Raw genomic sequence first — 57,671 nt, 5'->3', positions numbered from 1 at the left:
AAGGGCCGCGCCTCCGAAGCGAAATGCCAGCACCACTGAGACCGCACCACCCCGATTACCTCCGGAGTCGCCGAGGACCGCGGCGTTTACCGCGACCAGGACGCACTGCGAGGAAATACCGGCGACGAACCACACGGCCGCGACGACGGCGATGCTTCCCAACGTCCCTGCTGCGACGAGTAGGGCAGCGCCGGACACTGCACCGACGAGGACCGAACGGTGCGCACCGATCCGGTCGATGAGCATTCCCACACGGCGCGCCGTGAGGATCCCTGCCAACCCGAACATGGTGAGCAGCGCACCTCTACCCGCGGGGGAGAGGTCGAAGTCGTCTTCGACACGGAATGCCAGGAGAAAACCCAACCCGCCGAGTGCGCCGAAGCCGAGGAGCGCGACCACTCCGACCCGGAGCACACGTGGACGTAGAGCGTCGCGTAGTCGGGCCGGACCTTCCTCGGCTTCGTTCATTCGGTCGGGCAACCCGATCACTGCGAGAACGACGGCCACAGCGGCGAGTACGACGAACGACCATCTCCAGTTCACCTCGGCTGCGAGACCACCCACGAGCGGCGCTGTGGTCTGCCCGGCAGCCTGCATCGCGCCGAACAGGCCGAGCGCCCGACCGAGGGTCGCTCGTGGAGTGATCGCAGCGAGCGCCGCGAGTAGCAGGGGTGTCGTGAACGCGTTGGCTGCGCCCTGCAGCATGCGGGTGCCGATCAGCAGCGAGAATGTCGGCGCGAGTGCCGCAGCGACCGAGACCGCCGCGTACACCACGTAGGCAGTACGCACAGTCCGCAAGCGGCCCCAGCGTGCGCCGAGAGTTCCGGAGAACAACATGAACACGGCGAACACGCCCAGGTACGCGGTGACCGTCGTCGCTGCGACCCCGGCTGACACTCCGGTGTCTTCTCCGATCTCGGGCAGCATCGACACAACAACGCCACCGCCGAACGGACCGAGGAATCCGCCGGCGTACAGTGCCGCGCGCTGGAGCGATTCGCGGTATCCACTCACTGAGTGAACCCGCCGGGCCCCCTCCGTCGCAGATAGCGCTCGAACTCGGCGGCGAGCGCGTCGCCGTCGATCTTGGAGATCACATCGGAGATGTCGGTTTCGGCGTCGCCGCGTTCTTCGAGACCCCGGACGTAATCGGTGATGTCCTCGTCGTCCTCGGTCATCGAGGTGACGGCCTCTTCCCATTCCTCGGCGAGCGCGGGGAGTTCACCGAGCGGGACCTCGACATCGAGGACGTCTTCGAGGCGGCGCAGCAACGCGACCGTGGCCTTGGGGTTCGGTGGGTTCGACACATAGTGGGGGACGGCCGCCCAGAAGGACACCGCCGGGATTCCCGCGCGCACGCAGGCGTCCTGCAGAACCCCGTTGATGCCTGTCGGTCCTTCGTACCGTGATTTTTCGAGGTTGAACCGCTTGGCGGCCTCAGTACTGTACGCGGTACCGGTCACCGGTACCGGGCGGGTGTGTGGAGTGTCGGCCAACAGGGCGCCGAGCACCACGACGGTGTGGATCCTCAGGTCTTCGACCAGTTCGAGGATCGCGTCGCAGAAGCTCCGCCAGCGCATGTTGGGTTCGATCCCTCGGAGCAGCACGACGTCGCGGTCGCTGCCCGGTGGGGAACACGCGGACAGCCGGGTCGCAGGCCATTCGATCTGCCGGGTCACGCCATCGACAAGGCGGACCTGGGGACGGTTGACCTGGTAGTCGTAATACTCCTCGGAGTCCAGTTCGGCGAACGGTTCGGCGTCCCAGATCAGTTCGAGGTGCTCGACGGCTCCGGTAGCGGCGTCGCCGGCGTCGTTCCATCCTTCGAATGCGGCGACGAGCACCGGGTTGCGGAATTCGGGAACTGCCTGTTCCGGGGTCTCAGGGTACTCACGTGCACTCACCCATCCAGCCTACGGCGGGGTGCGGTTTGTGCGCCCACTACTCTGGTTGCCATGTCCACCCCACTGAACTCTGCCTTGTTCGATGCGCTGAAGCAGCGCGTTGTCATCGGAGACGGGGCGATGGGCACCATGTTGCAGGCTGCGGATCTGTCGCTCGACGACTTCCGTGGCCTGGAGGGGTGCAACGAGATCTTGAACGAGACTCGTCCCGATGTGATCAAAGGGATCCACCGGGCGTACTTCGAAGCCGGGGCCGACATCGTCTCGACCAATACCTTCGGCTGCAACCTGCCCAACCTCGCCGACTACGACATTTCCGATCGCATCCGTGACCTTTCCGAGCGCGGTACCCGGCTCGCGCGGGAGGTGGCGGACGAGATGGGTCCATCCGCCGACGGTGTACCTCGGATGGTGCTGGGTTCGATGGGGCCGGGAACCAAGTTGCCCACTCTCGGTCACGCGCCGTTCGACGTGCTGCGCGACGCCTACAGCGAAGCCGCGCTGGGAATGCTCGATGGCGGTGCCGACGCGATCCTCGTCGAGACCTGCCAGGATCTACTGCAGGCTAAGTCCGCGATCATCGGCAGTCGCCGCGCGATGGCGCAGGCCGGCCGACGGATCCCGATCATCGCTCACGTCACGGTCGAGACCACCGGCACGATGCTCCTCGGTTCGGAGATCGGAGCGGCGCTCACCGCGCTGGAACCTCTCGGCATCGACCTGATCGGGCTGAACTGTGCGACGGGCCCGGCGGAGATGAGCGAGCACTTGCGGTACCTGTCGCAGCATGCCCGCATCCCGGTGTCGGTGATGCCGAACGCCGGCCTGCCGGTGCTCGGCAAGAACGGCGCCGAGTACCCCTTGCAGCCGGACGAGCTCGCCGAGGCCCTGGCCGGGTTCGTCTCCGAGTTCGGGCTCGCACTCGTCGGTGGGTGCTGCGGCACGACACCTGAGCACATCCGTCAGGTCGCGGAGGCGGTGCGCGAGGCGCAGCGGGCGACGCGGAACCCGGAGCACGAGCCGGGGGTGTCGTCGCTGTATACGGCGGTGCCGTTCGAGCAGGACGCGTCGATCCTGATGATCGGTGAGCGCACCAACACGAATGGATCGAAGGCGTTCCGCGAGGCGATGCTCGCCGCGGACTGGGAGAAGTGCCTCGACATCGCGAAGGATCAGATTCGTGACGGCGCGCACATGCTCGACCTCAATGTGGACTATGTGGGTCGGGACGGTGCACTCGACATGGCAGAGCTCGCGTCGCGGTTCGCGACGTCGTCGACGCTGCCGATCATGATCGATTCCACCGAGCCGGAGGTGATCCGGGCGGGGCTCGAGCATCTCGGTGGCCGGTGCGCGGTGAACTCGGTGAACTACGAGGACGGTGACGGGCCGGGGTCGCGGTTCCAGCGGATCATGGCGCACGTCCTGGAGCACGGTGCGGCGGTGGTCGCGCTGACCATCGACGAGGACGGTCAGGCACGGACGGCCGAGCACAAGGTGCGTATTGCCGAGCGGCTGATCACGGATCTGACGGAGAACTGGGGTCTCGACCCCGACGACATCATCGTCGACGCGTTGACGTTCCCCATCTCGACGGGGCAGGAGGAAGTGCGGCGCGACGCGGTGGAAACGATCGAGGCGATCCGCGAGATCCACCGCCTGCATCCGCGGGTGCACTTCACTCTCGGCGTATCGAATGTGTCGTTCGGTCTGAACCCGGCGGCGCGGCAGGTTTTGAACTCGGTGTTCTTGAACGAGTGCACCGAGGCCGGACTCGACACGGCGATCGTGCATGCGTCGAAGATCCTGCCGATGGCGCGGATCCCCGACGAGCAGCGACAGGTCGCGCTGGATCTGGTGTACGACCGGCGCGGTGAAGGTTACGACCCGCTACAGAGACTGATGGAGCTGTTCGAGGGTGTGTCGGCGGCGTCGGCGCGGGAATCCCGCGCGCAGGAGCTCGCTGCGTTGCCGCTGTTCGAGCGTCTGGAGCGGCGGATCGTCGACGGTGAGCGCAACGGTCTCGAGGACGATCTCGACGACGCGATGAAGACGGTGCCGCCGCTGGCGATCATCAACGACACGTTGCTGTCGGGCATGAAGACGGTCGGTGAGCTGTTCGGGTCCGGGCAGATGCAGTTGCCGTTCGTGTTGCAGTCCGCCGAGGTGATGAAGGCGGCGGTGGCGCACCTCGAACCGCACATGGAGTCGACGGGCGACGACGGCAAGGGCCGGATCGTGCTGGCGACCGTCAAGGGCGATGTGCACGACATCGGTAAGAACCTCGTGGACATCATCCTGTCGAACAACGGGTACGAGGTGGTCAACCTCGGGATCAAGCAGCCGATTTCGACGATTCTGGATGCGGCGATCGACAAGCGTGCCGATGTGATCGGCATGTCGGGTCTGTTGGTGAAGTCGACCGTGGTGATGAAGGAGAACCTCGAGGAGCTCAACTCCCGGGGTGTCTCGGAGCAGTTCCCGGTGCTTCTCGGTGGTGCGGCCCTCACGCGGAGCTACGTCGAGAACGATCTCGCCGAGGTGTATGCGGGTGAGGTGTCATACGCGCGTGATGCGTTCGAGGGCCTGACGTTGATGGATCGTGTGATGGCGATCAAGCGCGGCGAGGGTCCGGATCCGAACAGTCCGGAGGCACTCGAAGCCGCGCGCAAGGCGGCCGAACGCAAGGAGCGGCACGAACGCAGCAAGCGCATCGCGGAGAAGCGGAAGGCCGCGGAGACTCCGGTGGAGATTCCGGCCCGCAGCGATGTGGTGGCGGATCTGCCGGTACCGACGCCCCCGTTCTGGGGGTCTCGAGTGGTCAAGGGTATCGCGTTGGCCGACTATGCGGCGCTGGTGGACGAGCGGGCCCTGTTTCTCGGGCAGTGGGGATTGCGGGGGCAGCGTGCCGGTGCCGGCCCCACCTACGAGGAGTTGGTCGAGTCGGAGGGACGGCCGCGGCTGCGGTACTGGTTGGATCGGCTGTCGACCGAGGGAATTCTGCAGCATTCTGCGGTGGTGTACGGGTATTTCCCGGCGGTGTCGGAGGGCGATGATGTGGTGATTCTGATGGAGCCGCATCCGGATGCTGCGGAGCGGTATCGGTTCACGTTCCCGCGTCAGCAGCGGTCGCGGTTCTTGTGCATCGCAGATTTCGTGCGGTCGCGTGAGGATGCGCTCGCGTCGGGTCAGGTCGATGTGTGGCCGTTCCAGTTGGTGACGATGGGTCAGCCGATCGCGGATTTCGCCAACGAGTTGTTCGCGTCGAACTCGTACCGAGATTATCTGGAGGTGCACGGTATCGGTGTGCAGTTGACCGAGGCTCTGGCCGAGTACTGGCATCGACGGATCCGGCAGGAGCTCGCGTTCTCCGGTGGCGGTACCGCTGCGGACGAGGATCCGGACGAGGTGGCCGAGTACTTCAAGCTCTCGTATCGGGGGGCGCGTTTCGCGTTCGGATACGGTGCGTGCCCGGAGCTCGAGGATCGGATCAAGCTCGTCGAGTTGCTGGAACCGGAGCGGATCGGGGTGGAGTTGTCGGAGGAGTTGCAGTTGCATCCTGAGCAGTCCACGGACGCGTTCGTGTTGCATCACCCGGAGGCCAAGTATTTCAACGTGTGAGAATGCCGATTGTAGTTTCGGCGCCGATGCCGCGCCGGAACTACAACCGACGGACTGACCACCGCGCGGTGGTACTGTCACGCCCATGAACTCCGGGACTCCCGCCTTGACGGAGATTCGGCTGACGTCGTTCAAGTCGTTCTCCGGCGAGGTTCTGAGGGTCTCACCTGTCACCGTGCTCACCGGTCGAAACAGTAACGGCAAGTCGAATGCGTTGGACGCGATCGGCGTCCTCGCCAGGATCGCAACCGGTGAGAATCTCTCTTCAGCGCTGGATTCCGCCAGTCGCCCCGATGGTGCGATCCGAGGTGGGTCCGTCGGTTGCGCCCCTCATGGGTCGGATCGTTTCAGCTTGGGATGCACTGTCCTCGTTGATCTCAATCGATATCGATGGGAAATCGAGATTGAGACCGGGGACCGGCTCCACGTGCGCAGCGAGCGATTGATCAGGCAGGCCAATCGTGAAGAGAGGACGCTGTATTACACAGACGACTCTGAAGGCCCCAGCATCGAAGCACGGGTGCACAACGGGAAACGCGGGATCGATCCGGCCAGTTCGTTCTGGCGTGACCGTGCCGTGCTGACTCAGGTCGGTACCGTGTTGAAGGAGAATCAAGCTCATCGATCGGTTCGGCGCGCAGTCGACGCGGTGCGTGCTGCACTCGCAGGCGTATACCATCTGGACCCGGTGCCATCACTGATGCGAGAGTTTGTGCCTCGCAAGGATATTCAATTGCGGCGACATGCCGATAATCTGTCAGCATCCTTGGTGGCGTTGCGGGAGCAGCAGCCCGATGACTACCAGCTCCTCGTCGCTCTCGCGAAGCAACTCGTAGACGATCGAGTGGTCGACATCGAATCGGTCACCAGCCAACTGGATGACGTGATGATCGCACTGTCGGAGCTGCAGGGGCCACTCGAAGCTCACACGATCGAGCGAACGCCCGCAAGAGAGATGAGCGACGGACTTCTTCGGGTACTTGCAGTGGGAACGGCGTTACTGTCGGATCGTGCAGGACTTGATATCGCTGGTGCGCCATCCCCGGACGAAGTCGCTGGTGCACCACTTCTCATCGTCGAGGAGATCGAGAACGGCCTTCATCCATCACAGGCCGGGCAGGTTCTCGAGCTGTTACGCACCGCTGGGGGAGAGCGTGGCAAACGGGTCATCGTCACGACTCACAGCCCGGCGCTACTTGATGCTGCCGAAGGCAAGCTGAACGACAGCATCATCGTTTGTTACCGCGACCGAGTCACAGGTACAAGCCGACTCGTTCCGCTTCCCGAGCTTGCTGGCTACGCTCGGGCCATGGCACACGGTTCCATCGGCGATAACATTTCGCGAGGAAGCTTGACCTCACCAGACGATTCCAGGCCGGACACGACCGAGTTCGACAAACTGTTCGGTGTCGTGTGATCCAAGCCGATCTTCGAGCCGTCTTCGTCGACACATCGATTCTCTGCAATTTCCTGCGAGTTCCCGGATTCGATCAAGACCGTGACGCTGTTCACAGCGAGTACCGAGAGTTCCTCGAGCACGACATCGACATGCTTCTACCGATAACTTCGGTCATCGAAACGGGAAATCATATAGCTCAGAGCAAAGGTGATCGCAGGGCTACTGCACAACGCTTCGTTGCGATGCTGGAAATGGTTGCTGCTGGAACAGCGCCGTGGACCCCTCGCGAAATCACATGGGACTCGAACATGATCGATGCGCTGGTTCAAGGTGTGGCCGACGACGGAATGTTGGCGCAGCTCACCCGCGGAGTCGGTGCGGGTGACGCCCTCATCCTCGCCGAACGTGTGGACTATTGCAGCAGACTGAAATGGCCTGTTTCCACCGTTGGAATCTGGACGCGCGACGCGGGGCTCTTCGCGAGTTCATGATCGATGCCCAACGCTGGCCTGGCGAAGCCTCGACTAGACTCCCGGATCGGCGCAGGTGAGTGGGCTTGCGTCAAAATTGCGTTGATCATGAAGAACCACGGAGTTGAGGACGTTGTCGGTAATCGGTTCGACTGGGCTCGGGGTAGTAAGACTGCAGGCAGTGCTGTGGGACATGGACGGCACGCTGCTCGAATCGGAGCAGCTGTGGGATGTCGGGATGCGCGAGCTGTCGCTGCATCTGGGTGGGCCCATGTCGGAGGAGACCCGGATCTCGACTATCGGGGGTCCGCTGGACCTGTCGGTGTGGCGAACGTTCGACGGCCTGGGGCTCGCCCCGACGCCGGATGAACAGACTGCCGCGGAGGACTGGCTCAATGCGTACATGTCGGGGTTGTTCGCGCAGGGGTTGCCGTGGCGTCCGGGTGCGCAGGAAGCGTTGAGCTCGGTTCGTGCCGTGGGTCTCGGTCAGGCCTTGGTGACCAACACCGGCCGGATGTTGTGCGATGTCGCGCTCGACACCCTCGGTCGCGACCAGTTCGATCACACGGTGTGCGGCGACGAGGTTCCCGCGGGCAAGCCGGATCCGGCACCGTATTTGAAGGCAGCGGAGCTGCTGGGGCTCGATCCGGTGCAGTGTCTCGCGGTCGAGGACTCGCCGACGGGTGCGGCGGCGGCGGATGCGGCGGGGTGCACGGTGCTGGTGGTGCCGTCGCTGACGACAGTGCCGGCGTCGCCGCGGCGGGTGTTCCGGTCGACGCTGGAAGGTCTGTCGGTGGCCGATCTGCACGCACTGCATGCATCCGGGCGGCAGTGATCGTGGCGGTCCCGAAAATCGTCCTGTTCTACAAGTTCACGGTGTTGCCGGATCCGGAGGCGATCCGGTTGTGGCAGCACACCCTGGCGGCGTCGAACGGGTTGACCGGTCGGATCCTGATCTCCGAGCACGGTATCAACGGCACTGTCGGCGGCGATATCGCGGCGGTGAAGAAGTATGTGCGCGGGCTGCGCAGCTATCCGGCGTTCCGTGATGTCGACGTCAAGTGGTCCGACGGACGGGGCGACGATTTCCCGCGGTTGTCGGTGAAGGTGCGGCCCGAGATCGTCACGTTCGGGGCGCCGGACGAGGTAAAGGTCGACGAGAACGGCGTGGTCGGCGGCGGGACACATCTGTCGCCGCACGCCGTACATGCATTGATGACCGAGCGGGACGATGTGGTGTTCTTCGACGGACGCAACAAACTCGAGGCGCAGATCGGGCGGTTCCGGGATGCGGTGGTCCCCGAGGTGGACACCACCCGTGAGTTCATCGCGGAACTGGACAGCGGCCGGTACGACCATCTCAAGTCGAAGCCGGTGGTCACGTACTGCACGGGCGGGGTGCGGTGCGAAGTGTTGTCGGTGTTGATGCGCAATCGTGGTTTCGAGCAGGTGTACCAGCTCGACGGTGGCATCGTCCGGTATGGCGAGACGTTCGGTGATGCCGGGTTGTGGGAGGGCTCGCTCTATGTGTTCGACGGTCGGATGAGCGTGGAATTCTCCGAGGATGCGGTCACGCTGGGGCGGTGCACGATGTGCGGAACGCCGACGTCCCGGTACCGCAACCATCCCGATGTCGACGGTCGGGAGCTGACGTTGGTGTGTGAAGGGTGTGTTCCGGAACCAGCCGTCCTGGGCACGACCGGAGCAGGGTCCTGACGTGGCCGCTGCGCCGTTGCCGGTGCGCGATGGGTTGGGTCCCGATCGGCTTCGCATGCCGGTCGACGGTGCCGCGCGCACGGTGCTCGGATTTCTGCGCGACGCGCATCCGGAGGAGGACTGGCACGTCCGGATCGCGGCGCGGGAACTCGTCGATGAGCACGGGCGGCAGGTGGACGAGCTGACTCGGTTCCGGCCGGGCCGGTTCGTGTATTTCTATCGGGAGCCGCCGCCGGAGACGCCGGTGCCGTTTCCGGTGGAGGTGCTGTATCGCGGTGACGGGTTGGTGGTGGTCGACAAGCCGCATTTCCTGTCGACTATCCCGCGGGGTGCGCATATCCGGGAGACGGTGACGGTGCGGTTGCGGCGGGATCTGGATCTGCCGGATCTGGTGCCGGTGCATCGGCTCGATCGGATGACCGCCGGGGTGTTGCTGTGCACGAGTGATCCGGTGTTGCGGCGTCCGTATCAGGCGTTGTTCGAGCAGCAGCGGGTGCGCAAGGTGTACGAGGCGATCGCGGGGTATCGGCCTGAATTGGAGTTTCCGCGTACGGTGCGGACGCGGATCGTGAAGCGGCACGGTGAGTTGACGGCGACGCAGATGCCGGGCGAGCCGAATTCGGAGACGCTGATCGAGTTGGTGGAGCATCGTGGTGGGCGGGCTCGGTACCGGTTGTTCCCGCTCACGGGTCGTACTCATCAATTGCGGTTGCATCTGATGTCGCTGGGTGTGCCGATCGAGGGGGACAACTTCTATCCGGTGTTCGTGCGCCGCGCGCAGGGGCAGTTCACCGATCCGTTGCAGTTGCTGGCCCGCACTCTGGAGTTCACGGACCCGGTGAGTGGAACGGTGCGGCGATTCGACAGTGCGCGGGAGTTGTCGTGGTGAGTTGAGCGGTGTCCTGATTGTGGGTGCGGGGGCGCAGCATGAAACAATCGGTGTCCGTGAAGACCTTCGATTCCCTGTTCGCCGAGCTGACCGAGCGTGCCGCGACCCGTCCTGAGCGTTCCGGCACCGTTGCTGCGTTGGATGCCGGTGTCCATGCGCAGGGCAAGAAGGTACTCGAGGAAGCCGGCGAGGTGTGGATCGCTGCCGAGTACCAGTCCGATGAGGAGCTCGCCGAGGAGATCTCTCAGCTGCTGTACTGGACGCAGGTGTTGATGGTGGGGCGTGGCCTGAAGCTCGAGGACGTCTACAAGCATCTGTGACGGCCGGTGACCGCCGCTTTCGCGGTGGGTGTGCCGTCCGTGCCTCGGGTGAGTCCTGATCGATCTTCTGTCCCTTCCCGTCCGAAAGGATTCCTTTCATGCTGCGTGTTGCAGTTCCCAACAAGGGTTCGTTGTCCGAGTCCGCCGCTGAGATTCTGCGGGAGGCCGGCTACCGATGGCGTTCGGATTCTCGGGATCTGACCGTGATCGACCCGGTCAACGAAGTCGAGTTCTTCTTCTTGCGTCCGAAGGACATCGCGATCTATGTCGGGTCGGGTGAGCTTGATCTGGGGATCACCGGCCGGGATCTGGCGTTGGATTCGGGTGCGCCTGTCGCCGAGCGGTTGTCGTTGGGTTTCGGGTCGTCTCGGTTCCGGTATGCGGGCCCGAAGGGTCGGGTGTGGGAGATCGAGGATCTGCGGGGTCTGCGAATCGCGACGTCGTACGCGAATCTGGTGCGGAAGGATCTGGCCGAGCGCGGTATCGACGCGACGGTGATTCGGCTCGACGGTGCGGTGGAGATCTCGATCCAGCTCGGTGTCGCGGATGCGATTGCCGATGTGGTGGGGTCGGGTCGCACGCTGCGGCAGCACGATCTGGTGGCGTTCGGGGAGTCTCTGTGCGATTCGGAGGGTGTGCTGATCGAGCGGGAGGGTGCGAACCGGACCGATCGGACTCGCAATCAGCTGATCGCCCGGCTCGAGGGGGTGGTGTTCGCGCAGCAGTACGTGATGATCGACTACGACTGCCCGAAGTCTCTGCTCGATGCGGCGGTGGAGGTGACTCCCGGTTTGGAGTCTCCGACGATCTCGCCGCTGGCGAATGACTATTCGGTGGCGGTGCGGGCGATGGTGCCGCGGAAGGACCACAATGCGGTGATGGATCAGCTTGCGGAGATCGGTGCCCGCGCGATCTTGGCGTCGGATATTCGGTCGTGCCGCGCGATGCGGGGTGTCACCGAGGAGTGAAGTGATGCTCCCGCTGCGGGGGCTAGGTGACAGGTGCGGTTCCGTGTCAGCGGGGCCGCACTTGCACGTTCTGGGTGATGCGTCCGAGTGGGCCGTGTTCGTCGTGGAGGACGCCGGTGGTCATGCCGATGCCGTCGGGGCCGACGGAGGTTTCGGCGGAGATGCCGGTCCAGTGGCTGTCGGGTTCGCGGAACAGGTGCACGGTCAGGTCGGTGTTGAGGAACAGCCAGTGTGTGGGGTCGAGTTTGGAGCCGATGCCGTTGGCGACGTCGGCGACGGTGAAGAGTCGTTCGAGGGGGGTGAGGGGCTCCCCTTCGACGAGGTCGACGCGGGCGTGGACCCATGCCGCGGACGGTCCCGGCACGCCGAGTGGGGTGACGATGTGCCAGTCGAGGGTGGCGATGTAGCCGTCGAGTCCGAACAGGGGCATGTCGGTGGGTGCTGCGGTGTGGTCGAGGGGGGCGAGTGCCGGTTCGGCGGTGCGGGCGACGTCGGGGAGGTCGTGGGTCTGGAGGCGCCATCCGGTGCCGCGGGCGACTGCGCGGGTGGTGCCGTCGGGGGCGGTGGCCCACAGTTCGGCGACGACGAGTTCGATTCGGCGGCCGGGCCGGTCGATGCGGGTGCGGACTTCGAGGTCGGTCAACGGTACGGGGCCGAGTAGGTCGATGCAGATGCGGGAGAGTCGCATGTCGGGGCGTGGGTGGTGTCGTTCGAGGGCGCGGACGAGCAACGCGGACGGGGGTGCACCGTGCTGCAGGTCGGGGCCCCAGGTGCTGACGGTGTGGGCGGTGGGCCGGAAGTATTCGATATGGGGGTCGGTCGGGGTGCCGTCGCGTGTGCTCTCGGGCGCGGGGATGGGCAGGAAGTAGGCGGTGTCGCTCACGCGGTCGGTCTCCGGGATCGTCTCGAGGGGTGGTGTCCGATGATGGCACGCGGGTGTGTGGCGGGTCTCGAGTGGTCACCTGGCAGGGTGGGGTGTGGCCTGGCACCGTGTCGGGTCTGGGCGTCACGGGCGTGGCGGTTGCGGGTGAGTGAAGGTGGCACGGCGATGGCAGTAGGCGGACTCGGGCGCAGCGGACCGTTCGAGGTGGGGGATCGGGTGCAGCTGACCGATGCCAAGGGCCGCAAGTACACGGTGGTGCTCGAGTCCGGTAAGGAGTTTCACACCCATCGCGGTGGGATCGTGCACGACGATCTGATCGGCACGGACGAGGGCACGGTGGTGACGTCGACGAACGGCACCCCGTATCTGGCGTTGCGTCCACTGCTGGTGGATTATGTGCTGTCGATGCCGCGCGGAGCGCAGGTGATCTATCCGAAGGATGCAGCGCAGATCGTGCACGAGGGGGACGTGTTCCCGGGGGCGCGGGTGCTCGAGGCGGGTGCCGGTTCGGGTGCGTTGACGTGTTCGTTGCTGCGGGCGGTGGGCCCGGAGGGCAAGGTGGTCTCGTACGAGGTGCGCGATGACCATGCGGTGCATGCGGTGCGCAATGTGGAGACGTTCTTCGGGGAGCGCCCGGGGAACTGGGATCTGACGGTCGCCGATGTCGCATCGTACGACGTCGAGCAGCAGGGGCCGGTGGATCGGGTGGTGCTGGACATGTTGGCGCCGTGGGATGCGCTCCCGGTGGTGGCGAATGCGCTGGTGCCCGGTGGTGTGGTGATCGTGTATGTGGCGACGGTCACGCAGTTGTCGAAGGTCGTGGAGGCGATGCGGGAGCAGACGTGCTGGACCGAGCCGCGGTCGTGGGAGTCGATGGTGCGGGGCTGGCATGTGGTGGGGTTGGCGGTGCGGCCGGAACATCGTATGCAGGGGCATACCGCGTTCTTGGTGTCGGCCCGCAAGTTGGCCGAGGGCACGGTCACTCCGAAGCCGCAGCGGCGCCCCAGCAAGGGCTGAGGCGCCGTCGGATGGCGAGGTGCCGGCTCACTCGCAGGTGAGGTTGCCCATTTCGAGGAGGGAGCAGGTGCTGTCGTCGGCGAGCAGCCACGCGTCGTCGGCCTCGGTGAAGGTGAGGGTCAGGGGCGCGCCGCCGTGAGGTCCGGCGACCTCGGTGACGGCGGTGACGGTGGTGTCGTCGACTCCGGTCACCTCTCCGACCGTGGCGGTGAGCGGGTAGCCGGTGAGTACCTCGTTGAACTGGGTGATCAGGGCGGTGCGGGCCGCGCCGTTCTCGATGACGGCGATCTTGGCGTCGACGGGGGCGGCGGGGTCGAAGAATACGTCCATCGGGGTCTGGAGTTCGGCGGCTGTCACGGGGGTCTCGGCGGTGCCGGTGGTCGCGGTGGTCGCGGTGGGTGCCGCGGCATTGGTGGTGTTGGTCGGCTCCTCTGCGGGGGTGTCGCTGTCTGTGGAGCATGCGGGCAATACAGTGACGGCGAGGACGGTGGCCGCAGCGGCCCAGCGGGTGCGGGTGTTCACAGGAGAAGTCCTTTCGGGAACAAACGAGACGGCACGAACGTCGAGATTAGGTAAGGCTAACAGTGCGGTGGTGGGTGCGTCGCTGTGGACCCGTGACAGAGGCGACACGCGTTCGCAACACGAGGATTTCGTGTCGCCCCCCACTTTCGGCGAACTGCCGGTAGCGTGGAATGACCAAGTGGAGGGAGTCGCACATGACCTCGTCAGAGAATCCGGATTCGGGTGCTGCCGCACGGGAACTCGAAGAACTGCGCGCTGAGGTAGTCGCCCTCCGGACCAGGCTCACCCAACCGTCCGATCGCGTCCGCGACCTCGAATCGCGGCTCGAGTCGGTCACGGTCCGTAACGGAAAGCTCCTCGAGACCCTCAAGGAGGCGCGTCAGCAGCTCCTCACGCTCCGCGAAGAGGTCGATCGGCTCGGTCAGCCACCCAGTGGGTACGGGGTTCTGCTCGAGGCGTTCGAGGACAGCACCGTCGATGTGTTCACCTCGGGTCGCAAGATGCGGGTGGGTGTCTCCCCGAACCTCGAGATCGAATCGTTTCGAACCGGCGTCACGGTGCGTCTGAACGAGGCGCTGACGGTGGTCGAGGTCGGTGGGTTCGAACGCGTCGGTGAGATCACCACACTGCGTGAACTGCTCGACGACGGGCGCCGCGCGCTGGTGGTCGGGCATGCCGACGAGGAGCGGGTGGTGTGGTTGTCGGAGCCACTGGCGCAGATCGCTGCCCGCGCACTCGACCCCTCGGTCGAGGAGGTCACCGATGAGAACGGTGACCGGTTCACGTTGCGGCCGGGTGACTCGTTGCTCGTCGACAGCAAGGCCGGGTATGCGTTCGAGCGGATCCCGAAGGCCGAGGTCGAGGATCTGGTGCTCGAAGAGGTGCCGGACGTCGACTACGGCGATATCGGTGGCCTGGGTCGCCAGATCGAGCAGATCCGGGATGCGGTCGAGTTGCCGTTCTTGCACAAAGATCTGTTCCACGAGTATGCGTTGCGGCCACCGAAGGGTGTACTGCTGTACGGACCACCCGGGTGCGGTAAGACGCTCATCGCGAAGGCGGTCGCGAATTCGCTGGCGAAGAAGATCGCCGAGGCCCGCGGTGAGGATTCGAAGGAGGCCAAGTCCTTCTTCCTCAACATCAAGGGCCCGGAACTGCTCAACAAGTTCGTCGGTGAAACCGAGCGGCACATCCGGATGATCTTCCAGCGGGCCCGGGAGAAGGCATCCGAGGGCACCCCGGTGATCGTGTTCTTCGACGAGATGGATTCGATTTTCCGCACCCGCGGTTCGGGTGTGTCGTCGGATGTGGAGACGACGGTCGTTCCGCAGTTGCTCAGTGAGATCGACGGTGTCGAGGGCCTCGAGAACGTCATCGTCATCGGTGCGTCCAACCGCGAGGACATGATCGACCCGGCGATCCTGCGGCCCGGCCGGCTCGACGTGAAGATCAAGATCGAGCGTCCCGACGCTGAGGCGGCGCTGGACATTTTCTCGAAGTACCTGACCGAGCAGTTGCCGGTGCACGCCGATGACATCGCCGAGTTCGGTGGCGATCGGACGGTGTGTGTGCGGGCGATGATCGAACGGGTCGTCGATCGGATGTACGCGGAGTCGGAGGAGAATCGGTTCCTGGAGGTCACCTACGCGAATGGCGACAAGGAGGTCCTGTATTTCAAGGACTTCAACTCGGGCGCGATGATCCAGAACATCGTCGACCGCGCGAAGAAGTACGCGATCAAGGCGGTGCTGGACACGGGCACGAACGGTCTGCGGGTGCAGCATCTGCTCGACTCGATCGTCGATGAGTTCGCCGAGAACGAGGATCTGCCCAACACCACCAACCCCGACGACTGGGCGCGGATCTCCGGGAAGAAGGGCGAGCGGATCGTGTACATCCGCACGTTGGTCACGGGGAAGAACGCGAGTACGAGTCGCGCGATCGACACCGAGTCGAACACCGGCCAGTACCTGTAGCGACGGGCGCGGATGCCCGGCCGAGGACGGTGCCGTGGTGGGCTGCGGCATCGAACTCTCGGGTTTCCCGGGCCCGCCGCGCTGGCGCCGGGTCATCGATCACCTAGTCTCGACGGTATGCAGCGGATCATCGGTATCGAGGTCGAATACGGGATTTCGTCGCCCAGTGACCCCACGGCGAACCCCATCCTCACGTCCACCCAGGCGGTCCTTGCGTACGCGGCGGCGGAGGGGGTGCCGCGCGCGAAGCGGACGCGGTGGGATTACGAGGTGGAGTCACCGCTGCGGGACGCCCGCGGTTTCGATCTGGGGCGGTTCAACGGTCCGGCGCCGGTGATCGACGCCGACGAGGTCGGTGCGGCCAACATGATCCTCACCAACGGGGCGCGGCTGTATGTCGATCATGCCCATCCCGAATTCTCGGCACCGGAGGTCACCGACCCGCTCGATGCGGTGATCTGGGACAAGGCCGGTGAGCGGGTGATGGAGGCCGCGGCACGGCACGCGTCGAGTGTGCCCGGGGCGCCGCGCCTGCAGTTGTACAAGAACAACGTCGATGGCAAGGGCGCCTCCTACGGGACGCACGAGAACTATCTGATGGCGCGGGACACCGCGTTCTCGGCGGTGGTGGCGGGCCTGACCCCGTTCTTCGCGTCACGGCAGGTGATGTGCGGGTCCGGGAGGGTGGGGATGGGGCAGTCCGGGGACGAACCCGGCTTCCAGCTGTCGCAACGCGCCGACTACATCGAAGTCGAGGTCGGGTTGGAGACCACGCTCAAGCGCGGCATCATCAACACCCGCGACGAGCCGCACGCCGACCCCGACAAGTATCGGCGGCTGCATGTGATCATCGGTGACGCGAATCTGGCGGAGATGTCGACGTACCTCAAGGTCGGCACGACGGCGTTGGTGCTCGATCTGATCGAGGCGGGTATCGATCTGTCGGATCTGCAGTTGGCGCGGCCGGTCACGGCGGTGCATCACATCAGCCACGATCCGACGCTGCGGAAGACGGTGGCATTGTCGGATGGCCGGGAGGTCACGGGCCTGGCGTTGCAGCGTCTGTACCATGAGCGGGCCGCGAAGTTCCATGACGGCACCGACGATGCGCGGGTGGTCGATATTCTCGACAAGTGGGCGATGGTGCTCGATCTGCTCGAACGGGATCCGATGGAATGCGCGGATCTGCTGGATTGGCCCGCGAAACTCCGGCTACTCGAAGGGTTCCGGCAGCGGGAGAGTTTGGCGTGGTCGGCGCCGCGGCTGCACATGGTGGATCTGCAGTATTCGGATGTGCGGCTCGACAAGGGCCTGTACAACCGGCTCGTGGCCCGCGGTTCGATGCAGCGTCTCGTCTCGGAACAGCAGGTGCTCGACGCTGTGCACACTCCGCCGACGGACACCCGCGCGTATTTCCGGGGCGAGTGCCTGCGCCGGTTCGGCGCTGATATCGCGGCGGCCTCGTGGGATTCGGTGATCTTCGATCTCGGTGGTGAGTCGCTGGTGCGGATCCCGACGCTCGAGCCGTTGCGGGGCAGCCGCAGCCATGTCGGGGAACTGCTCGAGACGGCGCAGTCCGCGGCGGAGTTGGTCGATCAACTCACTCATTGACGATCGGATCGTTCCGTAGGGGCGCGGTGGTCGGGGCAGCGACACGCGTCGGGACGCCGCGCGCAGTGCCGTCTGCTCGGTAGTGTGGAGATCAATGTCGTGGTGCGCGGCACGGTCGCCGACCGGGATCGTGTGCCACTCGAGTGCAGGAGGAGGTCGCGGCGATGGCGCAGGAGCAGACGACACGCGGTGGCGGCGGAGACGACGACGAGGCGACCGGCGACGGCGGTGCGGGTCAGGAACGCCGTGAGAAGCTGGCCTCGGAGACCGACGATCTCCTCGATGAGATCGATGATGTGCTCGAGGAGAATGCAGAGGACTTCGTTCGGGCATACGTGCAGAAGGGTGGCCAGTGACAGCGGACAGATCCTCGCTTCCTTACCGCGAGGTGCAGGGGCGCCTGCACCTCGCGTCACCGTTGTCGTCGTTCACCGATCATCTGCGGGCATATGCGCCGGAGTTGTTGCCGGAGCACCGGTTCGCGCGTGAGCTCGGTAGTGTCGGGGAACTCGCGCCGCACGGCACGACGATCGTGGCGGTCACGTTCGACTCGGGTGTGATCCTCGCGGGTGATCGGCGGGCCACGATGGGCAACATGATTGCGTCACGTGACGTGGAGAAGGTGTTCGTCACCGACGCGTATTCGGCGGCGGGTATCGCCGGCACGGCAGGGCTGGCCGTCGAGATGGTGCGGTTGTTCGCGGTCGAGCTCGAACACTACGAGAAGATCGAGGGTGTGTCGCTGACCTTCGACGGTAAGGCGAATCGGCTCGCGTCGATGGTGCGCGGCAATCTCGGTGCGGCCATGCAGGGTCTGGCGGTGGTGCCGTTGCTCGTCGGGTTCGATGTGGATGCGGCGGATGCGCGTCGCGCGGGACGGATCGTGTCGTACGACGTGGTCGGTGGCCGCTACGAGGAACGTGCCGGCTATCACGCGGTGGGTTCGGGGTCGGTGTTCGCGAAGTCGGCGCTCAAGAAGCTCTACCGCGCCGACGCGGACGAGGCGACCGCGTTGCGCAGCGCCGTCGAAGCGCTGTACGACGCGGCCGATGACGATTCGGCTACCGGTGGTCCGGACACGACCCGCGGGATCTATCCGACTGCGGTGGCGGTCACCGAGGCCGGGGCGGTGGTAGTCCCGGACGCGGATCTGGCCGAGTTGGCGCAGGCAATCGTGGTCGACCGTACTGCAGGAGGTGCCCGATGACGTTGCCGTATTACGCGTCCGCCGAGCAGATCATGCGGGATCGCTCGGAGCTGGCCCGGAAGGGCATCGCGCGGGGCCGCAGTGTGATCGCGTTGATCTACGCGGACGGTGTGGTGTTCGTGGCGGAGAATCCGTCGAAGGCGCTGCACAAGATCAGTGAACTGTACGACCGGCTGGGGTTCGCGGCAGTCGGTAAGTACAACGAGTTCGAGGCGTTGCGACGCTCCGGGATCATGCGGGCCGACATGCTCGGCTATTCGTACGATCGGCGTGATGTGACGGGACGGTCGCTGGCGAACGCGTACGCGCAGACCCTCGGGACGATCTTCACCGATCAGCCGAAGCCGTACGAGGTGGAGATCTGTGTTGCGGAGGTCGGTCAGGCCCGCGACACCGAGTCGGCGCAGCTGTATCGCATCACCTACGACGGATCGATCGTCGACGAACCGCAGTTCGTGGTCATGGGCGGCAACACCGAACCGATCCTGACGGCGGTCCGTGAGTCGTACCGTCCGGGCCTGGCGTTGGCGGAGGCGGTGCAGGTGGCGGTGTCCGCGCTGCAGAAGGGCACGTCCACCGGGGCGGATTCCGCGGGTCGGGTCCTCGGTCGTGGGGAGCTGGAGGTAGCGGTACTCGAGCGGTCTCGGCCTCGGCGCGCGTTCCGCCGCATCTCCGGCGCGGCCCTCGACGTGCTGCTGCCCGCCGCACCTGCTCCGGCCACCACTCCGGATGCTCCGGCCGCTGGGGGCGACCCCGATCAGGGCGCGAGCTGAGCGTCAGGTAGCCGATACACGGTCAGCGCCGACGGCACCGTCGTCACCTCGAAGGCGGTACCGTCGGCGCTGACCTCCCCGTCGGTCGCCAACGCGACCGGCGGCCCGTCGAGGTGCACCGACAGCGAGGTGACGTCCCGCTGCCGGTACACGCTGCTGGCACCGAGGGTGCCGGTGGCCGCGGCAACCAACAGTCGGGTGCGTGACCAGCGTCGATCCGCACGGAGGTAGCGCACGTCGAGGGTTCCGGCGTCGAGCGCGGTCCGCGACATCGGTACCTGGTCGGTGGGCCGGTAGCAGCCGTTGCCCACGAACAGTAACCACAGCGCCATCTCGGTGCCGTCGACCCGCGCGCGGATCGGTTCGGCGGTGGCGAGCACCGTGATCATCGCGGCGGCGGCCGCGGGCCATTTCCCGATCCGCGGTTGCCACTTGTCCCGTAGCCGCACCGAATCCGGGTAGCCGCCGAGGCTGGCGGTGTTGACGAAGAGCTGTTCGGTGCGCCCGTCGGGGCCGTGGACGGTTATCGCCCCCACGTCGACGCGCGCCGCCTGCCCGTCGGTCACGGCCCGCACCGTGTCGTCGAGGGTGCCGGCGCCGACGTCGAGCGCGAAATGGTTGAGGGTGCCGCCGGGGAACACCGCAAGCGGCAGATCATGACGGTGGGCGATCGCGGCGACGGTCTGCACGGTGCCGTCCCCACCACACACACCCAGCGCCTGTGGTCGTGTGGTGGCGACGAGCTGCTCGAGCCATCCGTCGAGGTCTGTGTCGGCTTCGAGTTCGGCGATGTGGGCGCGCGGAAGCCGGTCGGCGAGAGCATCGGCGGTGCCGGAGCCGGTGCCGGATTGTGGGTTGACCACCACCAGCAGTCCCGCACCGGCGGGCAGTGCCGGGGCGTCGGCGGCGGTGTCGGCGCGGGCCGGTTCGGCGGCGCGGACCGCCCACCAGCGCCGGGTGGACAGTGCGACCGCGGATCCGATGGCGGCCCCGAACAGCACGTCGCCGGGCCAATGCACCCCGGTGTGGACCCGTGAATAGGCGACGGCCGCGGCCAGGGGCGCCACGATTGCACCTGCGGCCGGTGATTCGAGCGCAACCCCGGTAACGAACGCGGCCGCGGAGGCGGCATGCCCGGACGGGAACGACGAGGACGTCGGGATCGGCACGAGGCGCCGCGCAAACCGCGGATCGGTGCGGGCCGGGGGCCGTCGGCGCGGCAGCAGCGGTTTGAGGATGCCGTTGGCCAGTGCACTGGCCCCGGCGACCGACGCCACACCGCGCACCGCGCCGCGGCGGGCACGGCCCCCACACAGCACGCCCACAGCGGCGCAACCCATCCACAGGACACTGTGGTCGGCGCTGCGCGTCAGGCGCCGGAAGAGCGGGTCGACGGTGGTGGGGACACGGTCGGTGAGCGCAAAGAGGATGCGGTCGGCCTCGCGGGTGTGTCGACGGAAGGTCACAGCTGGACGCTGACGGAAGGTCACAGCTGGCACTGTAGATGCGTTGCACCCTCTCGGCGTAACGTGCGCGCGGTACTGTCGAAGTGTGCAGCGACGAATCATGGGTATCGAGACGGAGTTCGGCGTCACGTGCACCTTCCACGGGCATCGCAGGTTGAGCCCGGACGAGGTGGCCCGCTATCTGTTCCGGCGGGTGGTGTCGTGGGGTCGCAGCTCGAATGTGTTCCTCCGGAACGGGGCACGCCTGTATCTCGATGTGGGTTCCCACCCGGAGTACGCGACCGCCGAGTGCGACGATCTGCTTCAGCTGGTCGAGCACGATCATGCCGGGGAGCGGGTGCTCGAGGATCTGCTCGTCGACGCCGAGGAACGTCTCGCGGAGGAAGGTATCGGCGGCGACATCTATCTGTTCAAGAACAACACCGATTCCGCCGGGAATTCGTACGGCTGCCACGAGAATTTCCTGGTGGCGCGGGTCGGGGAGTTCTCCCGGATCTCCGACGTGCTGTTGCCGTTCCTGGTGACCCGACAGTTGATCTGCGGGGCCGGGAAAGTGTTGCAGACGCCGAAGGCGGCCACGTTCTGCCTGTCGCAGCGGGCCGAGCACATCTGGGAGGGTGTCTCCTCCGCGACGACCCGGTCCCGACCGATCATCAACACTCGCGACGAACCGCACGCCGACGCCGAGAAGTATCGGCGGTTGCATGTGATCGTGGGCGATTCGAACATGTCGGAGACCACGACGATGCTCAAGGTCGGGTCGGCGGCGCTGGTGCTCGAGATGATCGAGGCGGGGATCTCGTTCCGCGATTTCGCGTTGGACAATCCGATTCGCGCGATCCGGGAGGTCAGTCACGATATGACCGGCCGGCGCCCGGTGCGTCTGGCAGGGGGCCGGCAGGCCAGTGCCCTCGACATCCAACGCGAATACCATGCGCGGGCGGTGGAGTATCTGCGGCACCGCGAGCCGGATGCGCATGTGGCGCAGGTGGTGGACCTGTGGGGCCGAGTGCTCGACGCTGTCGAATCGCAGGATTTCGCGAAGGTCGACACCGAGGTCGACTGGGTGATCAAACGCAAACTGTTCCAGCGGTACCAGGACCGCTACACCTTGGAGTTGTCGGATCCGAAGATCGCGCAACTCGACCTGGCGTATCACGACATCAAACGCGGCCGGGGGGTGTTCGATCTGTTGCAACGCAAAGGCTTGGCGACGCGGTTGACCACCGATGAATCGGTGGATCGGGCGGTGGAGACGCCGCCGCAGACGACCCGCGCGAAGTTGCGTGGCGATTTCATCGCGGCGGCGCAGGAAGCGGGTCGCGACTTCACGGTCGACTGGGTACATCTCAAGCTCAACGATCAGGCGCAGCGCACCGTGTTGTGCAAGGACCCGTTCCGGGCGGTCGACGAACGGGTCGATCGGCTCATCGCCTCGATGTAGCGGCGACCGCGACACGAGGACAGACCCGGGGGCATTAGGGTTGGCCCGTGGCGATTTCGAAAGTCGAACGGTTGGTCAACCTGGTCATCGCGTTGCTGTCCACCCGTCAGTTCCTCACCGCGGAAAAAATCCGTGCCTCGGTGGCGGGTTACGCAGAGTGCGCGAGCGACGAGGCGTTCAGCCGCATGTTCGAGCGCGACAAGAACGAACTGCGCGACCTCGGAATTCCGCTCGAGACGGGGTGGGCATCGCGGTATTCGACCGTCGAGGGCTATCGGATCAACCGGGACGCCTATGCGTTGCCGGAGATCGAGCTGAGCAGGGAAGAGACCGCCGCTGTGGCGGTCGCGGCCGCGTTGTGGGAGTCCCCGGAGTTGACGTCGGCGGCGCAGGGCGCGTTACTCAAGTTGCGGGCCGCCGGGGTGCAGGTCGACGCGGACCCGGCCGGCACGGTCGCGGCGATCCCGGCGCGGGCCCGCGGTTCCGAACCGGCCTTGCAGAAGTTGCTCGCCGCCGTCGACAAGCGGCAGGCGGTGCAGTTCGAGCATCGCAGTGCCCCCACCGATCCGTGGACGCTGCGCACCGTCGAACCGTGGGGTGTGGTGACGGTGCACGGCCGCTGGTATCTGGTCGGGCACGACCGGGACCGGGGCGCGACCCGCACGTTCCGTCTGTCGCGGATCGCCGACGAGGTCACCGGGGTCGGGGAGCCGGGTGCGGTGCAGATCCCGGAGGCGGTGGATCTGCGGGCCCGGGTGCTGGCCGCGACCCGACCCGGTGATGTGACGGGGTCGGCGCGGGTGTGGGTGGCCGCGGGCCGCGCGTACGAGGTGCGTCGCCTCGGCCGTGAACTCGGGCCTCGGCCGATCGGGGGTCGCGACGGCAGTGTCTTCGAGGTGCCGCTACGTGCAGGGGAATGGATCGCCCGTACCCTCGCGGGTCAGGGCGCCGACGCGTTGGTGCTCGACCCACCCGAGTTGCGCGACGAGGTGCGGCAGATCCTGGCGCGCGTGGTTGCCGGTGCGACCGCGGCAGACGACACGGTCGGTGACAGCACGGTCGGGGAGGAACATCGATGAGCAGTATCCGACTGGCCGGGCGGTTGACCCGCCTGCTGAATCTGGTGCCGTATTTCACGGCTCGGCCGGGGATCAGCGCGGCCGACGCTGCCCGCGATCTGGGGGTCACCCCGAAACAGATCATGGACGATCTCAATCAATTGTGGGTGTGTGGGCTGCCCGGCTACGGCCCCGGGGATCTGATCGACCTGTCGTTCTCCGAGGAGAGCATCGTGGTGACATTCACCGCGGGCATCGACCGGCCACTGCGGTTGACCTCGACCGAGGCGACGGTGCTACTCGTTGCGTTGCGGTCGCTGCTCGAGATGCCGGGCGTGGTCGATCCCACGGCGGCGCAGAGCGCAATCGCCAAGATCGAGGCGGCCGCCGGGAGTGCCGCGGCGGGACCGGACACCGCGACCGTGCCGGTTCCCGACGATCCCGTCGCCGCGCGGGTACGCGGTGCGGTGCGCGACGGGCGTGTGGTGCACCTGACCTACTATTCGGCGTCCCGCGACACCGTGTCCGAACGCGACGTCGATCCGATTCGCATCGTGCTCGTCGATGGGCACACGTATCTGCAGGCGTGGTGTCGCACGGCCGAGGGGGTGCGACTGTTCCGGTTCGACCGGATCGATGCGGCCCGCATCCTCGACGAATCCGCACGACCCCCGCGTCGTGCGCTCCACGACGGCGAGCACCTCGACCTGTTCGCGGGCGACCCGTCGCTTCCGGCCGCCCGGCTGCGGATCGCCCCGTCGTACACGTGGCTGCTCGACTACTATCCGTTCACCGACGTGACGGTGCGCTCGGACGGAAGTTGCGAGGCGGTCCTGCGGTTCGCATCACCGGAGTGGCTGGTGCGGCTGGTGGTGGGTCTCGGTGCCGGGGTGAGTGTGCTCGGACCGCCTCCACTGCGAGACGCGGTGCGGGAACGAGCGGCCGCGGCGCTCGATGCGTACACCGCACTCGAGGCTGACGGCGCCGCCGGTGGAGGAACCACGGTCCGGTGAACTCTGCACGAACACTGCGCGGAACAGCATTCGCTGGATCGTGAGTGTGCTGCGGTCCGGTAGCATCATGCAGAGCCAATCAGTGGAGGTTGTAAATGGGTGCAATGAGCCCGTGGCACTGGGCCATCGTCGCGTTGGTCGTCGTCATTTTGTTCGGATCGAAGAAACTGCCGGACGCCGCGCGCGGTCTGGGCCGTTCGCTCCGGATCTTCAAGAGTGAGGTCAAGGAGATGCAGAACGACGACACTCCGACGACGGCTGCGCAGCCTGCGCCGAATCCCTTGCCTGCGGCGGCGGAGCCGACCCAGCAGATCCCGACGCAGCAGGCCCCTCAGCCCGACCAGCGGTCGGCCTGACCGACGTTCCCCACCGGGGCACCCGCCGGGTGTCCCGGTTTCCGCTGACCCCAGTGCCCCACGACAGTGGTGGCCCTGACAGGAACTGAGACCCGCACCGTGCGCATCCCGTTCGATCCACGCCGCAGTCGGCGCAAGACAAATCCCGACGGCAACATGTCGCTGGTCGAGCATCTCTACGAGCTGCGCACGCGCCTCCTCATCGCCGTCGCCGCCGTGATCGTCACTACCATCGCCGGATTCGTCTGGTATAGCCACGGCCCGTTCGGCACGTCGAGTCTCGGTGAGATCCTCCTCGAACCGTACTGTTCGCTGCCGGAGTCGGCCCGCGCCGACTTCAGCAGCGACGGCGGCTGTTATCTGCTGGCCACCGGCCCGTTCGAACAGTTCATGTTGCGATTGAAGGTCGCCGCGACCGCCGGGGTGGTGCTCGCCTGCCCGGTGTGGCTGTATCAGCTGTGGGCGTTCATCACCCCCGGCCTGTATTCGAAAGAACGCCGCTACGCCGTCGGATTCGTCACCTCCGGCGCGATCTTGTTCGTCACCGGGGCCGTCCTGGCCTATCTCGTGGTCACCCACGCCTTGTCGTTCCTGTTGACCGTCGGTAACGACGTGCAGGTCACGGCACTGTCCGGTTCCGAGTACTTCGGGTTCATGATCAACCTGCTGGTGATCTTCGGGGTGTCGTTCGAGATTCCGTTGGTGCTCGTCGCGCTCAACGCCGTGGGGATGTTGTCCTACGCGAAACTCAAAGCGTGGCGCCGCGGATTGATCATGGCCGTCTTCGTCTTCGCAGCGATCGCCACTCCCGGGCAGGATCCGTTCTCGATGCTGGCGTTGGCGTTGGCGTTGACGGTCCTGGTGGAGTTCTCCATTCAGATCGCGCGCCTGAACGACAAGCGTCGTGCCCGCAAGGCCCGCGACGAAGGCTGGGGTGATCTCGACGACGAGGAAGGTTCGGCGATCCCGAAGCCCGCTCCGGTCGAGAAGCCGTCCCCGGCCTCCACCGACTATTCCGACACGCTGTGACCGGCCCCACCGACTCCTCTCGGAGAGATGAGGCAGCGCCGCACCTGGATGCGTTCGCTGCCGGTCTGTCGTTTCCGCTGGATCCGTTCCAGCGGCAGGCGTGCCGCGCGCTGGAGGGTGAGCATTCGGTGCTGGTGTGTGCACCGACCGGCGCCGGGAAGACCGTCGTGGGGGAATTCGCGGTGCACCTGGCCGTCGAGGCCGGCACCAAATGCTTCTACACCACCCCGATCAAGGCGTTGAGCAACCAGAAGTACGCGGACCTGTGCGCCCGGCACGGGAAGGACACGGTGGGGTTGCTCACCGGCGATCAGTCGATCAACCCGCATGCACCGGTGGTGGTGATGACCACCGAGGTGCTGCGCAACATGCTCTATGCGTCGTCGTCGACGCTGATCGGGTTGAGCCACGTCGTGATGGACGAGGTGCACTTCCTCGCCGACCGGTTCCGCGGCGCCGTGTGGGAAGAAGTGATTCTGCACCTGCCGGACGATGTGCGGCTGGTGAGCCTGTCCGCGACGGTATCCAACGCCGAGGAGTTCGGTGAGTGGATGACCACGGTGCGCGGCGACACCACCGTCGTCGTCGACGAGGTACGCCCCATCCCGTTGCATCAGCACATGATGGTCGGGCCACGCATGTACGACCTGTTCGATGCCCGCGCCGAACCCGCCGGGATTCCCACGACCGAGCGTCGACGCTCGGTCGTGGTGGATCCGGAGCTGGCGGCGCAAGTGCGGCGCCGCGCGAGCATCGACGGTGAACGGTGGCAGTCCCGTGGTAGGAGCACGTACCGGCCGATTCCTCGCCCCGATGTGATCGCCCGGCTCGACGCCGAGGGCCTGTTGCCGGCGATCACGTTCGTGTTCTCCCGTGCCGGCTGCGACGCGGCGGTGTCGCAGTGCCTGCGGTCCGGGTTGCACCTGACCACCGACGAGGAAGCCACCGAGATCCGGCGGATCGTCACCGAGCACACCCGCGAATTGCCGCGGGCCGACCTCGAGGTGTTGGGGTTCGCGTCGTGGCGCACCGCCCTCGAACGCGGTATCGCCGCGCATCACGCGGGGATGCTGCCGGCGTTCCGGCACACCGTCGAGGAACTGTTCGTGCGTGGCCTGGTGCGCGCCGTGTTCGCCACCGAAACCCTCGCCTTGGGGATCAACATGCCGGCACGCACGGTGGTGCTCGAACGGTTGGTCAAATACAACGGGGAAACACATGCCGAGCTCACCCCCGGCGAGTACACGCAGCTCACCGGCCGAGCCGGGCGTCGCGGTATCGACGTCGAGGGACACGCGGTGGTGCTGTGGCAGCCGGGGGTGGAACCGGCCGCCGTGGCGGGTCTGGCCTCGACGCGGACCTTCCCGTTGCGCAGTTCGTTCCGCCCGTCGTACAACATGGCGGTCAACCTCATCGACGCGGTCGGGGTGGAGCGGTCCCGGGCGCTGCTGGAGATGTCGTTCGCCCAGTTCCAGGCCGACAAGTCGGTGGTGGGGGCCCACCGCGGGATCGCACGCAACGAGGCGCAGCTGGCGAAGATGAGTGCGCAACTCGGCGGCACCGACAGTGAGATCTTCGATTATGTGCGGTTGCGCGCGGAGTTGACCGACGCCGAACGGCAGCACGAACGGAAGGCTCGGCAGGATCGCCGGCAGGCGTCCGTCCAGGCGCTGGTGGCGTTGCGTCCCGGCGAGATCGTCGCGGTTCCGGCGGGGCGACGCACCGGGTTGGCGGTGATCATCGACCCGGACCGTGAGGTCACCGATCCGCGTCCGTATGTGGTGACCGCCGACGGGTGGTCGGGTCGTCTCTCGGCAGGGGATTTCCCCACTCCCGCGGTGGTGCTGGGCCGGTTGAAGTTGCCGCGGCACGCCGATCCGCGCACCGGACGTGGCCGGCGGGACATCTCGTCGGCGTTGCGGTCGAAGGGGCTCGTCCCACCACGCCGTGCGAAGAGGTCCCGCAGCGGCGGCGACACCCGCGAGATCGATGCGCTGCGCCGCACGCTGCGTCGGCATCCGGCGCGGGAGAACCCGGATGTGGAGGCGTTGGCGCGGGTGGGGGAACGCTACAACCGGTTGCGGCGCGACACCGAACACCAGCGGCGTAAGGCTGCGGCGACCACCGATTCGCTGGCGCGGACCTTCGAGCGGATCGTGTCGTTGTTGTCGGAGCGGGGGTATCTCACCGGTGGGGACGATCCGTCGACAACCGAACCGGGGGAACGGCTCGCCCGGATCTACACCGAATCGGATTTGTTGGTCGCCGAGTGTCTGCGCACCGGAGTGTGGGCGGGGTTGGCGCCGGCGGAGCTCGCCGCGGTGGTCTCGACGGTGATCTTCGAGTCGCGTGGCGACGAGGTGCCGGAGGTGCGGGGACCGACCGGCCCGATCCGGCGGGCGTTGGCCGATACGGTGCGGTTGTGCGACGAGCTGCGGGCCGATGAGCTGCGGCACCGGCTGCCCACGACGCGCGAACCGGATTTCGGGTTCGTGTCCGCCGCATACACATGGGCGGGAACCGCGTCGTTGACGGAGTCGCTGCTCGCGGCCGTCGCGACGGGCAGTGAACTGTCGCCCGGTGACTTCGTGCGGTGGTGCAGGCAGTTGATCGATCTGCTCGATCAGATCCGCACGATTGCGCAGGATCCGGCGGTGGCGAAGACGGCGGGGCGGGCGGTCGGCGCTATCCGTCGCGGGGTTGTCGCCGTCGATGTGACCGCGGCATGAGCGGCGGCGCGGTGGAGTCCAGGACGTGGGTGGTCTCCCGCCGGGCCGGTCGGTGTGGTTTGATACGCGCGCTGCCACACGGGGGACCGATCGCTGGTGGGCATGACGGTGAACGTATGAATGATGGCGAGTGGAGGCGACGATGACCGGGCCGAACGAACCCCAGGACCCGAACGGTAACGAGCAGGCACGGGACCCGTGGGCTCCGCCCGTGTCCGGCGCCGACAATGCATCGTCGCAGACGCAGGCTCAGCAGTGGGGTGCGCCCCCGGGTAATTCGGCGGCGGCCCCGGCACCGCAGTGGGGTAACGCGCCGGCCGGGGATGCGGCCGCACCGACGCAGCAGTGGGGCGGTGCTCCGGGCGGTGATTCCGCGGCACCCACTGCGCAGTGGGGTCAGCAACCGCACCAGCAGTGGGGTCAGCAGCAGCCCGGTCAGACCGGCGGGGCCGTGTGGGGTGCACCGCCGAGCGGTCCGACTCCGCAGGCGAACGATCAGTGGGGGCAACAGCAGGCCCCGCAGTGGGGTGCCGCACCCGGTCAGGGCGCCGGCGCACAGCCCTGGGGTGCGCCGGCGACGCCGGCAGCGCAGCCCGGATGGGGGCAGCCGGGCGGCCAGCAGCCGGGCCAGGCGGGCGGGCAGCAATGGCCGCCGCAGGGGCAGCCCGGGCAGGCGTGGCAGCAGCCTGGTACCGGGCCTGCCGGCCAACCCACGTGGGGTCAGCAACCGCACCAGCACGGTGGGAACGGGCCGTGGCAGCCGCAGCAGCAATCCGGCGGCGCACCGGCGGGGAAGTCGAAGCTGCCTGTGATTCTCGGTGGTGTCGGTGTGGCCGTCGTGGTGGTGATCGTTGCGGTGATCGGGTTCATGACCCTCGGGGGCGGCACCACGCTCGATTCCGAGGCCGCGCAGACCGGGGTGGCGCAGGTCCTCACCGAGTCGTACGGCGCCGGGGAGGTCGGTGACGTGTCGTGCCCGGGTGATCAGAAGGTCGAGGCGGGGGCAAGTTTCGAATGCACCCTCACCGTCGATGGGCAGCACCGGTCGGTGACATTGACCTTCACCGACGACAACGGCACCTACGAGGTCAGCCGGCCGAACTGACCCTTCCCACCGGAGACGAGTGTCGCCCGCGCTCCCCGCTGAGAAATGGATTCCACCGGCACCGGGTCGCGCTCCGGCTACGCTGACCGCGTGGACTCGACGAGTGAACTGATAGGTCAGGTCCTGCGGGAGGCGATCGAGGGTGGGGGAGTCGCCGGGTGGGCGACGGTCGAGGACTGGGACGGCGTCGGCACCGCACGCATCACCGAGACCGGTGGCACGGTCCACATCGTCGACGGGACCGTCGCGCAGCGGGGGATCAATGTGCTGCTCCGTGACGACGACGCCCACCATCTCCACCATCGTGACGCGGTGTGTGGCGAGGACCCCCGTCTGGTCGATGCCGACGTTTCCGACGCGATCGTCCAGTGCGGGCTGTTCGGGTGGATCGTGTACCGGTGAGTTCGCCCATCCTGACCGCACCCATCCTGTCGTCGTTACCCACCGGAACGGTCGACAGGGGCCACAACAACGGTGCCGCTTCACGTCCCACCTGACGGGTCGAAAAGCTGACCCACGACCTCGGGGACCACTCCCGGACCGGCCCAGGTGCTGGGGCCACGAACACTCTGAGATCGCGAAGACCCAACTGTCGGGCGTCGTGCCCTGGGCATGTCACGATGGAGGACACCACATGTGGCCGCGGGTTGAGGAGAGTCATTCGGTGGGCTCGTTGAGCTCGTCAGATTCGAACTTTGCCGCAGGGTCGACCCTGACGACTTCGCCCAGGTCGCGTGATCTACCGGCCTCACAGGCTTCGGCTGCGCGCATCGCCGCCGCCGTCGCGCCACCGCATTGGGGGCGCCGTAGTATCGGCCGATTTTCGGGCGGATATGGCGTAGCAGCTGGTCAGTGGGTGCGGGAAGCGCCGGAACCGATGAGACTGGTCAGTTCGCGCATTGCTTGGGGGAGGGTGTGAAGTAGCGGCGCAGGTCCTCGGCCTTACGGTGTCGCGATTTGGCTATCAGTTCGAGCAGGCTCGCGCCGAATTCGCAGAGGTGTGAGGCCGGAGTAGCGGAGTTCGTACAGGTCCCACCCGGGCTGACGATTCTGACCACGAGCTTCGCGGAGAGACCGGGACGGACGAAGGCCTGGCGGTGTGGACCGCGCTCGGCTCGGCCGGTGGGACGGCGGGCAATCTGGTCGGTGGTGTCCTCACCGAACTCACCTCGTGGCGAGCCATCTTGCTGATCAACTTTCCCGTCGATGTGCTCGTGGCGGTGGTCGCGGCCGGTGTCATCACCGCAGACTCGCCACCTCGCCCGCGGGCCCGTATGCGATGAGCAAGTCGGCGCGGCCGTGCGGCCGGCGGCACTGGTCACGGCAACGGCGGACTCGGCCGTCGGCTACGACGGGGCTTTCTGGCTGATCGCCGCGGCCATGAGCGCCGTCGCAGGGATCGCTGCGGCGCTGCCTGCCCACCGTGACCAGCCATGAACGAGCGCCCACCCGGAGTACCGGCCGTTTGCCCGGCGAGGAGCCGGATCAAGCCGGCGATTCCGAGGTGCGTGTGGTGAGCAAGCCAGTGAACTCCTCGGCATAGGCTAGATGTCGGCGCAGCCGGTCCGCGCTGTCGGCCGCCTTGTCCCTGAACGCCAGCAGATCCACCTGCGCCGCTGCCCGCGCGGCAGGCTCGGCCGCCGCATCGTCGAGGACATCGATCGCGTCGAGCAACTGCTTCATCTCCGCCAGAGTGAAACCGAGCGGCTTCATTCGGCGGATCACCAGCATCCGCTCGACATCGGCCTCGGTGTAGAGCCGGAACCCGCCAGCCGAGCGGGCCGAGGGCTGCACCAGCCCGACCTCGTCCCAGTGTCGGATCGACTTCAGCGACAACTCGGTGCGCTCGGCTACCTGCCCGATCTGCAGGTAGCCGCTGGAGTCGGCACCCATCTCAGTGCCCACCGGCCAGGTGCCCGGACAACCGATCGTGGCGGGCTTCCGAGGCCGGGTTGAGGCCGATGATCTCCACCGTCTTGCCCTTGGCGGCGTACTTGGTGGTGATCGCGTCCAAGGTCGCCACGGTCGAGGCGTCCCAGATGTGTGCATCCGACATATCGATCACGATATGGGCCGGATCGCCGGCGTAGTCGAACTGGTAGACCAAGTCGTTGCTGGAGGCGAAGAACAGCTCGCCGCGCACCGTGTACACGCGAGTATCGATCGCGCCGTCATGGTCGGTGTCGGCTTCGGACACCGCGTCCACCTCGGTGAAATGCGCGACGCGGTGAGCGAAGGCGACCATTGCGGTCAGCGCACCGGCGATCACCCCGTAGGCGAGGTTATGGGTGGCCACGGTGACAGCGACAGTCACCGCCATGACAGTGGTCTCGGCGATCGGCATGCGACGCAGCGTCTTCGGGGAGATCGAGTGCCAGTCGAACGTACCGACCGAGACCATGATCATCACCGCAACCAGAGCGGCCATCGGGATCAACGCGACGACATCACCGAGCCCGACGACCAGGATCAGCAGGAACACACCGGCCAGGAAGGTCGAGAGTCGGGTGCGGGCACCGGAGGACTTCACGTTGATCATGGTCTGACCGATCATCGCGCAGCCGCCCATGCCGCCGAAGAACCCGGTCACCACATTCGCTACGCCCTGACCCCAGCCCTCGCGAGTCTTGTCCGAGTGGGTGTCGGTGATGTCATCGACGAGCTTGGCGGTCATCAACGATTCGAGCAGACCCACCAACGCCATGGCCAGGGCATAAGGCGCGATGATCTTCAGCGTGTCGAGGGTGAGCGGGACATCGGGGACCAGCCAGGTCGGCAGGCTTGACGGCAACTCACCCTCATCACCCACGTTGGGCACGTTCAGTGAGAACACGATGGTCGCGGCTGTCAGCAGCACGATCGCCACCAGCGGCGCCGGAACCACACTGGTCAGTTTCGGCAGCAACACCATGATCAGAATCCCGACCGCCACCAGCGGATAGACGAGCCACGGCACCCCGAGCAGGTGCGGGATCTGGGCGGTGAAGATCAAGATGGCCAGGGCGTTGACGAACCCGACCATCACGCTGCGTGGGATGAACCGCATCAGCCGGGCGACGCCGACCACGCTGAGCACGATCTGCAACACACCGGCCAGGATGACCGTGGCGATCAGATAGTCCAGACCGTGTTCGGCGACCACCGGTGCGATGACCAGCGCGATCGCCCCGGTCGCGGCGGAGATCATCGCGCGGCGGCCGCCGACGATCGCGATGGTCACCGCCATGGTGAACGAGGCGAACAACCCGACACGCGGGTCGACGCCGGCGATGATGGAGAACGAGATCGCCTCGGGGATCAGCGCCAGCGCGACCACCACACCGGCCAATATCTCGGTCCGTAACCGGGCCGGGCTGCGCAACGCGGCCAGCACTGACGCCTCGTCGGTCGTCCGTTGTGTCGTCGACACCATCGGGAAACTCCAATCCATGGACTCACGCGCACGCGAGCACACCCGGGCCACGCGGAAAGTCGTCGGGAACACGAGTGGATGACCCCGTCACGGGTGACGAGCCGATCGCGTCGGCCACGCTGCCGGACACATCAGCTACCACTCAGCGAACCGCACTCTACCCTTACGGGAGGGTAGAGTGGCGAGCGGGAGCGGCCGAACGTGACCTACCTCCCACCGCCGCCGACCGCTCTGCCCCGCCCACGCCAAGTAGGCCCGTCAGGCGGGGTCACGTGTGATCACCAGGGCGAATGCCGGATTCGGCCGTATCCCGGTGACACCCCATTACTAGCGTCAAGCTGCGCGATCAGCATGATCACGAAGTCCGGCTGGAGTACTCATCGGCATGATGGGCGCCGCGACACGGTCGGCGTGTCATGATCGTCGCGTTTGGATCTGCGGCGGGGATGAATGCCGGGTCCTGTTGGTTGCACACATGCGCTGACGCTGCGCCGCCGAAGGAGCAGGACGTCACGGGAGGGAACGACTGCATGACGGACAAGCAATTCACCACGGGGGGCTGCGAGTCTCAGGAGCGTTTCTGGGCGCGGGTGGCGTTGCCGGACGGCCGCCACGCGTGGGAGCTGCCGGTATCGACCGCCTCCAGCTTCGAAGTCCTTGTCACGACGACTGCGGCACAAGTGCTTCCGCAGGTCACGCTCGTCACGAGCATCTCCCACGCCGACATGCCGTCCCGCGGCACCCTCAGTGTGACCATGCTCCGGCACCCTGGCGGTGCCGCGGTTCAGGTTCACTGCAGGTCCGAGGACACCGCCTCGGGTGTCGTCAACGCGGCGGGATTCACGCTGCTGTGTGAAGCTGTCGTGTCATCAGGCGAGGAATTTCCGCAACCGACCGTCGCCGTTGCGGCGCCGACAGCACTCGTCGAAGAGCTTCCCGAAGTGATCGACAGCTTCGGCGACCGATGGGACCCGGCAGGGTCGCAGCCCCTCGAGGATCGGCTGGCACTGATCGTGGCCGAGTCGATGGGCTACGCACCCGAAGACCTGCCCTCCGAGATCCCACTCGTCGAACTCGGCCTGGATTCGCTGATGGCGGTGCGCATCAAGAACCGCGTCGAGTACGAGTTCGACATCCCCCAGTTGCAGCTCGCCGCGGTGAAGGACGCGAGCCTGCACGACGTCGCGAAATACCTGCGCTACGCCGTGGAGAACCGTGAGGAGGTGGCGGCGCTCGCGGAGAAGCAACAGGCCGAACCGGAATCCGTGGAGGCCACGGAACCGATCGCGGCCCCCGAGTCGGTAGTCGAGGATGGATCCACCGAGTCCGGCGACATCGCCGTGCCACCACGCGACGCGGCCGAACGGCTGACGTTCGCCACCTGGGCCGTCGTCACCGGCAAGTCCGCGAAGAGCATCTTCGCGCCACTTCCGATCCTCGACGACGAGACCGCCGAGAAGATGGCAGCCAGGCTCACCGAGCGCGCCGGCGGCGACATCACCGTCGACAACGTCCTCAATGCCGAAACCATCGAGCAGCTCGCCGAAACCGTCCGCGGGCACCTCGAGGACGGCCTCAAGATCGACGGACTCGTCCGCACCCTCCGCCCCCGAGCAGAGGGCTCGAATGCCGTGCCGGTGTTCGTCTTCCACCCGGCCGGCGGCTCGACCGTCGCCTACGAACCGCTGCTCAAGCGGCTCCCCGCGCACACCCCGATGTTCGGGCTCGAACGCGTAGAGGGACCACTCGCCGAACGCGCCAAGGAGTACGTCCCCCTGCTGCGCAAGATCCAAGGAGACGGCCCGTACGTGCTGTGCGGCTGGTCCTTCGGTGGCGCACTCGCGTACGCGGTCGCGAAGGAACTCCGCCGCGACGGCGCCGACGTGCGGCTCGTCGGCCTGATCGACACCGTTCTGCCCGGAGTGAAGGTCGAGAACACCCCGGACGAGATCCGGGCACGCTGGCAGCGATACGCCGCGTTCGTGAAGAAGACCTACAACTTCGACGCACCGCTGCCCTACGACCAACTCGCCGCCGCCGGTAGCGACGAGGCGCAGATCACGATCCTGATGGACCTGCTCAAGCTGAGCGGCGCCAAGATCCCCGCCGGCATCATCGAACACCAGCGCACGTCATGGCTGGACAACCGAGCCGTCCCGTCCACCGACCTCGAAAGCTACGACCGCGACGTCGTGCTGTACATGGCCGAGACATACCTGGACGACCAGATCGCTCTCGAACCGGCATTCGCGATCCGCCAGCCGGACGGAGGCTGGGGAGACGCAGTGAAGAACCTGGAGATCGTCCACATCGGTTGCGACCACATCCAGATCATCGACGAGCCGTACATCGCCAAGGTAGGCGCAGATCTGACGAACAAGTTGGCCATGATCGAAGAGGCGCTGACGCGCCTCTGAGCTGGAAAATGGTGCGGGTCGACGCTTCTCTCGTCGACCCGCACCAAGCCTCGGCGGCCGGTGTTCGCACGATCCCGGGTTGCCGGAACACACAGGAACCCTCTGTCGCCTCCTTCTGCCGAGCACTCGCGGACAACGACCCCTGACCAGTGCGTACAGCAACCCGCGGCCCCTTTCCCGCGTATTCGGTTCCCACCCCTAGCACTCGGTGGTCCAGGCGATCACGGTGTTGGTGGCCGGAATCAGGCACCACGCACGCTCGGGTCTGATCGTCGAGCTGGCGGGCGCGGACATGCCCGCATGGGCGTAAAACAGGTCCCGGCGCAGCGTATGCAACGACTTGCCCTTGCTGAGCTGGCGGGACATCTTGCACCGATAGTCGGGATCGGACAGGTAGCGGGCGGCGAAGACGGTGCGGCGCACCGCGCCATACTCTTTGAGCGCGGTGGCGAGGGTGTTCTGCCGCCCGGACGCGGAGAGTTTGCCGACCAGCAGCGAAGCGGTGGCGTGAACCGCTGCCCATCCGACGACGACAGCGTGCCCACGCCGAATACTGTGGTCAGGGGCAGTCGTGGCGGTAGTCGATGATCGCCAGGTTCGCCGTGCGCAGGGTCTTTTCCCGCACATACCACTCCGCTGGCCAGGCCAGGTCGGTCAGCTCCGCCTCCAGCCCTTCGACCGCCGCATGCAGTTCGTCAGTCACCGCGGCCACGCCCTGCCCGCGATCGCCGGCCCCAACCGATCCGCCGGCCCCCGGCAACGGCCCGGATCCACGAACCCCGACCTCCGACACGCCGCCGATCAACCCTCATCGGCAGCCAAGCCAAGCACCAACCGCCCAGCAGCGCACCTCGAACGCGAAACGTGCTCTACCAGCCCACTACGCCATATCCGCCCGAAATTCAGCGAACCCCGCATTGTCGGATCAGTCGTGTACGACGTGGCCGTCCGCCGCCGTCAGTCGAGTGTGTCGGTCTCCTCTGTTGTTGAAGGGAGCGGGGCACGGACCCGAGTGAGTTCGGTGCGTGCCGCGTCGGCGTCGGACCGCAGTGCGGACAGTTCAGCGCGCAGCGTGGTGATCTCGGCGCGTAGTTCGTCCCCGCGGTCGCGGGCCGCAGTTTCCGCGGCGCGCGCGGTGGCGGAGGTGACCCGCGCGTCTTCGAGTGCGTCTCGGAGTTCGGCGACGCGGCTGCGTTCGGTTCCCAGTTCGGATTCGAGACGGCCGAGGGTCGCGGCGTACCGCTCGGTGTCGGCGCGGGCACGTTCGACCGCGGTGTCGGCGCGGGCGAGCCGCTCGTGACTCTCGTCGAGTTCGGTGCGGAGCCGGTCGCGTTCGCCGGTTGCAGCCTCGAGGTGTTCGCGCTGCGTGGCAATCGTCGCGTGCAGTTCGCTGACGGTCTGGTCGTATTCAGCGACCGCGGCCGCGTGTTCGTCACGATGCCGGCATAGGGCGTCGGCATTGTCTTCGGTGAGGCGGGTCAGTTCGTCGTGGTGCGCGGTGTCGAGTGTGCGGATCTGCTCGGTGTGGGCAGCGCGGGCGTCGGACAGCTCACGGTCGACGGCCTCGACTGCGGCGTCGGCGTTGTCGCGATCGTCTGCGGCCTGCGTGAGTTGTTCCTTGAGGCGGGCGATCTTGGCGTCCGCATCGGCCTTGGCCTTGGCGAGTTCGGTAGCGGCCCGGTGCAGTTGGGCGTCGAGCGCCCCGGGGTCGGTGAGCTTGTCGAGGGCCGCAGTGATCTGGGTGGCGACGGCGGTGTGTTGTTCGATGCTCGCGGCGGTCAGAGCGCGCAGCGCGGTGACCGCCGCGGTGAGATTCGCGGCCGCATCGATCGGTGTGGCGGGGTCGGTGAGTTCGGCGAGTTGTTCGGCTTCTTTGCGGCGCCGCGCGCGTTCACGGTGGGCGCGGACCCGGTCTGCGGGGGAGTCGTATTTCCGGGGTCGGCCGACGCGCGGTTTCTCGGCTGCTGCGCCTGCCGTGGGGCCCGCGTCCGTCGTATCACTCATTCGAGTCCCTTTCGACCGTCTCCAACCATGACGTAAGCGTACATAATATGAAACGAAACATGAAATGTAATGTTATTTAACGATGCATCGGCAGATGAAAGCCTTATCTTTCTAGCTCAAGTGAGCATTCTGTGGTGTTTCGTTGCACACCGAACAGTCATATGCGCAATTACGCATGGAACTTGTCTGATCGTCATAATCCCCACTTATGACGATCAGAATTTCTGGGAGTCCGAAAACTGTGCACCCGCAGGGGGGGTCATCGGGCGGCGAGGACGGCACCGGTAGGCATCGGACAGAACCCGCGGGCGGCATCCGATGATCTGTGCAACTACCAGCTCTGCCGCGCGTGCGACCTCGTCATCAACCGGATGTGAGTGTTCGAAGGACCGCTCGGCATCGCCCCCGAGGGTGGGGTCGTCAGCTCTGATTACGCAGCCTCTGCGAGTCGATCCGAACAGCGAGATTCCGCGGCCGGAACTCGCGATTCGCAAGGGTCAACTCGTCATCTCTCGCTCGAACACGAAAGACCTGGTGTTCGCAGATGATTCCGCTACGGACCGACAGTTCGCCGGGATCACCGGCGAAGTCGCCGGCTCTCGGCGAAGAGTAGGCAGTAGCCGTCTGCCTCGACGAACACGCCGCCCGGAATTGGTACTCTGCTCACCGCGACTGCGGAGTTCACCGACCTCGCTCGTGAGCGCTGCTCGTCACGCGCAAGTGGATCGCAAACGGAGGGAATGGCGTGTTCACCCGGTTACGGCTGAAGAACTTCAAGGCGTGGGACGACACGGGCGACATCGAACTGGCTCCGCTGACCATCCTGTTCGGGGTCAACTCGTCGGGAAAATCGAGCCTGCACCAGTTTCTGCTCATGCTCCGGCAAACCGTCGAATCCCCAGATCGTCGCCGGGTCCTCAACACCGGAGACGACCGGACACCCGTCGATCTCGGCAGCTACCCGAGTCTGCTGCGCAACGGAAACGTCGACGTGCCCCTGGCCTTCGAGTTCGAGTGGCGGCGTGACCGGCCCCTGACCGTCGACTACGAACGCAGTGGAACGAGTTTTCATGGCACCGACATGGGATTTGCTGCGGCGATCAGTGCGACCTCCGATACTCCACCGCGCGTGCGCGTCGACAGTTACGAATATCGCCTCACCTCCAGCGACTCCGGCGACACGTTGCGGCTGGGCAGTGAGCGGGACGGCGACAGCGGGGACTACGCCGTTCACGCCGACGGCATCGAACTGATCAGAACTCTGGGGCGACAGTGGCCGGTGTCGGCTCCCTCTCAGTTCCACGCGTTTCCCGACGATCTACCGACTCGGTACCAGTTCCTCGACTTCGCCGCAGATCTCACCCTCGCTCTCGAAGAGCAACTGTCGGCGGTCAACTACCTCGGGCCGCTGCGGACGCAACCCCGCCGGACGTACCGGTGGTCGGGAGAGGAGGTCAGCCACGTCGGGTGGAGCGGCGAATACACGGTCGATGCGCTGCTCGCCGGTCAATCGCGACGGTACGACTTGGCCGCAGAGCAGTCGACGACACCGTTGCAGGTGCTGGTCGCCGAATGGCTGAAGAAGCTCGAGGTCATCGACACGTTCACGGTGACACCGATCGGAGTCGGCCGCGACGAATACGAGGTCCGGGTGACGACGCCCGGCGGCAGCCGGGAAGTCCTGCTCACCGATGTCGGTTTCGGTGTCTCGCAGGTGCTTCCGGTGATCGTCGAGTCCTTCTATGCCGCACCCGGATCGACGGTGGTCGTCGAACAACCGGAAATCCACCTGCACCCCGCGGTGCAGTCCGGTCTCGCAGACCTGTTTCTGGACGCGATCGCGGCACGTGAGGACGGAAAGCCACGCAACACGCAGTTCATCATCGAATCCCACTCCGAGCACCTGCTGCGACGTCTGCTGCGTCGGATCGCCGAGGGTGCAGTCGATCCTGCCGCCGTGCGGTGCTACAGCGTGAGTTCCGGCGAGCGGGGATCTACCATCGAGCCGCTTGCCGTCGACGAGTACGGAAACGTGACGAACTGGCCCGAGAGCTTCTTCGGCGACCCCGCGGCAGATCTGATCGCCCAGTCGCGCAGTGCCCGACGTCGACGTCAAGGTGGTTCCGCATGACCAGGGTGATCGACACCAACGTTCCGCTCGTCGTCAGGTTTCCGGACGACCGTCCTGCCGAACTCGTCGATGCGTGCGAGGAGATCCTCGAGGACATCATCGGGGAGCGGCTTCCCGTCGTCACCGACGAGGCAGGTGAAATCATCGAGGAGTACTTTCACCAGCTCAGTCGCGGTGGGCAGCCCACCTTGGGTGATGCTTTCGCCAAGTACGTCTACGACCACCGGTACAGTTGGGACCCGGCGATGCGACCCGACATCGAGCCCGTCACGTCGGCGGAGAACACCTATGCCGTGCTCGACGGTGACGACGAGGACATCGATCCGTCGGACCGCAAGCTGGTGGCAGCAGCCAAGGTCGCCGGTGCCCCCATCGTGCAGGCCACCGACACCAAATGGCTCAACTGGGGTGCTGTGTTGGGCCGCCACGGTGTGACTGTGGAGTACGCCCATGAGGCGTCGATCCGCGCCGCCTATCGCGCGAAGTTCGGGCACGACGCGCCATGACGGAGTTCGTCCGATTCCCGTCCACCCCCTACCTCGTCCGTCCGCGCGGCGTCGACGTCCGCGACGACAAGGTGCTCGACGACACTGAGCGGGCCGAGTTCCTCGCCGAACCGGTGCACGTCGAGGAGAAGATCGACGGGCAGAACCTCGGCATTTCGGCTGGCGAGGACGGGCTGCGGTTTCAGGCGCGCGGCAGCTACGTCCAGCCCGGCGGCCGGCATTTCCGCGGACTGGCCACCTGGGTCGAGCCCCGCCGCCGTCGACTCACCGACGGACTCGGCGGCGACCTCGTCCTCTTCGGCGAGTGGTGCACGGTCACACACAGCGTCAGCTACGACCTGCTGCCCGACTGGTTCCTGATCTTCGACGTCTACGAGAAGACCACCGGACGATTCTGGGACCCGGACATGCGCAACGCCCTTGCCGACGACCTCGGACTGTTCACCGTCCCGTTCATCACTGCCGGAACCTTCACCCTGGACGATCTGACGGGGCTGATGCGGCAGAGCCGTGTGGGGCACGAACCGATGGAGGGTGTCGTCGCCCGCACCGCGGCATCTGACGGGCCGCAACGGCGCGCCAAACTCGTCCGCCCCGATTTCGTGCAGCAGATCGACCAACATTGGATGACCGACCAGCACACGATGAATCGCCTGCGGACCTCGGGATAGCCGGCGGCCCAACACAACGAGCACGTTTTCGAGTCCGAGATCTGCGCTCACCTGGAAGCTCACCCGTCCGCGTTTGCTCCGGAGTCGGGAAGGACGCCAGTTCGCGCTGCTCCCACGACCACGGCGCCGACGACGCGTGGTCGATGACGGCTAGGACCTTCCGGGCGCCAGTTGAGCTTACGACCCGCAGACCGGGGGCGGGGTCACCATCGTGGACTACTCCACTGATTACTCGACCGACTACTCCGGGGGCGGCGACTACAGCGGATACGACAGCTCGGACGAGGCGACGCCGGCATCGGCGGCGCGCTGGCCGGAACGATGGTGCCGGTGCCGATCTCCGGAGTCGCCCCGGGGCACTGTCACGCTATTCGAAAAGTCGAGCAGCGCAGCCTATTTGAGGAATGGTGCTATAGGGTACAGTCGGGCCGTTCGCTTTCGGGGCGGCGGTGTCGGTCGCGGTGACTTCCTGCCAGACCGCGAAGCGGTCGTTCATCTCGGCACGCCATTCAGGCGCCGAGAGTCTGTGCCTACGGGGTCGGAAATGCGGTGAAATCCCGTGAAAGCGGACAGGAATCGTTGCGCGTGCCCGGGCGATGTGAAACGCTTCATCGCATGTTCCCGCGGCCTTGTGGGTGGATGCGAGTTCTCGGCTCGATTGTTCAAATACGTAGACTGGCGATGCTCCACCGAGGTCAGTATCTCGCGGTGCGCCACCTGGTAGCTGCCGAGCTTGTCGGTGATGATCATCCGCGGCACGTATCGCAGGCCGTTGAGCAACGTGCGGAAGAACCGCCTGGCCGCCACCGCGTTTCGGCGGGACTGGACCAGCACGTCGAGCACGTTCCCGTCCTGGTCGACCCCACGCCACAGGTAGTGCTGGGTGCCGTTGATGCGGATGAAGACCTCGTCGAGATGCCACTCGTCACCCGGCCGCGCCCGCCGTCGGCGCAGCTGGTTGGCGTAGGCTTGCCCGAACTTGGCGCACCGCCGACGGATCGTCTCGTAGCTGATTGGGGACACCGCGTTCGAGCATCATCTCTCATCAGTCGTTCCACGGTGCAGCGTGCCACCGGTGCCTCCTGTCTCTTCGGTACCTCCTGTCGCTTCAGTTCGGCATGGACTTGCGCACGCCGTAGCCGCAGTTCGCCGATCACCGGCGGATCCTGTGTCGATCGACAGCGCGGCCCGGCGCGTATAGCGGCGTTCTGGCACTGGAACCGAGGATCCATCGCCGGAGCCAGATTTTACTAACGAGGCCACTGTGGCACGTCAATATCGGAAGGACCACACATGAATCGCGCTTTCTCGATCATTTTCCACTGGCGGTAAGCCCCCGAACCCGACTACGGTCGGCGAACGTGAATCAACCGACCCCGCTCCTTCTGCAGGCGACGTACCTACCTGAACAGATGACTTTCGCCTTCTGGGGCGCACCCGATTCCGCAGCGGAACTCTCGGCCCTAGGGTTTGCCACCAGTTCGTCTACCGTGTGCCGGCTTGCGACCCCGGACGGCTACGGTGGCATCGCGGTACGCGATGTGGACGCGCACCCAGTCGAATTCGATGTAGCAGTGGACGGTCTACGACGCCTGGATATCGATCACCCCGGTCTCGGATCATCCGTACGCGCGTGGAAGCGAGTGATCGAGACCGGACGCTCATCGGACATGCCCACCGCCGGCCACGCTGCGACCTACCGAAACGACACGGTGATCAGAAGTGCCGACTCCACCGTCCAGCACTTCAAGGACTCCATGACAGTCCTCGACGAACTACGGCGTTCAGGAATCCAGGCAACACTGCGGCCGTACCAAGTTCAGGGCGTCGCCTGGTTGAAATCGTTGTCCTCCTACGGCGGCGGAATCCTCGCTGATGAAATGGGCTTGGGGAAGACCCTGCAAGCCATTTCGATGATGGCCATCCGAACAGGGCATGGGCCTCACCTCGTTGTGTGCCCCACTTCGGTCATCGGCAACTGGCGCCGCGAAATTCAGCTGTTCGCCCCGCACGTTCCTCTTCACATCCATCACGGTCCAGACCGCAAACTGCCAGAAGTCCTGGTCGACCGCGCCATCGTGGTGACCAGCTACAGCGTATTGCGTTCCGATGTTGAACGATTGGAGCCGATTCCCTGGAGTTCGGTGATCTTCGACGAAGCTCAGCAAGTCAAGAACCCCGCCTCGCTTGCCGCGAAGGCTGCAGCGCGTGTGACTGCCGACATCACCGTCGCGATGACCGGCACGCCAGTCGAGAACCGCCTGGACGAACTGTGGTCGTTATTCCGCGTGGCCAACCCAAACGTTCTCGGCAGCCGAGCTCGGTTCCGTGAGCGTTTCGGCAATCCGATTGAATCTGGCCGTTCCGCCACCGCGGCATCACGGTTGGCCACCATCATCGAACCCTACATCTTGCGCCGAACCAAAGACACGGTTGCCAAAGACCTTCCGTCGAAACAGTTCGCGACCGTCCCGTGCACCCTGACGTCGGAGCAGGCCGGCATCTACCGTTCTGCCGTGGCCGATGCATTCGGTGCAGGTCTCGGCACCGGAATCACGCGACACGGCAACATTCTCGCGCTCCTGACCACCCTCAAACAGGTATGCAATCATCCCGCTCAGGTCACCGGAGACACGAATGAATTGCGCGGGCGCTCGGGAAAACTCGATCGCGCCACAGAAATGCTTGCCGAAATAGTCGACGCCGGCGACCGCGCGCTGGTGTTCACACAATATGGGGCGATGGGGGAGATGCTCTCAGCGCACCTCGGGGCCGAGTTGGGCATCGCCGATATTCCGTTTCTCCACGGCGGATTGAGTGTTTCGCAACGCGACGAGATGGTCGCAGCCTTCCAAACAGGCCAAGATTCCCCACCCATACTCATCTTGAGTCTGCGCGCCGCAGGGTTCGGCCTCAACCTCACACGGGCAAGCCATGTCGTCCATTACGACCGATGGTGGAATCCGGCCGTCGAGGACCAGGCCACCGACCGAGCACACCGGATCGGTCAGCAGCGCTCCGTCAACGTCCACACCTTGGTCACCGGAGGAACAGTTGAAGAGCACATCGCCGCCATGCACCAATCAAAACGAGCAGTCGCCGAATCGATTTCGGGTGGTTTCGAGGCACAGTTCGCCGACTTGGCCGATTCCGAACTGCGCGACGTCCTCGAGCTGGACGGGGCGGTGACCCTCTGATGGTCGCCGAGTTCGGAGTAACCGCGTGGAGCCGCGCATGGTTGCGGACAGTCGAAAAATCCGTGCCAAAGCCCAAACTGAGCACCGCACGTAGCCTTGCGCGTAACCACAACGTGGTGTTCACCAGTCTCTCGGCGGGATGCATCGTCACAGAGGTGAGCGTGAAAGACGCCATATCTACTGTCGCAATAGTTGTGCCGCTTTGGAACAAGAAACAGCTCGACTCCGTTACCCGAGCTCTGCGCAGTGCCGGCCTGACAAGCCACTCGGTCCCCACCGGAGAGTTGCCGGACAGCGTCGTCCCTGCTTTGAGCTCAATAGGTATCGGGGTCGCCCCTGAACTGCCCGACTGCGCGGCTACCTGTGATTGCTCGGCAAAACTCGCGCCGTGCGTACATCATCTCGCGACGATCTACGCCTTGGCGAACAAGATTGACGAAGAACCCGCACTGGCGATCACTTTGAGGAGCGAACCCCGTACAACCCGCGTCGCAGCCGGAACACCGGTACCACGCGTATGGATTCCTCTGCACGAGATAGACGTATCGACATTCTACGGAGGCTGACTCTACCGTCGGAATCGACGCGGTGCGCACTGGCGTTGCCCGTCGCATCTTCGGAGTCGTAACGGTCTGGTCCTCAACGGTGCGGACACCGATTGTGACCTCCTCGTGTGCGTGCAGTAGGTCACGGCTCAAATTTGGGTGACACACCTTAGCCGGTGATCCTGGGCAACGCGACGTTGTAGATCTCGCGAGAGGCTTCCCTACTCGGCCATCTGTTCCCTCCTCAAACTATCGCTCAATAGGGGGCTTGCCGCAAGGCCCCTGCCATAGATCAAAATTCTCTCTCGTCCCCGTATCAGCGGGGAATTCTCAGCACGGAGGGGCGGAAGAGTATGTACGACGTGATCATCGTCGGAGGCGGACCGACGGGATTGATGTTGGCGGGCGAGCTGCGCCTGCACAATTTGAACATTCTCATCCTCGAAAAGAACCTGGAACCACCCCGTGAGGTCAGGGCGCTCGGACTGCATGTGCGCAGTATCGAGATATTGGACCAGCGAGGATTGCTGAACGAGGCGCTCAATGCGGGGAAAACATATCCACTCACGGGAATCTTCGCGGCGGTCTCAACCACCACCCCGGAGGATCTGGATACGGCGCACGCATATGTTCTCGGTCTCCCGCAGCCCGATATCGAAAAAATTCTGGACAAGCATGTGCGCGAAATGGGCACGGAGATCCGCCGTGGCCGTCGAGTGGTCGGGCTGGCTCAGGCCGAACACAGCGTCGATGTCGAGCTCGCTGATGGCTCCACTGTGCAGGGCCGATATGTCGTGGGATGCGACGGAGGGCGCAGTACGGTACGCAGGCTGCTCGATATCGCTTTTCCCGGGGAGGACGCCACCATGGAGACACTGCTGGGGCATATGCGTTTGGAGGACGATCCGCAGCAGATCGCTGAGGTTGTCGCTCGAGTTCGAAAGCAGCAGCTCAGGTTCGGTGTCGGCCCACTTGGCGGTGGGGAGTTCAGAGTCGTCGTGCCAGCGAACGGCCTTGCACCAGATCGCGCTGTCATGCCAACGATCCAGGAATTCAGACGGCAGCTCGTCACCTACGCGGGAACCGATTTCGGGGCGCACTCACCACAGTGGCTTTCACGTTTCGGAGATGCGACGCGACTTGTTGAGCAGTATCGGATCGGGCGGGTGCTGCTTGCTGGCGACGCCGCCCATGTGCACCCGCCGATGGGTGGTCAGGGCCTCAACCTGGGCCTGCAGGATGCTTTCAATCTCGGCTGGAAGCTTGCTGCTGTGATCGCAGGGCGCAGCTCGGAAGATCTTCTGGACACGTATCACTCGGAACGACATCCTGTGGCCGCAGCGGTCCTCGAGAACACGCGTGCCCAGTCCGAGCTTCTGGCGACCACACCCGGAGCCGTGGCCCTACGGCATCTACTGGGGGTCCCGGTAGTAATGGCGCACAGAACAACGAAGTTCGTGTAGTGCCTGGTCACCGGTGCGCGTCAGGCATGGTCCGGGCAGAGCAGACCCGGCCGGGTGCGCCATCCGGCGTCGGTGAGCCACCGCAAGACCGCTGCGGACAGGTCGCCGATGTTGGCGTCCTCGGCGAGGGCGCCTGCGAGGATCGGGCCCTCCCGGCACACGGTGCAGGCGACGTCGAACGCCGACGTGGGTTGACAACGGCTGCAGCGCTTTCGGACGACGACCTTCCGGTGATCGTCTGGATCCCAGTGGAGCCACGGAACCTCGAGGTCGGCACGCTGATGAACCGCCTCGGATCGGGTGGTGGGCTTGTGCCCGCAGGTCGGGCAGGCCCGTGACGTCGGTCGCGGCGACACGAGGTGGTGTTCGGGTGTGGCCACTCCGGGTTCGGGGATGGCAGGGGCCTTGGGAACCGCTGGCGCTGTGCTGGCCTTCGTCAGGTGCCCGTACAGGGTGGTGCGGTGCACTCCGAGAAGGCCGGCGATCTGGGCGACGGTGTGTTCACCTGCGTCGTAGAGGTGTTGGGCGTGCTCGACCTGCTCGGCGGTGAGTTTCGCCGGCCGGCCGCCCTTGCGTCCGCGGGCGCGGGCGGCGGCGAGCCCGTCGCGGGTGTTGGCCACGATCAACTCGCGTTGCAGTTCGGCGAGCACCGAGAGCATCCCGAACATGGCCCGCCCCTCGGCGGTGGCGGTGTCGATGCCCTGTTCGAGCACTTTCAGGCCCACGCCCTTCTCACGGAGTTCGGCGCCGAGGGTGATCAGGTGCAGCACCGACCGTCCCAGCCTGTCGAGACGAGTAACGGTGAGCTGGTCGCCCTCTCTCAGTAGCTTGAGCACCAGATCGAGCTGGGGTCGGGACGTCTTCGCACCGGAGGCGTGCTCGACGTGGATGTTCTCGGGTGCGACGCTGGCGCGGAGCAGGGCGTCGATCTGGTGGTGCGGGTTCTGGTCTCCTGTCGAGACGCGGGCGTAGCCGATCAACATCTGTCGACAATATCTCGCACAGGGGGTTATCCGACGTTGATTTCCGACACGGGTTATCGACAGGTGTCGACGTTGTGCGACCTGGGGCGACGACGTCGTGCCGAATCTGTCGGCAAACCAGAGTTTTCCGACATGCTCGCGATTGCCACGTGCCCTGCAGACTCCGCCTGGAGCGTCTGAATCCGGACACCGTTGCCTTCCGACACAGAGCGGTCTGCTCGTGTCGGCAGGCAACGGTGTCCAGATTCGGCGGTGTCAGGCCTCGGCGGTGACGAGTGGTTTGACGATGCCCGGTAGTTGGGTCTTCGCGACATCGGAGAGTTTGTGGCCCCAGTAGCTAGGGCGGGTGTAGGTGCGGGCGATCCAACTGAGGTCGTCGACGGTCAGTCCGCCATACCCGTACTCGATCTGCAGGCCGGACGGGCTGCCGATGTAGACCGAGGTCATCAGGTCGTTGGTGTGCCGGCCGAGCGACTGCATGACGTCAACGCCGTGGTCGTCGAGCAGGTCGATCATCCGGCCGAGGTCGTCCATGTGCTCGACCTCGAGCATGAGGTGATTGAACCCGACATGGCCCGGGAACTCGGACAATGCAAGCGAGTGGTGACGGCCGTTGACGTGGTAGAAGCGGACGTTGAAGTACTTGTTGGTGATGCGGTCGGACAGGCGGAACCCGAGGATGTCGACGTAGAACTCGTTGGCTTTCTCGATGTCGGGAACCTGGAAGACGATGTGGCCGAGACCCTGGTCGCCGGTGACGAACCCGCCTCGCATGGTCCGTCCGGCCGAGAACGACAACGGTGTGGCCGCCTTGCCCCAGCTCAGTTCGTGGCGGATGCCCCACGGGTCCTCGAACCAGGCCAATTCGGCCACCTGGCGTTCGCGCAGTAACTGTGGGTCTCCCCAGTGCACCGTCACACCGTGGGATTCGAGGTGCGCGGCGAACGCGTGCAGATCGGTCTCGTTGGCAACACCCCAACCGGCATAGAGGAAGCCGTCCTCGTCCGCGGGGTGGACGGCGATGCGGTAGTTGATGTCGTCGACGGCGAGGCGAACAGCCCCGTCCGGGCCGTCCGGGGCGAGCATCGCCCCGAGGAGGCCGGTGCCGTACCTGCGCCATTCGTCGGCGCGTGGTGAGCCGATTCCGATGTACGACAGTTCCTGAATCATCGCGCTCCTCTTTCGATCGAGGTCCCGGCCGCTCGGCGGTTCCCCCGGCTGCCGCTGGACTGGTACGACGGGACAATACACACGTACCCCAATAATTGGCAATGCCATTAATTAACTCTTCGGCTTGCCAATGTTTGGCAAAGACAGTTAATGTCGGCTGTGCGCGGAGGCACGGTTCCGGCATGGGGGATACAGCCGCTGCCGCCGCTTGTTCTCACTCCACCTGCAGGCTTCCTGCCTCCTGCAGGGCCACATTCGACCGGGCTCCCCGGTTCTCGCGGGGAGCCCACAGATAGAAGGGGGTACACACGTGCGACCAGATTCGACTCGGGGCACTGTCACCATTGTCGGTGCCGGACAGGCCGGCCTGACCTTGGGATTCGGCCTGCTCCGGTACGGCTACGCGGTCACGATCGTCTCGGACCGGTCACCCGACCAGATCCGACGCGGTCGAGTGACCTCGAGCCAGTGCATGTTCGACATGGCCAACGGGATCGAACGTTCTCTCGGACTGAACTTCTGGGACGAGCAATGCCCCGAGATCGCGGGGATGCGCGTGTCCTCCTTCGCACCTACCGATCCGCCGGTGCTGTTCAACCAGTGGTCGGCACGGTTCGACCGACCGGCACGATCAGTCGATCAGCGCGTGAAGATGTCGGCGTGGATGGCGGAGTTCGAACGCCGCGGCGGACGGCTCGTCATCGACACAGCTTCTGTTGCCACACTCGAACAGTACTGCCGGACAAGCGATCTTGTGATCGTCGCCGCAGGCAAGGGAGAGATTGCGCAGCTGTTCGAGCGAGATGCCGGCCGGTCGCCGTTCACCAGCCCGCAGCGTTCGCTGGCGATGCTCTACGTCTCCGGTCTCGAACGCCCCGATGGCGATGCGCTGGTGGAGTTCAATGTGGTGCCGGAGGCCGGCGAGTACCTCAGCTACCCGGCGCTCGCCGAGTCCGGTCCCTGCGACATCATGCTGTTCGAGGCGAATCCCGGTGGTCCCATGGACATTTGGGGCGGCGCAACCGACGGTTCGCAGTTGCTGACCCGAGCACAGGCCGTGCTGGCGAAGTACTTTCCCGGAGAGGGGAACGTGCCCGCTCTGTCTCGCTGATCGACGAGAACGCGACCCTCGTCGGTCGGCTGACCCCCACAGTCCGCCGGCCCGTTGCGGCCTTGCCGTCGGGTGCTCTGGTGATGGGCATGGCCGATGTGACGGTGGTCAACGACCCGATCACGGCCCAGGGCGCGAACAGCGCCACCAAGTGCGCCGATGTCTATCTGCGGGCGATCACCCGGCACATGGGCGCGTTCGACGAACAGTTCATGCAGACGACGTTCGACGAGTTCTGGACCTACGCGGGTCCGGCCACCGACTTCACCAACCAGTTCCTCAGCCCGACACCCGACCACGCGCGGCAACTCCACATCGCTGCGGCGCAGTTCCCCGAGATCGGCCGCCGCTTCGCCGAGTGTATGAACGATCCTCGCGATGCCACCGACTGGATCCTCGACCCGGTCGGCGCCTACCGCTACATCGATGCCGTATCACGCTCGCATCAGCTCACGAACGCGTGAACAGCACGCGATCCTGCGCATCCTCCACCCACCCACCACACGATCGGGACCACACGATGACCACCGCAACCGCCCTTACCTCCGCCGATGCAGTCGCCCGCGTGCGCGACCTCGCTCCGCAGTTCGCCGAACGTGCCGAAAAGACCGAGAGCCTGAGGCATCTGCCCGACGAGACGATGACCGACCTGGTCGACAGCGGTCTGCTGCGGATCTCCCAGCCGTTGCATTGGGGAGGATCCGAACTGCCCCTGACCACCCACGTCGAGGTCGTCGAGGAACTCGGGCGGGCGTGCGGTGCCACCGCGTGGACGGCCGGCGTGTACATCAGCCACAACTGGAACCTCTCGCTGTTCGGCCTTGAAGCCCAGCAGGATGTGTGGGGGCCGAACCCCGACGCCGTGGCCTGCACCTCCGCGGTCGGAGGCCCCTCCCCGAGCTGGGTCGAGGGCGGCGTCCACATCGCCGAGGGCACCTGGACCTTCCTCTCCGGCGTCCACCATGCCGACTGGATCGTCGTCAACGCCGTCCTTCCCCCACGCTCGGGAACAGCGGGCCAGCCGTCGATGATCTCGCTGTTGGTCCCCAAGGGCGACTACCAGATCCTCGACGACTGGCACACCGCCGCACTGCGGGGCACCGGCACCAGCAGCGTGCGACTGGAGAACGTGTTCGTTCCCGAGCACCGGCTGCTGAACTTCTCGGACCAGCAGGCCGGGACGACGCCGGGCGGCAAGTTCCACACCCATCCGATGTACCGGGCGCCGCTCGACGCGACGTGGCCGGCGTACCTCGCCGCACCGGCTCTCGGTGTCGCCCGCGGCGCCCTCGACGCGTGGGTGGCGAGGACGAGCAAGCGCCGCAACGCGTACACCGGCGCACCGATCGCCGAGCAACCGGTCACCCACGTCAAACTCGGCGAGGTGTCCGCACGTCTGGACGCCGCTCGACTGCTGATCTACCGCGCGATGGAGACCGTCACCGCCGAGGTCGAGGCCGGCACAGACCTCGGCTTCGCTCGAGTTCGCAACCGACGCGACTTCTCGTTCGCGGTCCGGCAGGCGGTCGAAGCGGTCGAAGCGGTTTTCCTCGCCTCCGGGGCAAGTTCACTGTCGACTGGCAGCCCGATCCAACGGCACTGGCGCGACGTCCACGGCGTCGCCCAGCACGCGATGTTCGACTACGAACGCAGCCTGTCCGCATGGGGTCGGCGCACTCTTGGCGTCACCGACGGCCTCGACTTCTGACCCGAACGACCCCAACCAGAGAACTCTGGAGGAGCCCGACATGAGCGAAGCCCATGCCTTCTTCACCGAAACTTCGGACGGACTCGTCCCGACCGAACTCGCACGCAGCCACTGGTCTCCGAAGTTCATCACCGGGCCGGCGGCATGCGGAGTCATCGCCCGCGCCCTCGAGAACGACCACGGCGCCGAACACCTGGTCCCTTCCCGGCTCACCGTCGATTTGTGCCAGCCGATCCCTGCCGCACCGCTGACGATCGAGACCACCCGCGTGCGCGACGGCAACCGAATCCGGGTCGCCGACGCAACAGTCCTCCACGACGGTCAGGTCGTGGCGCGGGCGACGGCGATCTTTCTCAGGCCGTCGTCGCAGCCGGCCGGTCAACTGTGGGGCCGCTCCTCCATCCCGCAACCGCCCCCTGCCGATCTGCCCGCCCTCGAACAGGCGACCACCGTTCCGCTGTTCGGCAGCGACGAGCACCCCGACGGATGGTCTGTGGCCCTCCACGAGCACCAGGGTTCCAGTCGCAAACGCATGTGGTCGCGGCGTATCGCCGTGGTGCGAGGCGAGACGCCGTCACCGTTCGTGGCCGCGGCCATCGTCGGCGAAGCGACGAGCCTGGTGACGAACTGGGGCAGCCGGGGCCTGAGCTTCATCAACGCCGACCTCACCTTGGTGCTGGCCCGACAGCCCGTCAGCCGAGAGATGGGCGTCGAAGCCGACAACCACGTCAGCGCGAACGGAATCGCCGTCGGATCCGCAGTCCTGTATGACAGGCAAGGCCCCATCGGAACCTGCACCGTCAGCGCCATCGCCAACGAGCAGCGCACCATCAACCTCGGCGCATAAGTCCAGCCGACGAAACCCGATTCGGTGGCGCACGGCACCGGGCGCCACCGAATCGACCGAAACGGACATATCGTTGGATACGGAAACAGTTAGGGGGCCCTATAGTTGTGACATGAGTTCGCCCGACTACGCCCTCCGACTGGCACGCCGACCCGGATTTGTCTTCGTCCGCGCCGCGCTGCGGGTCAGGCAGCTGTACTCGGACGCGCTCGCCCAGGTCGGACTCCTTCCGAACCAGCATGCGATCCTGAGCACACTCGAAGAGCTGGGCCCATCCCACCAGAAGCTGCTCGCCAGCCGCGTCGTCCTCGACCAGGGAGACATCGTCGCCTACCTCGACGGACTCCAGAACGGCGGATACATCGTCCGCGAACGAGATCCCAAGGACAGACGGCGTCAGATCGTGGCGGTCACCGAAGCTGGACGAGAACTCCTGGCCGAGAGCGACCGAGCCCTCGATCGCGTCGAAGACGACACCTTCTCGACGCTCAGCAAGAAGGACCGCGACGACCTCATCCGACTCTCCACCATCTTGTACTCCGCGGCACGACCGGACACTCCGCAAGACCTGTAATGATGGGGCATTCCGGTCACCGTTGCCTCGTTGAGGCCCGCCTGTACGCTGGCGTGATCCCCACCCGACCCCGCCGGTACCGCTGCCTGCTGCGCTCACGCGCAGTCAGAAGAGGGTGTCGCGGACGCGCAGTGGCCGGTAGCCGGTCTGGTCGAGTTGGGCGAGTTCGGCGTCGATGTCGACCTCGATGGCGCCGAAGAAGTTGATGTTTTCGCTGTGTGCCGGGGAGAGGTGCGCGAGGATCTCGTCGTCGATCCGGCGTCCCGCCCGCCGTAGCTGTTCGGCGGCGAGCCCGTAGTACTCGGTGGTCCAGGCGATGACGGCGTTGGTGGCCAGGGTCAGGCACCACGCCTGTTCGGTCTGTCCCTCCAGGTGGCGGGCGCGGACAGTGCCTTCGTGGGCGTAGAGCAGGTCACGTTTGAGCGCGTGCAGGGACTCACCCTTGTTCAGTTGTCGGGAGATGCGGCGGCGGTAGTCCGGGTCGGACAGGTACTTCGCGGCGTAGATGGTGCGGCGCAGCGCCCCGTACTCCTTCAGCGCCGCCGCGAGGGCGTTCTGCCGACCGGAGGCGGAGAGCTTGCCGACCAGCAGGGATGCGGTGGCGTGCCCGAACTTGAGCGATCCGGCCAATCGCAGGAGATCGTCCCAGTGCTCGCCGATCAGATCGAGGTTGACCTTGCGGGTCAGCAGCGGCCCGGCATGCGGGAACCGGGAATCGGCCTCCGCCCGAGTGCCCGGCCGGTACAGGGTGATCTTGCCGAGGTCGCGGATCCGCGGCGAGAGCTGGAGCCCGAGCAGGTCGAACAACCCGAAGTTCACCAGCGTTACTCCGTGGGTGTCGGTGGCATGTTCGCTGATCGGCAGATCGGTGGCGTTGCCGAGGATCTCGTCCAACACGTAGTGGGCCTCACGTCTGGTGGCGACGATGACCTTGGTGCCGTAGGTGGCGTGCTGGTCGGTGACGTGGGTGTAGGTGGACAGGCCCTCGTTCGCGAAATATCTGCTGAGTGTCCGTGCGGTGACCGACTTGCCGCGGGTCGGGAACCGCTGCCCATCCGAGGAGGACAGGGTGCCGGCGCCGAAGACACTGGTGAGCGGGAGCCGCTGGTGGTGGCCGATGATCGTCAGGTTCGCCGCCCGCAGCGTCTCCTCCCGGACGTACCACTCGGAGGTCCAGGCGAGGATGTCGTAGGAGATCCCGCAGGATTCGGCCATCCGGGTCAGCCCGAGGTTCGTCGCATACGCCAGCAGGACCGCGATCAGGTTGCGTTTCAACTCGGCGCTGCGGGCCTGCTTGCCGCCGGCGTGGGTGAAGCACTCCAGATAGCCGGTGCGGGTGTCCAGTTCGATCAGCAGCGAGACGATCGGCGCGAACGGCAGCATCGCCGTCAGCTCCGCCTTCAGCGCGACCGCCTCCGCGGGCACGTCCTCCGCCGTGAGCGGCGAGATCACCAGCTCGCCCGCGTCGTCGAGGCGGACCGGCCCGTCGCCACCGGCGAGCACGGTCTCCAGTCCGGCGAGGGCGTCGTGGAGTTCGTCGACGGTCGCCGCGAGAGCACCGGCGGGGTCGGCGGGTTTGCCGACGAGGCGGCAGAACTCGTCGCGTTGTAGCTGCCACTGGTCACCGGTGAGCAGGTAGGCGGCGGGGTCGGCGTAGCGGCGCGAGCCCGGCACGTGGACGTCGCCGCTGCGCAGTCCGTCCCGCAGGCCGAGCAGCACGCACAGCTCCCAGTAGTGCCGGTAGGCGCTGGTGTTGCCCGATTTGGCGGCGGTGTCGAGGTAGCCGCGCCACTTCGCTGGTACGAACCCGGTCGGTGCATGGTCGGGGACCTTCCGTGCGCCGGTGGCGTTGAGTTCCCGCAGCACGTCCACCGCGGCCAGCAGTTCGGTGGCGGCGGTCCCGCCGGCGAACCGCACCGCCTTGAGGACCTGCGGGGTGAACTGCCGCAGGTACCCGTACGAGCCGTCGAGGGCGGCCAGGTGCCCGTGATCGCGCGGCAACCGCGGCGCCGCCTGCGCCACCGCGGCCCGCAGCCGCTCCCACCCGATCCGCTCACCCCGGATCAGTGCCCCGATCTCCTCGTCCCCTACCATCGGGTCGCAGACGATCGCCAACAGGTCGTCGAGCAACCCCTGCCGGTCCTCACCCGTTCTACCTCGCTCGGCGAGTTCGTCGCGCATCCGACGCTCCGCCCTGCCCAACCGGGCCGAGACGGCCTGGTCGAACAGCTGCATCACCTCGTCGAGGACGTCACTGGCCGCCTGCGCCAGCACGGTGAGCAGGATCGGGTACCGGCGTTGCGGATCCCGACGCTCCAGTCCCTGCCCGGTCAGCCGGCGCCCCAGCGCGGCGAGGAACCGGCGCCGCTCCGCGGGGAGCACCGTCAGATCCACGTCGTCGGCTCCGAGACCACGCAGGAACTCCAGCTTCGCGACCTCGGCCTTCACCGCCGCGGCGGACGCCTCCACCGGCCCGGTCGACAGCCACCGCAGCCGGGTCGTCCCGATCACCGGATCCACCGCCAGCAGTGCATCGAGTTGTGCACAGCGTTCGTGGGTGAACTGGTGGGCGAGCCGGTCGAACGTCTCTCGTTGGGCTTGTGTGCGGGCGTGGGCGACCCGGCGACTGACCGTCACCGGTCCTGGGCGGATCACCCGCGCGGAGATCAGGTACTCGCAGGCCAGCCGGAACAGCAGGGTCGGCGAGTCGTGCTCGAGTGCCCGGGCCAGCAGGAACTCGTCGAGTTCCTTCGACTCCAGCTCGCCGGCGGGCCGCCAGCCGAGGTATTGCGCGACCAGCCTCAGGTGCTCGGTCCGCGTCTGCGCCCGGTTGCCGTAGGAACGGAGTTCTGCCGGATCGACGTTCAGCCGATCGGCGAGCCGGGCGACGGCTACCGCCGGCGCAGACGACAGCTTGTCCGGCACGAACCCCAGCCACGGCAAGGTGCACAGTGACACCGCCAGGCCGAGTCGGACCGCCGGCCCGCGGCCGCGAGGAGCGACGAACGCTACATCCGCGTCGGTCAGCGTGAAGTGCCGGATCAGCTCGTCGTGGCTGATCTCCGGGAACCCGCGGAGGCGCTGCAACTCCTCGTCCGCGAACACCCGCGTTGCCACGAACCCTCAGCCTCCACTCGTCCCCGATCGACTTCGTCGACCGCCAGCCAAGCAGCTACTACACCGGCCTGCAGCCGAACCGGAGAATCACTGCGGGCCAGGCGCTACGCGAACTTTGTTGTTTTCTGCGCCATTACTACTGGGACCCCTACTGACAGAACTGGTAGATATCCCGGAGGTGAATCGACGCCTCATCGAAATGATCACTGCCATCGGGATCCGCTACGACCTCGGCGACGAGAATCCGCTCGTCGGCCGCAGGCTGCGCGATATCCGATGGGGCGCGGGCACTCTCTACGCTCGCATGCGCGGCGGGCACGGCTTACTTCTCGATCAGACAGGAAAATTGTCTACGACAGGATGGTCCGATCGCATCGACCACACGGTCGGCGACAGCAGCGAGCTGGACCCAGCCGCTGTGCTGCTGCGGCCGGACGGCCACGTGGTGTGGGCCGGCGATGATCAGGCGGAGCTGAACCGACGAATGACACGGTGGTTCGGCGAACCCGCCACCTGACGATGCCAAGCGAAGAACTACAGAGATCTCCCGCACCGAGTTCCTTCCTGCGAGGTAGGGGACAGTCAACCGCCGCCACCTGCACACCGGCCCCCGCTCGGCGAGAAGAACGGCGTAGTCGATCCGACCGCCCGTACGCGCAACACTTAGCCATTGACGTTAGTATTGGGTAGTCGTAACTTAGCCGTATGGCTCAGCAACGGCTCGAACTCGACAGGATCTTTCAGGCGCTCGCCGACCCGACCCGCCGCGCCGTGATCGGACGGCTCGGGGCCGGGTCGGCGAGCATCGGTGAACTGGCGACCGCGTTCGACATGGCCTTGCCTTCCTTCATGAAGCACATCCGCTCACTCGAGGACACCGGCTGGATCACGACCGAGAAGGTCGGCCGCGTCCGCACCTGCGAATTGCGGCCCGAGCACTTCGAGGTCCTCGAAGACTGGCTCACCGAGAACCGACGCCTCTGGGAGAGTCGCACCGATCGGCTCGAGCAGTTCGTCACAGAGAACGACGACCACAACGAACGACACGATCAACATGAGCAACACGACCAGGAGGACCACACATGATCCCTGAACTGAACCCCGCCCTCGACCTCGCAGTGACCCGCATCATCAGGGCACCGCGCACGGCGGTATGGAACGCTTGGACCGATTCCGCAAGCTTCGAGCAGTGGTGGGTGCCCGCGCCCCAGATCTGCCGGGTGCGCGAAATGGATCTGCGGGCCGGAGGAGGATTCCGCACCGAGGTCAGCGCCGACGGGAAGGAGTTCGGCCCGCACATCACCGGCAGCTTCCTCGCAGTCGATGAACTCGCGCGCATCGTCTACACCGACGCCCTCGTGGCAGGGTGGCGTCCTGCGCAGTCAGCCTTCGTCACGGCCGTGATCACAATGGCTGATCATCCCGACGGCACCGAGTACGTTGCCGTCGCGAAACACCGAAACGGCATCGACCGGGCACAACACGAGGCACTTGGCTTCCACGATGGCTGGGGCTCGGTTGCCCAGCAGCTCGCCGAGTTCGCCGAGGCGCGCACCTGACCGAGACCCACCACGCAGGAGGCACATCATGAAACTGACCCTGACCCAATTCATCAGCCTGGACGGCGTCCCACAGGGACCGGGCTCTTCTGACGAGGACCCCAGCGGCTTCAACCGCGGCGGATGATTCGTCCCGTACCTGGACCAAACGTTCATCGCTCAGACAGCGACCTGGCTGCGCAGCGCCGACGCCCCGCTGTTCGGGCGGCGCACCCACGAAGCATTCGCACGGGACTGGCCGAGAATCACCGACCCAACGACCCATTCACACACCTGATGAACACCCTGCCGAAGTACGTCGCCACCTCCACGGGGATCGCCGCCAGCTGGAGGCCCGTCACGGACCTGAGCGGAGACATCGTCGCAGCGGTCGCCGACCTCGAGTGGTGCCATGAACGAGAACTCGAAATCCATGGCAGCTCCATCTTGGCCCACTCGCTGATGACCGTCTACCTGTTCGACGAGCTGCGACTTGTGGTCGCTCCAGTCGTGGATGACCACGGGCGACGACTGTTCTCCGACACGACACAGGCATTGGGCTTCCGCCCAAAAAGCAGCGAAACCACACGGAAGGACTCGCGATCCCCGCTCGAGCGAACAGAGCTCCGCAGACCTGTGGCGTACCAAGACGTCTCGGCTATCGCCTAGATTCCGGGGGGTGTCCCTATGGTTTTGTCAAGCGGCGGCAGCATCGGGTGTGCGGTAGAAGGTCTTGTTCTTCAGCATGGCGTAGAGGACGTCGCAGCGACGGCGTGCCAGACAGATCAACGCGGCATTGTG

Annotated in this window: 49 protein-coding genes and 3 pseudogenes (1 of these 52 running past the window's edge); 38 read left to right on the top strand and 14 right to left on the bottom strand. The window is 65.9% G+C overall.

Features of this window, described 5'->3' with window-relative positions; translation table 11 throughout:
* Positions 1-1,014 carry the 5' portion of an MFS transporter gene (locus ACZI8W_RS08170; RefSeq protein ID WP_463367995.1) on the bottom strand. 129 nt of this gene lie to the left of the window's left edge, so only the first 1,014 of its 1,143 coding nucleotides appear in the window; it begins with the start codon at positions 1,012-1,014; its stop codon lies off the left edge, out of view.
* Positions 1,011-1,904, bottom strand: a complete 894-nt coding sequence (locus ACZI8W_RS08165) for a PAC2 family protein (protein ID WP_463367994.1) — start codon at positions 1,902-1,904, stop codon at positions 1,011-1,013. The genes ACZI8W_RS08170 and ACZI8W_RS08165 overlap by 4 nt, the downstream gene beginning before the upstream one ends.
* A 51-nt stretch (positions 1,905-1,955) precedes the next feature.
* Between ACZI8W_RS08165 and metH the strand changes: the two genes are divergently transcribed.
* The 8 genes from metH to hisG all read left to right on the top strand — a co-directional run bounded on the left by metH (position 1,956) and on the right by hisG (position 11,287).
* A complete protein-coding gene (metH, locus tag ACZI8W_RS08160; protein ID WP_463367993.1) occupies positions 1,956-5,525 on the top strand; it encodes a methionine synthase in 3,570 nt (1,189 codons plus the stop codon).
* 106 nt (positions 5,526-5,631) lie between these two features.
* Positions 5,632-6,942: an AAA family ATPase gene (locus tag ACZI8W_RS08155; RefSeq protein ID WP_463367992.1), complete on the top strand. Its 1,311-nt coding sequence runs from the start codon at positions 5,632-5,634 to the stop codon at positions 6,940-6,942.
* 290 nt (positions 6,943-7,232) lie between these two features.
* On the top strand, positions 7,233-7,415 hold the full coding sequence (locus ACZI8W_RS08150; RefSeq protein ID WP_463367991.1) for a hypothetical protein: 183 nt from the start codon (positions 7,233-7,235) through the stop codon (positions 7,413-7,415).
* A 151-nt stretch (positions 7,416-7,566) separates the two neighbouring features.
* Complete coding sequence (locus tag ACZI8W_RS08145; protein WP_463368073.1) at positions 7,567-8,229, top strand: HAD family hydrolase; 663 nt, start codon at positions 7,567-7,569, stop codon at positions 8,227-8,229.
* 2 nt (positions 8,230-8,231) lie between these two features.
* Positions 8,232-9,110: an oxygen-dependent tRNA uridine(34) hydroxylase TrhO gene (gene trhO / locus ACZI8W_RS08140; protein ID WP_463367990.1), complete on the top strand. Its 879-nt coding sequence runs from the start codon at positions 8,232-8,234 to the stop codon at positions 9,108-9,110.
* 1 nt (position 9,111) lies between these two features.
* Positions 9,112-9,999 carry a pseudouridine synthase gene (locus ACZI8W_RS08135; RefSeq protein WP_463367989.1) on the top strand — a complete coding sequence of 296 codons (888 nt, stop codon included), beginning with the start codon at positions 9,112-9,114 and terminating at the stop codon, positions 9,997-9,999.
* A 38-nt stretch (positions 10,000-10,037) separates the two neighbouring features.
* On the top strand, positions 10,038-10,319 hold the full coding sequence (locus ACZI8W_RS08130) for a phosphoribosyl-ATP diphosphatase (RefSeq protein WP_463367988.1): 282 nt from the start codon (positions 10,038-10,040) through the stop codon (positions 10,317-10,319).
* 98 nt (positions 10,320-10,417) lie between these two features.
* Positions 10,418-11,287, top strand: coding sequence for an ATP phosphoribosyltransferase (hisG, locus tag ACZI8W_RS08125; RefSeq protein ID WP_463367987.1), 870 nt, complete (start codon positions 10,418-10,420; stop codon positions 11,285-11,287).
* Between the two features lie 46 nt (positions 11,288-11,333).
* On the opposite strand, the gene ACZI8W_RS08120 is transcribed toward hisG, so the two are convergent.
* Positions 11,334-12,170 (bottom strand): thioesterase family protein, encoded by an 837-nt coding sequence (locus tag ACZI8W_RS08120; RefSeq protein ID WP_463367986.1) that lies wholly within the window; start codon positions 12,168-12,170, stop codon positions 11,334-11,336.
* A gap of 165 nt (positions 12,171-12,335) precedes the next feature.
* On the opposite strand from ACZI8W_RS08120, the gene ACZI8W_RS08115 reads away from it, so the two are divergent.
* The gene (locus ACZI8W_RS08115; protein WP_463367985.1) at positions 12,336-13,187 is read left to right on the top strand and encodes a tRNA (adenine-N1)-methyltransferase; all 852 of its coding nucleotides are present in this window, start codon (positions 12,336-12,338) and stop codon (positions 13,185-13,187) included.
* Between the two features lie 27 nt (positions 13,188-13,214).
* On the opposite strand, the gene ACZI8W_RS08110 is transcribed toward ACZI8W_RS08115, so the two are convergent.
* Positions 13,215-13,709 (bottom strand): MTB12 C-terminal domain-containing protein, encoded by a 495-nt coding sequence (locus ACZI8W_RS08110; protein ID WP_463367984.1) that lies wholly within the window; start codon positions 13,707-13,709, stop codon positions 13,215-13,217.
* Between the two features lie 194 nt (positions 13,710-13,903).
* Between ACZI8W_RS08110 and arc the strand changes: the two genes are divergently transcribed.
* The 5 genes from arc to prcA all read left to right on the top strand — a co-directional run bounded on the left by arc (position 13,904) and on the right by prcA (position 19,276).
* Positions 13,904-15,685: a proteasome ATPase gene (gene arc / locus ACZI8W_RS08105; protein ID WP_463367983.1), complete on the top strand. Its 1,782-nt coding sequence runs from the start codon at positions 13,904-13,906 to the stop codon at positions 15,683-15,685.
* A gap of 117 nt (positions 15,686-15,802) precedes the next feature.
* Positions 15,803-17,296: a depupylase/deamidase Dop gene (gene dop, locus ACZI8W_RS08100; protein WP_463367982.1), complete on the top strand. Its 1,494-nt coding sequence runs from the start codon at positions 15,803-15,805 to the stop codon at positions 17,294-17,296.
* A gap of 164 nt (positions 17,297-17,460) precedes the next feature.
* Positions 17,461-17,652 carry a ubiquitin-like protein Pup gene (locus tag ACZI8W_RS08095; protein ID WP_463367981.1) on the top strand — a complete coding sequence of 64 codons (192 nt, stop codon included), beginning with the start codon at positions 17,461-17,463 and terminating at the stop codon, positions 17,650-17,652.
* Entirely contained in the window at positions 17,649-18,503 is an 855-nt protein-coding gene (gene prcB / locus ACZI8W_RS08090; protein ID WP_463367980.1) for a proteasome subunit beta, read from the top strand. Before ACZI8W_RS08095 ends, prcB begins: the two co-directional genes overlap by 4 nt.
* The gene (gene prcA / locus ACZI8W_RS08085; RefSeq protein ID WP_463367979.1) at positions 18,500-19,276 is read left to right on the top strand and encodes a proteasome subunit alpha; all 777 of its coding nucleotides are present in this window, start codon (positions 18,500-18,502) and stop codon (positions 19,274-19,276) included. The genes prcB and prcA overlap by 4 nt, the downstream gene beginning before the upstream one ends.
* On the opposite strand, the gene ACZI8W_RS08080 is transcribed toward prcA, so the two are convergent.
* On the bottom strand, positions 19,261-20,766 hold the full coding sequence (locus tag ACZI8W_RS08080; RefSeq protein WP_463367978.1) for a bifunctional phosphatase PAP2/diacylglycerol kinase family protein: 1,506 nt from the start codon (positions 20,764-20,766) through the stop codon (positions 19,261-19,263). The two genes, prcA and ACZI8W_RS08080, sit on opposite strands and share 16 nt — an antisense overlap.
* Positions 20,767-20,827: 61 nt before the next feature.
* Here ACZI8W_RS08080 and pafA point away from each other — a divergent pair, with 61 nt between their 5' ends.
* From pafA to ACZI8W_RS08035, 9 genes are all read left to right on the top strand, one after another.
* On the top strand, positions 20,828-22,186 hold the full coding sequence (gene pafA / locus ACZI8W_RS08075; RefSeq protein ID WP_463367977.1) for a Pup--protein ligase: 1,359 nt from the start codon (positions 20,828-20,830) through the stop codon (positions 22,184-22,186).
* 47 nt (positions 22,187-22,233) lie between these two features.
* Complete coding sequence (locus tag ACZI8W_RS08070) at positions 22,234-23,265, top strand: helix-turn-helix transcriptional regulator (RefSeq protein WP_463367976.1); 1,032 nt, start codon at positions 22,234-22,236, stop codon at positions 23,263-23,265.
* Complete coding sequence (locus tag ACZI8W_RS08065; protein ID WP_463367975.1) at positions 23,262-24,257, top strand: helix-turn-helix transcriptional regulator; 996 nt, start codon at positions 23,262-23,264, stop codon at positions 24,255-24,257. The genes ACZI8W_RS08070 and ACZI8W_RS08065 overlap by 4 nt, the downstream gene beginning before the upstream one ends.
* 95 nt (positions 24,258-24,352) lie before the next feature.
* Positions 24,353-24,613 carry a Sec-independent protein translocase subunit TatA gene (gene tatA, locus ACZI8W_RS08060; protein ID WP_463367974.1) on the top strand — a complete coding sequence of 87 codons (261 nt, stop codon included), beginning with the start codon at positions 24,353-24,355 and terminating at the stop codon, positions 24,611-24,613.
* Positions 24,614-24,712: 99 nt separating this feature from the next.
* Positions 24,713-25,642 (top strand): twin-arginine translocase subunit TatC, encoded by a 930-nt coding sequence (gene tatC, locus ACZI8W_RS08055; protein WP_463367973.1) that lies wholly within the window; start codon positions 24,713-24,715, stop codon positions 25,640-25,642.
* On the top strand, positions 25,639-28,371 hold the full coding sequence (locus tag ACZI8W_RS08050; RefSeq protein ID WP_463367972.1) for a DEAD/DEAH box helicase: 2,733 nt from the start codon (positions 25,639-25,641) through the stop codon (positions 28,369-28,371). The genes tatC and ACZI8W_RS08050 overlap by 4 nt, the downstream gene beginning before the upstream one ends.
* Positions 28,372-28,513: 142 nt before the next feature.
* Positions 28,514-29,476, top strand: coding sequence for a DUF4333 domain-containing protein (locus tag ACZI8W_RS08045; RefSeq protein ID WP_463367971.1), 963 nt, complete (start codon positions 28,514-28,516; stop codon positions 29,474-29,476).
* Positions 29,477-29,566: 90 nt separating this feature from the next.
* Entirely contained in the window at positions 29,567-29,878 is a 312-nt protein-coding gene (locus ACZI8W_RS08040; protein ID WP_463367970.1) for a hypothetical protein, read from the top strand.
* Between the two features lie 695 nt (positions 29,879-30,573).
* On the top strand, positions 30,574-30,759 hold the full coding sequence (locus ACZI8W_RS08035) for a hypothetical protein (protein WP_463367969.1): 186 nt from the start codon (positions 30,574-30,576) through the stop codon (positions 30,757-30,759).
* A 202-nt stretch (positions 30,760-30,961) separates the two neighbouring features.
* On the opposite strand, the gene ACZI8W_RS08030 is transcribed toward ACZI8W_RS08035, so the two are convergent.
* Positions 30,962-31,369, bottom strand: coding sequence for a MerR family transcriptional regulator (locus ACZI8W_RS08030; RefSeq protein ID WP_463367968.1), 408 nt, complete (start codon positions 31,367-31,369; stop codon positions 30,962-30,964).
* Between the two features lies 1 nt (position 31,370).
* Positions 31,371-32,888 carry a SulP family inorganic anion transporter gene (locus ACZI8W_RS08025; RefSeq protein WP_463367967.1) on the bottom strand — a complete coding sequence of 506 codons (1,518 nt, stop codon included), beginning with the start codon at positions 32,886-32,888 and terminating at the stop codon, positions 31,371-31,373.
* Between the two features lie 584 nt (positions 32,889-33,472).
* On the opposite strand from ACZI8W_RS08025, the pseudogene ACZI8W_RS08020 reads away from it, so the two are divergent.
* A pseudogene (locus ACZI8W_RS08020) lies at positions 33,473-35,305 on the top strand (thioesterase domain-containing protein); the annotation flags it as partial.
* A gap of 198 nt (positions 35,306-35,503) precedes the next feature.
* On the opposite strand, the gene ACZI8W_RS08015 reads toward ACZI8W_RS08020, so the two are convergent.
* The 3 genes from ACZI8W_RS08015 to ACZI8W_RS08005 all read right to left on the bottom strand — a co-directional run bounded on the left by ACZI8W_RS08015 (position 35,504) and on the right by ACZI8W_RS08005 (position 37,309).
* Positions 35,504-35,932, bottom strand: coding sequence for a Tn3 family transposase (locus ACZI8W_RS08015; protein WP_463367966.1), 429 nt, complete (start codon positions 35,930-35,932; stop codon positions 35,504-35,506).
* Complete coding sequence (locus ACZI8W_RS08010) at positions 35,865-36,008, bottom strand: hypothetical protein (protein ID WP_463367965.1); 144 nt, start codon at positions 36,006-36,008, stop codon at positions 35,865-35,867. The genes ACZI8W_RS08015 and ACZI8W_RS08010 overlap by 68 nt, the downstream gene beginning before the upstream one ends.
* A 254-nt stretch (positions 36,009-36,262) precedes the next feature.
* The gene (locus ACZI8W_RS08005) at positions 36,263-37,309 is read right to left on the bottom strand and encodes a hypothetical protein (RefSeq protein WP_463367964.1); all 1,047 of its coding nucleotides are present in this window, start codon (positions 37,307-37,309) and stop codon (positions 36,263-36,265) included.
* Between the two features lie 745 nt (positions 37,310-38,054).
* On the opposite strand from ACZI8W_RS08005, the gene ACZI8W_RS08000 reads away from it, so the two are divergent.
* The 3 genes from ACZI8W_RS08000 to ACZI8W_RS07990 are packed head-to-tail and all read left to right on the top strand — an operon-like array spanning position 38,055 to position 40,617.
* A complete protein-coding gene (locus ACZI8W_RS08000) occupies positions 38,055-39,440 on the top strand; it encodes an AAA family ATPase (RefSeq protein WP_463367963.1) in 1,386 nt (461 codons plus the stop codon).
* Entirely contained in the window at positions 39,437-39,946 is a 510-nt protein-coding gene (locus tag ACZI8W_RS07995; RefSeq protein WP_463367962.1) for a hypothetical protein, read from the top strand. Before ACZI8W_RS08000 ends, ACZI8W_RS07995 begins: the two co-directional genes overlap by 4 nt.
* A complete protein-coding gene (locus ACZI8W_RS07990; RefSeq protein WP_463367961.1) occupies positions 39,943-40,617 on the top strand; it encodes an RNA ligase family protein in 675 nt (224 codons plus the stop codon). The genes ACZI8W_RS07995 and ACZI8W_RS07990 overlap by 4 nt, the downstream gene beginning before the upstream one ends.
* 442 nt (positions 40,618-41,059) lie before the next feature.
* On the opposite strand, the pseudogene ACZI8W_RS07985 reads toward ACZI8W_RS07990, so the two are convergent.
* Positions 41,060-41,659 (bottom strand): annotated as a pseudogene (locus ACZI8W_RS07985) (IS6 family transposase); the annotation flags it as partial.
* A gap of 370 nt (positions 41,660-42,029) precedes the next feature.
* On the opposite strand from ACZI8W_RS07985, the gene ACZI8W_RS07980 reads away from it, so the two are divergent.
* Positions 42,030-43,814: a DEAD/DEAH box helicase gene (locus tag ACZI8W_RS07980; protein WP_463368072.1), complete on the top strand. Its 1,785-nt coding sequence runs from the start codon at positions 42,030-42,032 to the stop codon at positions 43,812-43,814.
* Positions 43,815-44,712: 898 nt separating this feature from the next.
* Positions 44,713-45,777, top strand: a pseudogene (locus ACZI8W_RS07975) (FAD-dependent monooxygenase); the annotation flags it as partial.
* Positions 45,778-45,842: 65 nt separating this feature from the next.
* On the opposite strand, the gene ACZI8W_RS07970 reads toward ACZI8W_RS07975, so the two are convergent.
* Both ACZI8W_RS07970 and ACZI8W_RS07965 read right to left on the bottom strand, forming a co-directional pair.
* Positions 45,843-46,805: a recombinase family protein gene (locus ACZI8W_RS07970; RefSeq protein ID WP_463367960.1), complete on the bottom strand. Its 963-nt coding sequence runs from the start codon at positions 46,803-46,805 to the stop codon at positions 45,843-45,845.
* 255 nt (positions 46,806-47,060) lie between these two features.
* Positions 47,061-47,975, bottom strand: coding sequence for a VOC family protein (locus tag ACZI8W_RS07965; RefSeq protein ID WP_463367959.1), 915 nt, complete (start codon positions 47,973-47,975; stop codon positions 47,061-47,063).
* Positions 47,976-48,285: 310 nt separating this feature from the next.
* Between ACZI8W_RS07965 and ACZI8W_RS07960 the strand changes: the two genes are divergently transcribed.
* The 5 genes from ACZI8W_RS07960 to ACZI8W_RS07940 all read left to right on the top strand — a co-directional run bounded on the left by ACZI8W_RS07960 (position 48,286) and on the right by ACZI8W_RS07940 (position 52,215).
* Positions 48,286-49,086, top strand: a complete 801-nt coding sequence (locus ACZI8W_RS07960) for a styrene monooxygenase/indole monooxygenase family protein (protein ID WP_463367958.1) — start codon at positions 48,286-48,288, stop codon at positions 49,084-49,086.
* An 89-nt stretch (positions 49,087-49,175) separates the two neighbouring features.
* Positions 49,176-49,550 (top strand): hypothetical protein, encoded by a 375-nt coding sequence (locus ACZI8W_RS07955; RefSeq protein ID WP_463367957.1) that lies wholly within the window; start codon positions 49,176-49,178, stop codon positions 49,548-49,550.
* A gap of 56 nt (positions 49,551-49,606) precedes the next feature.
* Entirely contained in the window at positions 49,607-50,794 is a 1,188-nt protein-coding gene (locus ACZI8W_RS07950; RefSeq protein WP_463367956.1) for an acyl-CoA dehydrogenase family protein, read from the top strand.
* Between the two features lie 40 nt (positions 50,795-50,834).
* The gene (locus ACZI8W_RS07945; RefSeq protein WP_463367955.1) at positions 50,835-51,641 is read left to right on the top strand and encodes a thioesterase family protein; all 807 of its coding nucleotides are present in this window, start codon (positions 50,835-50,837) and stop codon (positions 51,639-51,641) included.
* 112 nt (positions 51,642-51,753) lie between these two features.
* Positions 51,754-52,215, top strand: coding sequence for a MarR family winged helix-turn-helix transcriptional regulator (locus tag ACZI8W_RS07940; RefSeq protein WP_463367954.1), 462 nt, complete (start codon positions 51,754-51,756; stop codon positions 52,213-52,215).
* A gap of 105 nt (positions 52,216-52,320) precedes the next feature.
* Here the strand turns inward: ACZI8W_RS07940 and ACZI8W_RS07935 are convergent, their stop codons facing one another.
* Positions 52,321-55,332, bottom strand: coding sequence for a Tn3 family transposase (locus ACZI8W_RS07935; RefSeq protein ID WP_463367953.1), 3,012 nt, complete (start codon positions 55,330-55,332; stop codon positions 52,321-52,323).
* Positions 55,333-55,531: 199 nt separating this feature from the next.
* Here ACZI8W_RS07935 and ACZI8W_RS07930 point away from each other — a divergent pair, with 199 nt between their 5' ends.
* The 4 genes from ACZI8W_RS07930 to ACZI8W_RS07915 all read left to right on the top strand — a co-directional run bounded on the left by ACZI8W_RS07930 (position 55,532) and on the right by ACZI8W_RS07915 (position 57,539).
* A complete protein-coding gene (locus ACZI8W_RS07930) occupies positions 55,532-55,849 on the top strand; it encodes an aromatic-ring hydroxylase C-terminal domain-containing protein (protein WP_463367952.1) in 318 nt (105 codons plus the stop codon).
* 188 nt (positions 55,850-56,037) lie between these two features.
* Positions 56,038-56,418, top strand: a complete 381-nt coding sequence (locus tag ACZI8W_RS07925) for an ArsR/SmtB family transcription factor (RefSeq protein WP_463367951.1) — start codon at positions 56,038-56,040, stop codon at positions 56,416-56,418.
* Positions 56,415-56,891, top strand: coding sequence for an SRPBCC family protein (locus ACZI8W_RS07920; protein WP_463367950.1), 477 nt, complete (start codon positions 56,415-56,417; stop codon positions 56,889-56,891). The genes ACZI8W_RS07925 and ACZI8W_RS07920 overlap by 4 nt, the downstream gene beginning before the upstream one ends.
* Positions 56,892-57,167: 276 nt before the next feature.
* A complete protein-coding gene (locus ACZI8W_RS07915) occupies positions 57,168-57,539 on the top strand; it encodes a dihydrofolate reductase family protein (RefSeq protein ID WP_463367949.1) in 372 nt (123 codons plus the stop codon).
* Positions 57,540-57,671: the final 132 nt, after the last annotated feature.

The sequence above is a fragment of the Rhodococcus ruitaii genome (assembly GCF_055230935.1).
Note: the sequence above shows the minus strand (reverse complement) of the source record. Positions and strands in the feature narration are given on the sequence as shown.

Bases quoted from the DNA above. Each gene is read 5' to 3' on its own strand.
- ACZI8W_RS08065 (WP_463367975.1), top strand. From the start codon at position 23,262: ATGAGCAGTATCCGACTGGCCGGGCGGTTGACCCGCCTGCTGAATCTG.
- ACZI8W_RS07970 (WP_463367960.1), bottom strand. From the start codon at position 46,805: ATGTTGATCGGCTACGCCCGCGTCTCGACAGGAGACCAGAACCCGCAC.
- ACZI8W_RS07965 (WP_463367959.1), bottom strand. From the start codon at position 47,975: ATGATTCAGGAACTGTCGTACATCGGAATCGGCTCACCACGCGCCGAC.
- metH (WP_463367993.1), top strand. From the start codon at position 1,956: ATGTCCACCCCACTGAACTCTGCCTTGTTCGATGCGCTGAAGCAGCGC.
- ACZI8W_RS07940 (WP_463367954.1), top strand. From the start codon at position 51,754: ATGAGTTCGCCCGACTACGCCCTCCGACTGGCACGCCGACCCGGATTT.
- ACZI8W_RS07995 (WP_463367962.1), top strand. From the start codon at position 39,437: ATGACCAGGGTGATCGACACCAACGTTCCGCTCGTCGTCAGGTTTCCG.
- hisG (WP_463367987.1), top strand. From the start codon at position 10,418: ATGCTGCGTGTTGCAGTTCCCAACAAGGGTTCGTTGTCCGAGTCCGCC.
- ACZI8W_RS08150 (WP_463367991.1), top strand. From the start codon at position 7,233: ATGATCGATGCGCTGGTTCAAGGTGTGGCCGACGACGGAATGTTGGCG.
- tatA (WP_463367974.1), top strand. From the start codon at position 24,353: ATGGGTGCAATGAGCCCGTGGCACTGGGCCATCGTCGCGTTGGTCGTC.
- ACZI8W_RS08015 (WP_463367966.1), bottom strand. From the start codon at position 35,932: ATGTGCGGGAAAAGACCCTGCGCACGGCGAACCTGGCGATCATCGACT.
- dop (WP_463367982.1), top strand. From the start codon at position 15,803: ATGCAGCGGATCATCGGTATCGAGGTCGAATACGGGATTTCGTCGCCC.
- ACZI8W_RS08115 (WP_463367985.1), top strand. From the start codon at position 12,336: ATGGCAGTAGGCGGACTCGGGCGCAGCGGACCGTTCGAGGTGGGGGAT.
- ACZI8W_RS07920 (WP_463367950.1), top strand. From the start codon at position 56,415: ATGATCCCTGAACTGAACCCCGCCCTCGACCTCGCAGTGACCCGCATC.
- ACZI8W_RS08095 (WP_463367981.1), top strand. From the start codon at position 17,461: ATGGCGCAGGAGCAGACGACACGCGGTGGCGGCGGAGACGACGACGAG.
- ACZI8W_RS07945 (WP_463367955.1), top strand. From the start codon at position 50,835: ATGAGCGAAGCCCATGCCTTCTTCACCGAAACTTCGGACGGACTCGTC.
- ACZI8W_RS08025 (WP_463367967.1), bottom strand. From the start codon at position 32,888: ATGGTGTCGACGACACAACGGACGACCGACGAGGCGTCAGTGCTGGCC.
- ACZI8W_RS07990 (WP_463367961.1), top strand. From the start codon at position 39,943: ATGACGGAGTTCGTCCGATTCCCGTCCACCCCCTACCTCGTCCGTCCG.
- ACZI8W_RS07955 (WP_463367957.1), top strand. From the start codon at position 49,176: ATGGCCGATGTGACGGTGGTCAACGACCCGATCACGGCCCAGGGCGCG.
- ACZI8W_RS08045 (WP_463367971.1), top strand. From the start codon at position 28,514: ATGACCGGGCCGAACGAACCCCAGGACCCGAACGGTAACGAGCAGGCA.
- ACZI8W_RS07915 (WP_463367949.1), top strand. From the start codon at position 57,168: ATGAACACCCTGCCGAAGTACGTCGCCACCTCCACGGGGATCGCCGCC.
- prcA (WP_463367979.1), top strand. From the start codon at position 18,500: ATGACGTTGCCGTATTACGCGTCCGCCGAGCAGATCATGCGGGATCGC.
- ACZI8W_RS08030 (WP_463367968.1), bottom strand. From the start codon at position 31,369: ATGGGTGCCGACTCCAGCGGCTACCTGCAGATCGGGCAGGTAGCCGAG.
- ACZI8W_RS07950 (WP_463367956.1), top strand. From the start codon at position 49,607: ATGACCACCGCAACCGCCCTTACCTCCGCCGATGCAGTCGCCCGCGTG.
- ACZI8W_RS07930 (WP_463367952.1), top strand. From the start codon at position 55,532: ATGATCACTGCCATCGGGATCCGCTACGACCTCGGCGACGAGAATCCG.
- ACZI8W_RS08005 (WP_463367964.1), bottom strand. From the start codon at position 37,309: ATGAGTGATACGACGGACGCGGGCCCCACGGCAGGCGCAGCAGCCGAG.
- ACZI8W_RS08130 (WP_463367988.1), top strand. From the start codon at position 10,038: ATGAAACAATCGGTGTCCGTGAAGACCTTCGATTCCCTGTTCGCCGAG.
- ACZI8W_RS07925 (WP_463367951.1), top strand. From the start codon at position 56,038: ATGGCTCAGCAACGGCTCGAACTCGACAGGATCTTTCAGGCGCTCGCC.
- arc (WP_463367983.1), top strand. From the start codon at position 13,904: ATGACCTCGTCAGAGAATCCGGATTCGGGTGCTGCCGCACGGGAACTC.
- ACZI8W_RS07980 (WP_463368072.1), top strand. From the start codon at position 42,030: ATGACTTTCGCCTTCTGGGGCGCACCCGATTCCGCAGCGGAACTCTCG.